At 63.5% G+C, this 47,345-nt stretch carries 44 protein-coding genes and 1 pseudogene; 22 read left to right on the top strand and 23 right to left on the bottom strand.

Features of this window, described 5'->3' with window-relative positions; genetic code table 11:
• Nucleotides 1-148: 148 nt before the first annotated feature.
• From IC232_RS23940 to rpoZ, 4 genes are all read right to left on the bottom strand, one after another.
• A complete protein-coding gene (locus IC232_RS23940; RefSeq protein WP_190847470.1) occupies nucleotides 149-844 on the bottom strand; it encodes an HAD family hydrolase in 696 nt (231 codons plus the stop codon).
• Nucleotides 845-865: 21 nt separating this feature from the next.
• Entirely contained in the window at nucleotides 866-1,567 is a 702-nt protein-coding gene (locus tag IC232_RS23945; protein WP_190847471.1) for a gamma-glutamyl-gamma-aminobutyrate hydrolase family protein, read from the bottom strand.
• Nucleotides 1,568-1,573: 6 nt separating this feature from the next.
• The gene (locus tag IC232_RS23950; protein ID WP_190847472.1) at nucleotides 1,574-3,730 is read right to left on the bottom strand and encodes a RelA/SpoT family protein; all 2,157 of its coding nucleotides are present in this window, start codon (nucleotides 3,728-3,730) and stop codon (nucleotides 1,574-1,576) included.
• A gap of 188 nt (nucleotides 3,731-3,918) precedes the next feature.
• A complete protein-coding gene (gene rpoZ, locus IC232_RS23955) occupies nucleotides 3,919-4,326 on the bottom strand; it encodes a DNA-directed RNA polymerase subunit omega (protein ID WP_190847473.1) in 408 nt (135 codons plus the stop codon).
• Nucleotides 4,327-4,752: 426 nt separating this feature from the next.
• Between rpoZ and fabD the strand changes: the two genes are divergently transcribed.
• The 7 genes from fabD (at nucleotide 4,753) to gmk (ending at nucleotide 11,345) form a co-directional block, all read left to right on the top strand.
• Complete coding sequence (gene fabD / locus IC232_RS23960; RefSeq protein ID WP_190847474.1) at nucleotides 4,753-5,700, top strand: ACP S-malonyltransferase; 948 nt, start codon at nucleotides 4,753-4,755, stop codon at nucleotides 5,698-5,700.
• A 14-nt stretch (nucleotides 5,701-5,714) separates the two neighbouring features.
• Nucleotides 5,715-6,452: a 3-oxoacyl-[acyl-carrier-protein] reductase gene (gene fabG / locus IC232_RS23965; protein ID WP_190847475.1), complete on the top strand. Its 738-nt coding sequence runs from the start codon at nucleotides 5,715-5,717 to the stop codon at nucleotides 6,450-6,452.
• Between the two features lie 234 nt (nucleotides 6,453-6,686).
• Nucleotides 6,687-6,923, top strand: a complete 237-nt coding sequence (locus IC232_RS23970) for an acyl carrier protein (RefSeq protein ID WP_036347903.1) — start codon at nucleotides 6,687-6,689, stop codon at nucleotides 6,921-6,923.
• Nucleotides 6,924-6,989: 66 nt separating this feature from the next.
• A complete protein-coding gene (gene fabF / locus IC232_RS23975; protein WP_190847476.1) occupies nucleotides 6,990-8,252 on the top strand; it encodes a beta-ketoacyl-ACP synthase II in 1,263 nt (420 codons plus the stop codon).
• A gap of 95 nt (nucleotides 8,253-8,347) precedes the next feature.
• Complete coding sequence (mltG, locus tag IC232_RS23980) at nucleotides 8,348-9,706, top strand: endolytic transglycosylase MltG (RefSeq protein WP_190847477.1); 1,359 nt, start codon at nucleotides 8,348-8,350, stop codon at nucleotides 9,704-9,706.
• Between the two features lie 96 nt (nucleotides 9,707-9,802).
• Nucleotides 9,803-10,690, top strand: a complete 888-nt coding sequence (locus IC232_RS23985) for a YicC/YloC family endoribonuclease (protein WP_190847478.1) — start codon at nucleotides 9,803-9,805, stop codon at nucleotides 10,688-10,690.
• A 4-nt stretch (nucleotides 10,691-10,694) separates the two neighbouring features.
• On the top strand, nucleotides 10,695-11,345 hold the full coding sequence (gene gmk, locus IC232_RS23990; protein WP_190847479.1) for a guanylate kinase: 651 nt from the start codon (nucleotides 10,695-10,697) through the stop codon (nucleotides 11,343-11,345).
• Between the two features lie 8 nt (nucleotides 11,346-11,353).
• On the opposite strand, the gene IC232_RS23995 is transcribed toward gmk, so the two are convergent.
• The 6 genes from IC232_RS23995 to lptF form a co-directional block, all read right to left on the bottom strand.
• Nucleotides 11,354-12,466 (bottom strand): D-alanine--D-alanine ligase family protein, encoded by a 1,113-nt coding sequence (locus IC232_RS23995; RefSeq protein WP_190847480.1) that lies wholly within the window; start codon nucleotides 12,464-12,466, stop codon nucleotides 11,354-11,356.
• Between the two features lie 150 nt (nucleotides 12,467-12,616).
• On the bottom strand, nucleotides 12,617-13,477 hold the full coding sequence (gene rsmA / locus IC232_RS24000) for a 16S rRNA (adenine(1518)-N(6)/adenine(1519)-N(6))-dimethyltransferase RsmA (RefSeq protein ID WP_190847481.1): 861 nt from the start codon (nucleotides 13,475-13,477) through the stop codon (nucleotides 12,617-12,619).
• Entirely contained in the window at nucleotides 13,474-14,475 is a 1,002-nt protein-coding gene (pdxA, locus tag IC232_RS24005) for a 4-hydroxythreonine-4-phosphate dehydrogenase PdxA (protein WP_190847482.1), read from the bottom strand. The genes rsmA and pdxA overlap by 4 nt, the downstream gene beginning before the upstream one ends.
• A gap of 24 nt (nucleotides 14,476-14,499) precedes the next feature.
• Nucleotides 14,500-17,037: an LPS-assembly protein LptD gene (locus tag IC232_RS24010; RefSeq protein WP_190847483.1), complete on the bottom strand. Its 2,538-nt coding sequence runs from the start codon at nucleotides 17,035-17,037 to the stop codon at nucleotides 14,500-14,502.
• Nucleotides 17,038-17,072: 35 nt separating this feature from the next.
• Nucleotides 17,073-18,158 (bottom strand): LPS export ABC transporter permease LptG, encoded by a 1,086-nt coding sequence (gene lptG, locus IC232_RS24015; protein WP_190847484.1) that lies wholly within the window; start codon nucleotides 18,156-18,158, stop codon nucleotides 17,073-17,075.
• A gap of 2 nt (nucleotides 18,159-18,160) precedes the next feature.
• Nucleotides 18,161-19,321 carry an LPS export ABC transporter permease LptF gene (gene lptF / locus IC232_RS24020; RefSeq protein WP_190847485.1) on the bottom strand — a complete coding sequence of 387 codons (1,161 nt, stop codon included), beginning with the start codon at nucleotides 19,319-19,321 and terminating at the stop codon, nucleotides 18,161-18,163.
• A 214-nt stretch (nucleotides 19,322-19,535) separates the two neighbouring features.
• Here lptF and IC232_RS24025 point away from each other — a divergent pair, with 214 nt between their 5' ends.
• Nucleotides 19,536-21,032: a leucyl aminopeptidase gene (locus IC232_RS24025; protein ID WP_190847505.1), complete on the top strand. Its 1,497-nt coding sequence runs from the start codon at nucleotides 19,536-19,538 to the stop codon at nucleotides 21,030-21,032.
• A 117-nt stretch (nucleotides 21,033-21,149) separates the two neighbouring features.
• Nucleotides 21,150-21,602 carry a DNA polymerase III subunit chi gene (locus IC232_RS24030; protein ID WP_190847486.1) on the top strand — a complete coding sequence of 151 codons (453 nt, stop codon included), beginning with the start codon at nucleotides 21,150-21,152 and terminating at the stop codon, nucleotides 21,600-21,602.
• An 11-nt stretch (nucleotides 21,603-21,613) separates the two neighbouring features.
• Here IC232_RS24030 and IC232_RS24035 read toward each other — a convergent pair whose 3' ends face one another.
• Nucleotides 21,614-22,177, bottom strand: coding sequence for a hypothetical protein (locus tag IC232_RS24035; protein ID WP_190847487.1), 564 nt, complete (start codon nucleotides 22,175-22,177; stop codon nucleotides 21,614-21,616).
• A gap of 113 nt (nucleotides 22,178-22,290) precedes the next feature.
• On the opposite strand from IC232_RS24035, the gene IC232_RS24040 reads away from it, so the two are divergent.
• Both IC232_RS24040 and IC232_RS24045 read left to right on the top strand, forming a co-directional pair.
• Entirely contained in the window at nucleotides 22,291-23,838 is a 1,548-nt protein-coding gene (locus tag IC232_RS24040; protein WP_190847488.1) for a S10 family peptidase, read from the top strand.
• Nucleotides 23,838-24,218 (top strand): hypothetical protein, encoded by a 381-nt coding sequence (locus IC232_RS24045; protein WP_409564962.1) that lies wholly within the window; start codon nucleotides 23,838-23,840, stop codon nucleotides 24,216-24,218. The genes IC232_RS24040 and IC232_RS24045 overlap by 1 nt, the downstream gene beginning before the upstream one ends.
• A 104-nt stretch (nucleotides 24,219-24,322) precedes the next feature.
• Here the strand turns inward: IC232_RS24045 and IC232_RS32965 are convergent, their stop codons facing one another.
• From IC232_RS32965 to IC232_RS24065, 5 genes and pseudogenes are all read right to left on the bottom strand, one after another.
• Nucleotides 24,323-24,457 (bottom strand): hypothetical protein, encoded by a 135-nt coding sequence (locus tag IC232_RS32965; RefSeq protein WP_281413424.1) that lies wholly within the window; start codon nucleotides 24,455-24,457, stop codon nucleotides 24,323-24,325.
• Nucleotides 24,458-24,648: 191 nt separating this feature from the next.
• Nucleotides 24,649-24,981, bottom strand: a pseudogene (locus IC232_RS33375) (calcium-binding protein); the annotation flags it as partial.
• 394 nt (nucleotides 24,982-25,375) lie between these two features.
• The gene (locus tag IC232_RS24055; protein ID WP_190847489.1) at nucleotides 25,376-25,786 is read right to left on the bottom strand and encodes a hypothetical protein; all 411 of its coding nucleotides are present in this window, start codon (nucleotides 25,784-25,786) and stop codon (nucleotides 25,376-25,378) included.
• 87 nt (nucleotides 25,787-25,873) lie between these two features.
• The gene (locus IC232_RS24060; RefSeq protein WP_190847490.1) at nucleotides 25,874-26,011 is read right to left on the bottom strand and encodes a hypothetical protein; all 138 of its coding nucleotides are present in this window, start codon (nucleotides 26,009-26,011) and stop codon (nucleotides 25,874-25,876) included.
• Between the two features lie 338 nt (nucleotides 26,012-26,349).
• Nucleotides 26,350-28,248 (bottom strand): ABC-F family ATP-binding cassette domain-containing protein, encoded by a 1,899-nt coding sequence (locus IC232_RS24065; protein ID WP_190847491.1) that lies wholly within the window; start codon nucleotides 28,246-28,248, stop codon nucleotides 26,350-26,352.
• 203 nt (nucleotides 28,249-28,451) lie between these two features.
• Here IC232_RS24065 and IC232_RS24070 point away from each other — a divergent pair, with 203 nt between their 5' ends.
• Nucleotides 28,452-29,138, top strand: coding sequence for a Crp/Fnr family transcriptional regulator (locus IC232_RS24070; RefSeq protein WP_190847492.1), 687 nt, complete (start codon nucleotides 28,452-28,454; stop codon nucleotides 29,136-29,138).
• Here the strand turns inward: IC232_RS24070 and IC232_RS24075 are convergent.
• A complete protein-coding gene (locus IC232_RS24075) occupies nucleotides 29,135-30,049 on the bottom strand; it encodes a DMT family transporter (protein WP_246812372.1) in 915 nt (304 codons plus the stop codon). The two genes, IC232_RS24070 and IC232_RS24075, sit on opposite strands and share 4 nt — an antisense overlap.
• A gap of 68 nt (nucleotides 30,050-30,117) precedes the next feature.
• Nucleotides 30,118-30,786 carry a TetR/AcrR family transcriptional regulator gene (locus IC232_RS24080; RefSeq protein ID WP_210335483.1) on the bottom strand — a complete coding sequence of 223 codons (669 nt, stop codon included), beginning with the start codon at nucleotides 30,784-30,786 and terminating at the stop codon, nucleotides 30,118-30,120.
• Nucleotides 30,787-30,921: 135 nt separating this feature from the next.
• On the opposite strand from IC232_RS24080, the gene IC232_RS24085 reads away from it, so the two are divergent.
• From IC232_RS24085 to IC232_RS24105, 5 genes are all read left to right on the top strand, one after another.
• The gene (locus IC232_RS24085; protein ID WP_190847493.1) at nucleotides 30,922-32,109 is read left to right on the top strand and encodes an HlyD family secretion protein; all 1,188 of its coding nucleotides are present in this window, start codon (nucleotides 30,922-30,924) and stop codon (nucleotides 32,107-32,109) included.
• Between the two features lie 6 nt (nucleotides 32,110-32,115).
• Nucleotides 32,116-33,708, top strand: coding sequence for a DHA2 family efflux MFS transporter permease subunit (locus tag IC232_RS24090; RefSeq protein ID WP_190847494.1), 1,593 nt, complete (start codon nucleotides 32,116-32,118; stop codon nucleotides 33,706-33,708).
• A gap of 209 nt (nucleotides 33,709-33,917) precedes the next feature.
• Complete coding sequence (locus IC232_RS24095; protein ID WP_210335484.1) at nucleotides 33,918-35,087, top strand: ABC transporter ATP-binding protein; 1,170 nt, start codon at nucleotides 33,918-33,920, stop codon at nucleotides 35,085-35,087.
• A gap of 2 nt (nucleotides 35,088-35,089) precedes the next feature.
• On the top strand, nucleotides 35,090-35,995 hold the full coding sequence (locus IC232_RS24100) for an ABC transporter permease (RefSeq protein WP_409564963.1): 906 nt from the start codon (nucleotides 35,090-35,092) through the stop codon (nucleotides 35,993-35,995).
• Nucleotides 35,992-36,795, top strand: a complete 804-nt coding sequence (locus IC232_RS24105; protein ID WP_190847495.1) for an ABC transporter permease — start codon at nucleotides 35,992-35,994, stop codon at nucleotides 36,793-36,795. Before IC232_RS24100 ends, IC232_RS24105 begins: the two co-directional genes overlap by 4 nt.
• Here IC232_RS24105 and IC232_RS24110 read toward each other — a convergent pair.
• A complete protein-coding gene (locus IC232_RS24110) occupies nucleotides 36,789-38,600 on the bottom strand; it encodes an AsmA-like C-terminal region-containing protein (RefSeq protein WP_190847496.1) in 1,812 nt (603 codons plus the stop codon). The two genes, IC232_RS24105 and IC232_RS24110, sit on opposite strands and share 7 nt — an antisense overlap.
• Nucleotides 38,601-38,799: 199 nt before the next feature.
• On the opposite strand from IC232_RS24110, the gene IC232_RS24115 reads away from it, so the two are divergent.
• Both IC232_RS24115 and IC232_RS24120 read left to right on the top strand, forming a co-directional pair.
• Nucleotides 38,800-39,537 carry a CoA transferase subunit A gene (locus IC232_RS24115; RefSeq protein WP_190847497.1) on the top strand — a complete coding sequence of 246 codons (738 nt, stop codon included), beginning with the start codon at nucleotides 38,800-38,802 and terminating at the stop codon, nucleotides 39,535-39,537.
• The gene (locus IC232_RS24120) at nucleotides 39,537-40,211 is read left to right on the top strand and encodes a 3-oxoacid CoA-transferase subunit B (RefSeq protein WP_190847498.1); all 675 of its coding nucleotides are present in this window, start codon (nucleotides 39,537-39,539) and stop codon (nucleotides 40,209-40,211) included. The genes IC232_RS24115 and IC232_RS24120 overlap by 1 nt, the downstream gene beginning before the upstream one ends.
• Before the next feature lie 169 nt (nucleotides 40,212-40,380).
• Here IC232_RS24120 and IC232_RS24125 read toward each other — a convergent pair whose 3' ends face one another.
• From IC232_RS24125 to IC232_RS24140, 4 genes are all read right to left on the bottom strand, one after another.
• A complete protein-coding gene (locus IC232_RS24125; protein WP_312895228.1) occupies nucleotides 40,381-42,084 on the bottom strand; it encodes an iron ABC transporter permease in 1,704 nt (567 codons plus the stop codon).
• A gap of 192 nt (nucleotides 42,085-42,276) precedes the next feature.
• On the bottom strand, nucleotides 42,277-43,314 hold the full coding sequence (locus IC232_RS24130; RefSeq protein ID WP_190847499.1) for a Fe(3+) ABC transporter substrate-binding protein: 1,038 nt from the start codon (nucleotides 43,312-43,314) through the stop codon (nucleotides 42,277-42,279).
• Between the two features lie 149 nt (nucleotides 43,315-43,463).
• A complete protein-coding gene (locus tag IC232_RS24135) occupies nucleotides 43,464-44,138 on the bottom strand; it encodes a Crp/Fnr family transcriptional regulator (RefSeq protein ID WP_190847500.1) in 675 nt (224 codons plus the stop codon).
• Nucleotides 44,139-44,251: 113 nt separating this feature from the next.
• Nucleotides 44,252-44,479, bottom strand: coding sequence for a hypothetical protein (locus IC232_RS24140; protein ID WP_190847501.1), 228 nt, complete (start codon nucleotides 44,477-44,479; stop codon nucleotides 44,252-44,254).
• Nucleotides 44,480-44,696: 217 nt separating this feature from the next.
• Here IC232_RS24140 and IC232_RS24145 point away from each other — a divergent pair, with 217 nt between their 5' ends.
• The 3 genes from IC232_RS24145 to IC232_RS24155 all read left to right on the top strand — a co-directional run bounded on the left by IC232_RS24145 (nucleotide 44,697) and on the right by IC232_RS24155 (nucleotide 47,094).
• A complete protein-coding gene (locus IC232_RS24145) occupies nucleotides 44,697-45,416 on the top strand; it encodes a pentapeptide repeat-containing protein (protein ID WP_190847502.1) in 720 nt (239 codons plus the stop codon).
• Between the two features lie 123 nt (nucleotides 45,417-45,539).
• Nucleotides 45,540-45,989 (top strand): sigma factor-like helix-turn-helix DNA-binding protein, encoded by a 450-nt coding sequence (locus tag IC232_RS24150; RefSeq protein WP_190847503.1) that lies wholly within the window; start codon nucleotides 45,540-45,542, stop codon nucleotides 45,987-45,989.
• A 325-nt stretch (nucleotides 45,990-46,314) separates the two neighbouring features.
• Entirely contained in the window at nucleotides 46,315-47,094 is a 780-nt protein-coding gene (locus tag IC232_RS24155) for an outer membrane protein (protein ID WP_190847504.1), read from the top strand.
• Nucleotides 47,095-47,345: the final 251 nt, after the last annotated feature.

Raw genomic sequence — 47,345 nt, forward strand, 5'->3', positions numbered from 1 at the left:
ACGGGAGCGAAGGTGCAGATCCAGATCGCCACCCTCACCAACAAGGCTACCCTCAAGTACTCAGACCTCTTCGTCATTTGACGAAGTGACATAGGATGCCAAAATCGTGCCGCCCGGTGATGAGCCGGGCGGCACGTTTCGTTTGAGATCAGGAAACCTCGGCCAGCCAGCGGGGTAGATCTGCCAGCGACGGCAGTTCCGCAAAGCGCGGATGCTTGGTTGGCAACGGTGCGTCTTCGTGCGCCCAGACGAGGTGGAACGGGATGAGCGCCGCGTAGCTGCCCGCTTCGAGCGCCGGCAGCACGTCGGAGCGCACGGAGTTGCCGGCCATGGCGGCGTGCTCGGGGCCGGCGCCATGGCGCGAGAAGATGCGGGTGTAGGTGTCCGCCTTCTTTTCGCTGACGATCTCGATCCCTGAGAAGAAGCCGCCGAGGCCGGAAGCGGCGAGCTTCGATTCCTGGTGGAAGAGATCGCCCTTGGTGATCAGCACGAGCTTGTACTCCGCCGAGAGAGCTTCGAGAGCTTCGTGAACGCCGGGAAGGGGCTCCACGGGGTGGTTCATCAGCTCGCGTCCGATCGTGAGGATCTCGCTGAGAGCTCGGCTCGATATCGTCCCGTCGCTCACCTGGATGGCGGTCTCCATCATCGAGAGCGTGAAACCTTTCGCTCCATAGCCATAGAGGCTGAGATTGCGCTTCTCCGTTGCCTCGATCTCCTCTTCGAGGCGTTTGGCATCGACGAAATCGGCGAGCAGTTCGTTGAAGCGCTGGCGCGTTGATTGATAGAACGTCTCATTGTGCCAGAGCGTATCGTCGGCATCGAGACCGAGAACGGAAATCGGCATCGGGAATTCCTGTAGTGACGATCAGTGGCGCTGTTGCGCCGCCTGCACGAAGGCGCTGAACAGCCTGTTGCCAGGATTGTCCTGAGTCGCGAAGGCCTCCGGGTGCCACTGAACGCCGATGGCGAAACGCCCGGACGGGATCTCAACAGCCTCGATCACGCCATCGGGTGCCCTGGCTGCGACGACGACCGGAGCGGACGCTTCGACGACCGCCTCCTGATGGCGACTGTTCACCTCAAGGCGCGCGGTGCCCAGGATGCGCGACAGCATGGTGCCCGGCACGATCTCGACGGAGTGCATGGCCGTCCGATCGTCATGGGTGAGAATGTGCGGGCCGCTTTTTCGCACTTCATGCACCATGCGCGCTCCGTGGAGGCAGGCGAGCATCTGCATGCCGTTGCAGATGCCGAGCACCGGCTTGTCGCGTTCGAGAAATCCCCGCATGAGCGCCTGCTCGACCTCAAGCCGCTCCGATGACGGATAACGCGACACGTCGCCGGCGACGTACCAGTCGCGAGGAAATCGGATGCGTCCGCCGACGCTCACGAAGCCGTCGAACTCCTCCACGACGGGCTCGATCATCTCCGGAATGTAGGGAATGCCGAAAGGCAGGCCGCCGGCGCGCTGGACGGCGACGAAATACGCTTTCGTGGTTTCGTAGAGCGTGCCGCCGCTGCTGGTGTTTTCGTTCATGATCACGGCGATGCGAGGTTTGGCTGACATAGGCTTCTATCCGGTAACGCGGTCGACGCGGCTCACCACGCGCTTGGCGCGCAGCTCCGCGATGATGGCATTGAGATGCTTCAGGTCCCACACCGTCAGGTCGATGGTCATGTCGGTGAAGTCCTGGGTGCGCCGTTTCATGGAGACGTTATCAATGTTGCCGTCATGGTCGGCGATCACCTGCGTGATCTGGGCCAGCGATCCGGGCTCGTTGATCGATTGCAGTTTGATGCGCGCCGGGAAGCGCTGGGTCGATCCTGAATCCAGGTCCCAGCGCACGTCGATCCAGCGGTCCGGCTCGTTGTCGTAGGCCGCGAGCGACGGTGACTGGATCGGGTAGATCGTCACGCCCTCGCCGGGGGTCATGATGCCGACGATGCGGTCTCCCGGCACGGCGCCGCCTTCCGGCGCAAAGCTGATCGGCATGTCGGTGCTCAGCCCACGGATCGGGATGCCGCTTGCATGCTCGCCAGCGCCTTTCTTGCCAGTGCCATCGGGCTGTCCGCTGCCGGCGCGGCGCTCCTCGAAATAGTCCGGATAGACGGCCCGCACCACGTCGCCGGAGAACATCTCGCCGCGCCCCACCGCCGCCAGCACGTCCTCGACCGAAACACGGGCCAGCCGGGGCAGGGCACCTTTCAGCTTCTCGTTGGAGAAGGGGCGACCGGCACGCTCGAAGGCGCGTTCCAGGATCTGATGGCCGAGGCCGGTGTATTGCCGACGCACGGCGGCGCGGGTCGCGCGGCGGATCGAGGCGCGCGCCTTGCCGGTGACCACCAAGGATTCCCACGCGGCCGGGGGCGTCTGCCCTTCGGCGCGGACGATCTCCACCTCGTCGCCGTTCTGCAACTCGGTCAACAGCGGCGACATGCGGCCGTTGATCTTGCAGCCCACCGCGGTGTTGCCGACATCGGTATGCACCGCATAGGCGAAGTCGATGGGCGTCGCGCCGCGGGGCAGGGCGATCAGGCGGCCCTTGGGCGTGAAGCAGAAGACCTGGTCGTGAAAGAGTTCGAGCTTCGTGTGCTCGAGGAACTCCTCCGGGTTGTCGCCTTCGGCCAGGAGGTCGATGGTGCGCCTGAGCCACTGATAAGCCCGGCTTTCGGTCGCCAGGCGGGAATCGTCGTTCACGCCTTCCTTGTAGAGGGCATGGGCCGCGATGCCGTATTCCGCCACCTCGTCCATGTCCTCGGTGCGGATCTGCAGTTCGACGCGCTGGCTGCCGGGGCCGATCACCGTGGTGTGGATCGAGCGGTAGTCGTTCTGCTTCGGGGTCGAGATGTAGTCCTTGTATCGCCCCGGAACCATGGGCCAGCTGGTATGCACGATGCCGAGCGCCCGGTAGCACTCGTCGATGCTCCCCACGATGATCCGGAAGGCGAAGATGTCGGAGAGCTGCTCGAACGAAACGGACTTGCGCTCCATCTTGCGCCAGATGGAATAGGGGCGCTTCTGACGCCCAGACACCACCGCCTCGATCCCCTGGGCACGCAGTTTCGTGGTCAGGGTCCGCTCGATCTCCTCGACCAGCTTCTCGCTCTTGGCCGAAAGCTCGCCCAGATGGCGCCGGATGGCCTCATAGGCCTCCGGGTCGAGATTCTGGAAGGACAGCTCCTCCAGCTCCTCGCGCATCTCCTGGATGCCCATACGCCCGGCAAGGGGCGCATAGATGTCGAGGGTTTCCTCGGCGATGCGCTTGCGCTTCTCTGCCGGCATGAACTGCAGGGTGCGCATGTTGTGCAGGCGGTCGGCGAGCTTGACCAAAAGCACCCGCACGTCGTCGGCGACGGCGAGCAGAAGCTTGCGGAAGTTTTCCCCCTGAGCCGCGCGCTTCGAGACTAGGTCGAGCCGCTTGATCTTCGTGAGGCCGTCGACGAGGGCGCCGATCTGGGGCCCGAAGGTCTTGTTGATCTCCTCGAGGGTCGCCTGGGTGTCCTCCACCGTGTCGTGAAGGACCGCCGCCGCGATGGTGGCGTCGTCGAGCTTGAGGTCTGTCAGGATGGCGGCCACTTCGAGGGGGTGGCCGAAGAACAGGTCGCCGGATGCGCGCTTTTGGGTGCCGTGGGCCATCATGGCGTACACGTAAGCACGGTTGAGAAGCGCCTCGTCGGCCGAGGGGTTGTAGCGCTTGACCCGCTCGACGAGTTCATACTGGCGCATCATACGGCCGACATCTCCTTTGGGCCCGGTCTCTCTGGCATAAAATCGGGAAGGTATTGAAGATATTGTACAACGTCTTGCGACCGCAAGCTGAATAGCTTGCCGCAAGGCGGGCATGCCGGGCCGTGGTTAAGGCGTGCAACAAAAAAGCCCGGCAGGGGCCGGGCTTTTCGAGAAAGGCTGGAGATCGCTTACTCGCGGTCGTCGTCGTCCGCGCTGCTGCTCGGGGGCACGAGGCCCTCCAGGCCGCGGAGCAGGTCGTCCTCGCTCATGCGGTCGAACTGCACGTCGGCGTCGTTGTCGCTGCCCGTGGAGGGGGCTGCGGCGGTGTTGCTGAGCATCGGAACGGCTTCGGCCTCCGGCTCGTCCACCTCGACATATTTCTGCATGGAGTGGATGAGCTGCTCCTTCAGGTCGTCCGGAGCGATGGTCTCGTCCGCGATCTCACGCAGGGCCACGACCGGGTTCTTGTCGCGGTCGCGATCGATCGTCAGCGGCGAGCCCGACGAGATGAGGCGGGCCCGGTGGCTGGCCAGCAGCACGAGCTCAAACCGGTTGTCGACCTTGTCGATGCAGTCTTCGACGGTCACGCGAGCCATGCGGGGCTCCTTCTTCAGGTTCAATAAATATCGGAAGAGGGACCGGATACACCGGTTGCCTTAAGAAAACAAGAGGATGCGTTCTGCGGCAGGGGGTTATGCCCAAGCCGGAGAACACGCCTGGGACAGGTGCGAGGGCGCACGGCGGGGGTACCCAGGCCTGGGTAGAGTTTCCCAAGGTAAAGCTTGAGGAGATTGCTCTTGGGAGCCTTAAGATCCGTTCTGCGAAGTCTCGGTCATGCCTTCGACGCTGCCTTAAGGCATCTGAGCCTGCAAAGACCCCCGGTGAACCGGCAGATGCTGCGGGGGTGGCGGCGTCTCATCTGATCACAGGTCAAGTGCGGCGCAGCGCGCGCTTCGCCTTGACTCCTTGCCCTCCGGGTGCGAGTCCCGCGCGGATTCGTTGAACTGAGGGTTCCATTCCTGATGACGCGCGCATTCATTTTTCCCGGACAGGGAAGCCAGACGGTCGGAATGGGCAAGGCCCTGGCCGAGGCCTTCCCGCAAGCCAAGGCTGTCTTCGACGAGGTGGATGAGGCCCTGTCCCAGAAGCTCTCCACCCTCATGTGGGAAGGGCCTGCGGAGGAGCTGACCCTTACGGCAAATACCCAGCCGGCCCTCATGGCCGTGAGCCTCGCGACGATCCGCGTCCTGGAAGCCGAGGCGGGTCTCGATCTCAAGCGGCATGCCGCCTTCGTGGCCGGTCATTCGCTCGGCGAGTATTCGGCGCTTGCGGCTGCCCGCAGCCTGTCCATTTCCGATACGGCCCGGCTTCTCAGGATTCGCGGCAACGCCATGCAGAACGCCGTTCCCGTGGGGCAGGGCGCCATGGCGGCGCTTCTGGGCCTCGAATACGATGCTGCCCTCGAGGTCGCCCGCGAAGCGGCTCAAGGAGAGGTCTGCGATGCGGCCAATGACAATGGCGGCGCCCAGGTTGTGGTGTCGGGCCACAAGAGCGCCGTCGAGCGGGCTGTGGCCATCGCCCAGACCAAGGGCGCCAAGCGCGCCGTGATGCTGGCCGTGTCCGCCCCCTTCCATTGCGCCCTCATGCAGCCGGCGGCCGACGCCATGCGCGAAGCCCTGGACGGCGTGACCGTGAATGCTCCGGTTGTTCCGGTCGTGGCCAATGTGGAGGCCGCCCCCATCACCGACCCGTCGGCGATCCGCGATGCCCTGGTCCGTCAGGTCACCGGGACCGTGCGCTGGCGCGAGAGCGTGGCCTTCATAGCCTCCCACGGCGTCGATTCCTTCTATGAAGTTGGCTCCGGCAAGGTGCTGACAGGCCTCGTGAAGCGCATCGCGGCCGGCGCGTCGTCCGCCGCCATTGGAACCCCTGAGGATGTCGCCGCCTTCAAGGCGTCCCTGAACGGATAAGAGGAAACCCCGCCATGTTCGATCTCACCGGCCGCAAGGCTCTCGTCACCGGCGCCACGGGCGGCATCGGCGGCGCCATCGCCCGCGCGCTCCACGCCCGGGGCGCGACCGTCACCCTCTCCGGCACCCGCCGCGCCGCCCTGGACGAGTTGGCCTCCTCCCTGGGCGAGCGGGTCCATGTGGTCGAGGCCAACCTGTCCGACAAGGACTCGGTCGAGGCTCTCGTCCCGGCTGCCGAGGCCGCCATGGAGGGGCTCGACATCCTGGTCAACAACGCGGGCGTCACCAAGGACAACCTGTTCATGCGCATGAAGGACGAGGAATGGGACACGGTGATCGCCGTGAACCTCACCGCCTCCTTCCGCCTCTCCCGGGCGGCCGTGAAGAACATGATGCGCCGCCGCTACGGCCGCATCGTCAATATCGGCTCCGTGGTGGGCTCCACGGGCAATCCGGGGCAGGGCAACTATGCCGCTTCCAAGGCCGGCCTGATCGGCATGACCAAGGCGCTCGCCGCCGAGGTTGCCAGCCGCAACATCACCGTGAACTGCGTCGCTCCGGGCTTCATCGAGTCGCCCATGACCGACGTGCTCAACGACAAGCAGCGCGAGGGAATCCTGGGTACGATCCCCATGGGGCGCCTGGGCCAGGGCGATGAAATCGCTTCCTCCGTGGTTTATCTCGCGTCAAACGAAGCCGCTTACGTGACGGGCCAGACCCTGCACGTGAATGGCGGAATGGCCATGTTCTAAAGGAACTTATAGCCGTTTCCGGAATCTGTTTGCAGGTGCCCACAACCTCTCGCCAGACAGGATAAGCTTGTGTTAAGCATGATCCCGATCAGGTCAAAGGGGTTGACCGGCGCTTAAAAATGCGGCTTTGCACGGCGCAGGGTAGCCGTTTCAGCGTTGTCAGCTGAGCAGCTGATCTATTTTGATTTCTTGAATCCGCCCAATCCTGAGGCGGCAGCCACTGAGGAAAAAACGATGAGTGACGTCGCTGATCGCGTGAAGAAGATTGTTGTCGAGCACCTCGGCGTCGAAGCCGACAAGGTGGTCGAGAACGCGAACTTCATCGACGACCTGGGCGCCGACAGCCTGGATACGGTCGAGCTGGTGATGGCGTTCGAGGAAGAGTTCAACGTCGAGATCCCGGACGACGCGGCTGAGACCATCGTGACGGTCGGCGACGCTGTCCGCTTCCTTGAGAAGAACGCAGCCTAAGAGCTGAAGGGGCGTCGGGTGACTCATCCGACGCCCGAATTTTATTAATCGATAGGGCAGGAATTCATGCGCCGGGTAGTTGTTACAGGTCTTGGCATGGTCACTCCGCTGGGCAGCGGGGTCGATGCCACTTGGTCGCGCCTCGTCGAGGGGCAGAGCGGCGCCGGCAAGATCACGGATTTCCAGGTCGACGACCTGTCCTGCCAGATCGCCTGCCAGATCCCGCGCGGCGACGGCACCAATGGTACCTTCAACGCCGATGAGTGGATGGAGCCCAAGGAGCAGCGCAAGGTCGATCCCTTCATCGTCTATGCGATGGCCGCTTCCACCCAGGCTCTTCGTGATTCCGGCTGGCAGCCGAAGACCTATGAGGAGCAGTGCGCCACGGGTGTGCTGATCGGCTCCGGCATCGGCGGCATCGGCGGCATCTACGAGGCGTCCGCCACCCTGATCGAGCGCGGCCCGCGCCGGATCTCGCCCTTCTTTATTCCCGGACGCCTGATCAACCTGGCTGGCGGCTACGTGTCCATCGAGCACGGCCTGAAGGGGCCGAACCACGCGGTCGTGACCGCCTGCTCCACCGGCTCGCATGCCATCGGCGACGCAGCCCGCCTAATCGCGCTCGGCGATGCGGATGTAATGGTCGCCGGCGGCACGGAATCCCCGGTCAACCGCCTCTCCATTGCAGGCTTTGCCGCCTGCCGGGCTCTCTCCACGGGCTACAACGACACGCCCGGGAAGGCTTCGCGTCCCTACGACAAGGACCGTGACGGCTTCGTCATGGGCGAGGGCGCCGGTGTCGTGGTGCTGGAGGAATACGAGCACGCCAAGGCGCGGGGCGCCAAGATCTATGCCGAGGTGATCGGTTACGGCCTGTCGGGCGATGCCTACCACATCACCTCGCCGTCCGAGGACGGTGACGGCGCCTATCGCTGCATGGCCGCTGCCCTCAAGCGCGCCGCCATCGACGTATCCGAGATCGACTACGTCAACGCCCACGGCACCTCGACGCCGCTCGGCGACGAGCTGGAGCTGAAGGCGGTCGAGCGGATCATGGGCAATGCCGCCGGCAAGCTTTCCATGTCGTCCACCAAGTCGGCCATCGGTCACCTTCTCGGCGCCGCTGGCGCCGTCGAGGCGATCTTCTCGATCCTGGCCATCCGCGACGGCATCATCCCGCCCACCATTAACCTCGACAATCCGTCGGTTGAGACGGCCATCGATCTCGTGCCGAAGCAGGCCAGGCGGAAAGAGGTCAACGTGGCCCTGTCGAACTCCTTCGGGTTCGGCGGAACTAACGCTTCGCTCATTCTTCGTCGCGTATCCTAAGGAAGGCGCCGAGCCCTTACGGCTTTTCGCCATAATCCCTGCTAGGGTGTCGGCGGACCGGCAGGACCGCCGGCCGATACCAGAAAAGCGGCGTGATGTTCGGACGAAAGAAAAAGATCCTTCTCCCTATGGACGATTCCGACAACGGATCGTCCCAGCCGCGCCTGGCGCCCCGGTCCCCGAGCGAGGCCATCAAACCCTCGATGGCTCCCCCGCCGCCGCCAAAGCTTCGCCGTCGCCGCAGGGGCATGCTGTCCCTGCTCAGCGGATTGCTGACCCTGTTGGTCGCCGTGGCGATTGCCGGCATCTTCGGCTTTTCCATGCTGCAGCAGGCGGTGACCGCCGACGGGCCGCTGCAGAGCGACAAGGTCGTGGTGATCCCCCGCAATACCGGCACGGGCGAGATCGCCCAGATCCTCAAGCAGGAGGGCGTGATCGAGCAGCCCCTGCTGTTCCAAGCCTATGCCTACATGAACCGTCAGCGCGGGCAGCTCAAGGCCGGCGAGTTCCAGTTCAAGGCCGGCACCAGCGTCGAGGAGGCTATCGACACCCTGATCCAGGGCCGGGCCATCCTGCACACCGTCTCGGTTCCGGAAGGGCTTACCAGCGAGCAGGTTCTGGCGCGTCTCTACGAGCACGAGATCCTCACAGGCGATGTCACCGAGACCCCGCGCGAAGGCTCGCTCCTGCCCGATACCTACAAGTTCGAGCGCGGCACCACGCGACAGCAGATCATCAACACCATGCAGACGGCTCAGCGGCAGGCGATCGAGCAGATCTGGCAGCGCCGCTCGCCCGAATTGCCGATCAAGTCGCCGCAGGAACTCGTGATCCTGGCCTCCATCGTGGAGAAGGAGACGGGCCGTGCCGACGAGCGCACGCGGGTGGCCGGTGTCTTCATCAATCGCCTCATGAAGCGCATGAGGCTCCAGTCCGACCCCACGATCGTCTATGGGCTCGTGGGCGGAAAGGGCACGCTCGGCCGCGGCATCCTGCGCAGCGAGATCGAGGCGGCGACGCCCTACAACACCTATGTGGTCGAAGGGCTGCCGCCCGGTCCCATCGCCAATCCCGGCCGCGCGGCCCTCGAAGCGGTGGCCAACCCGTCAAGGACCAAGGATCTGTACTTCGTGGCCGACGGTTCCGGCGGCCATGCCTTCGCCGAGACTTACGAGCAGCATCAGCGCAACGTGGCCCGGTGGCGGCAGCTCGAGAAGAGCCGTCCGGCGATCGGCCCTGCGGATGTGGATCGGGTCCTGCCCGAAGGAGAGCAGACCAGCGTGCCGCCCGGTGCTGCACCCGCGTTGCGCGGCACCGCAAATGCCCTGCCGGCTGTCGGCGGCCGCCCCGGACGCGGGTTCGATGCCAGCGAGGGGACCGAGAAGGACCCGCTCAAGAACAAGAGCTTCGACCTGACTAAACCGAAGAACGTCCCAGCTCTTCAACAGCCATGAGTTGTCGGGGTAGATCCCTGATCCTTGCAATCGACTCTTCCATCGGCGCGCATTATGGTCGCGCCGATTTTTTCATTCCCTCTCGAGGTTTCACGCATGTCCATTGCGAGCATGACCGGCTTTGCCCGCGAGGCCGGCGTCACCGGCGCCTACCAATGGGCCTGGGAACTCAAGACCGTGAACGGCCGTGGGCTTGAGGTACGTGTTCGAACGCCTTCAGGCCTCGACGCCATGGGCGAGGAGGCGCGAGGGCAGATCCTCAAGGCGCTGACCCGGGGGCAGGGGCAGCTCAATCTCTCTTTGAGCAAGGCATCGTCAGCCCCGAAGCTGCGCGTCAACCAGGATGTGCTGCAGTCGCTCCTCTCCGCCCTTGATGGCCTGTCTCTGCCGGAAAACGTGAAGCCCGCATCCCTCGATGGTCTTCTCGCCGTGCGCGGCGTGGTGGAACTCGACGACGATGCCGACGATCCGGGGCAGAATGAAGGGCTTGCGGCTGCATTGCGGGCCGGTGTCGGAGCGCTGATCGATGCCATCAAGTCAGCCCGCCTGAAAGAGGGGCAGGCGCTCTCCGCCGTCCTCAGGCAGCAGCTCGACCTGATCTCGCGTCTCGTCAACGAGGCCGAAGCCGCGCCCGCCCGCCAGCCGGAGGCGATCCGCTTGCGGCTGGAGGCTCAGGTTGCGGAATTGCTCGAAGGCAAGCATGCCTTCGACGCGGCGCGCCTCCATCAGGAGGCGGTGCTGATCGCGGCCCGGGCCGATATCCGCGAGGAGCTTGATCGCCTGCGCGCTCATGTGGACGCCGCACGCGGCCTGTTGCAGGAGGGTGGCCCGGTGGGCCGGCGTCTCGATTTCCTGGCGCAGGAATTCGGACGCGAGGCCAATACCCTGTGCGCGAAAGCCAATGATGTTTCCCTGTCGCGGATCGGCCTTGAATTGAAGGCCGTAATCGAGCAATTCCGCGAGCAGGTTCAGAACGTGGAGTGATGCGGTGAGCCAAGATCCGAAGTCGCCGGTCGGCCGTCGCGGCCTGATCCTCATCCTGTCGTCGCCATCCGGCGCCGGCAAAACCACGCTCACCCGCAGCCTCGTGGAAGAGCGGGCCGGTGTCCTGTCGGTTTCCGTGACCACCCGTCCCAAGCGTCCGTCCGAGATCGAGGGCAGGCACTATCACTTCATCGACGTGGAGGAGTTCAAGGCGATGCGCGATCGCGATGAGCTCCTGGAATGGGCCGAGGTACACGGCAATTTCTACGGAACGCCGCGCAAGCCCGTGGAGAAGACGCTGGCATCCGGCCAGGACATGGTCTTCGACATCGACTATCAGGGCACCCGCCAGGTGCGGCAGAAGCTGCCGGACGACGTGGTGACCGTGTTCGTCCTGCCTCCGAGCTTCAAGGAGCTGAAGGCGCGCCTGGAGCGCCGGGCGGAGGATGCCCCCGACGTCATCGCCAAGCGTCTCGCCAATGCCCGTGTCGAGATGGAGCGCTGGGTCGAGTACGATTACGTGATCGTCAATGAAGACCTCGACCGCTCCTTCCAGAGCCTCAAGGCCATCCAGTCCGCCGAGCGCCTCAAGCGCGATCGCCTCGTTGGCCTGTCGGATTTCGTCGAAGGATTGCTCGCGGAGAAGCTCGACTAGGTCGCTGCCTAGACGAGCGCCAGCTGGTTCCGGCGCTCGTGACGGGCGATGGCATGCCCGATCAGCACCTCCATCAGCTCGCTCTGCGGCAGGCCACCTGCCTCCCAGAGTTTCGGATACATGCTGATCGCGGTGAAGCCCGGGAGCGTATTCACTTCGTTGACGAACAGGCTGCTCTCGCTCTTCGGGTCCACAAAGAAGTCCACGCGCGCCAAGCCTTCGCAGCCGAGGCTCTTGAACGTTTCGACGGCAAGATTCTGGATGCGCTCGGCCTGGTCTGAGGTGAGTTCCGCCGGGATGCGCAGGAGGGCGCCGTCCGCGTCGATGTATTTGGCATCATAGCTGTAGAAGCCATGGCTGCCGGCCGGCACGATCTCGCCAAGCGGCGAGGCTTTGATCTCCCCCGCAGCATTCTCCAGCACGGAGCATTCGATCTCCCGTGCGTCCGTGACGCTCCGCTCCACCAGCACCTTGCCGTCATACCGGAAGGCCTTTTCGCAGGCTTTGGCGAACTCCTCCGGCGATGAGGCGCGGGACACGCCCACCGACGAGCCCATGTTGGCGGGCTTCACGAAAAGATCGCTCGTGCCGAGCGCATCCACGGCAGCCCGGTAGTCGACGCGGGTGTGGGGCGTCAGCGTCAGGAAGGGAACGACCGGCAGGCCGCTGTCGCGCAGCAGCCGCTTGGCCACATCCTTGTCCATTCCGGCGGCGGAGCCCATCACGCCGGAGCCCACATAGGGAACGTTCGCGAGTTCGAGGAATCCTTGAACTGTCCCGTCCTCGCCATTCGGCCCGTGGAGCACGGGAACGACCGCGTCGAGGCGGAGCGTGGTGGAGCCGGCATCGCCGTTCAGGACCATCATCTCACCTGCACCGCCCGGCAACAGGGCGACCTGGGGCGCCCCCTCGGGGATCTCCAGAGATTTCGCCCCTCGTCCACCGCCATTGCCGCTGTCGCAGAGGAGCCAGCGCCCGTCGCGGCCGATGCCGATGGGGACGATGTCGTAGCGGTCCGGATCGAGGGCGCGCAGCACATTGGCGGCTGAGAGCTTGGAGACCTCGTGCTCCGCAGAGCGTCCTCCGAACAGAAGCCCGATCCTCTTGCGCGGCTGCGACATGCCCGCTTCCTCCTTTGCGGCGGCTCTAGGCCGCTCATCCGATCCGATCATGGGAGAGGCGCGGTTAAGGCCCCATGAAAGACCTCCGCGCCTCCCGTCGAGCGGCTTCATATAGAGGGTATCGAAGGCGGGGCGAGCGTTGGAGCCGCTTTAAGCCCGCGAGGCACGCATGGCGTCGAGGGCATTGGCCAGCGCCACATAGCCCTCCACCGGGATGTTCTCGGCCCGGATCGTTTCTTCCAGCCCAGCCGCCCGAATGATCTCGGACGGATCCGGAGCGATGGATTTCAGGCTCTGGCGCAGCATCTTGCGACGGTGCCCAAAGGCGGCCCGGGTCACTGCTTCCAACGCTCCCAGGCGGCAGGGCAGAGGGTTGGCCCGTGGCGTCAGGTGGACGACGCTCGAGGTGATCTTCGGCGGCGGCACGAAGGCGGAGGGCGGTACGTCGAAGAGGATGCGCGATTCCGCGCGCCAGCCGCAGAGGACACCCAAGCGGCCGTAGTTCTTCGGATCGCTCTCGTCGGCCACGATGCGCTCGGCGACCTCGCGCTGAAACATGAGGGTGAGGGAGGCCCACCAAGGCGGCCAGGCCTCGCCGGTGAGCCATCCGGTGAGCAGAGCCGTGCCGACATTGTAGGGCAGGTTGGCGATGATCCGGACGAGCCCGTCGCCCACGAGCGGGCGCGGGTCGAACTCCAGGGCATCGGCTTCGACCACCTCCAGCCGGCTCGGATAGCGCTCGGCGATTTCGGCGAGCGCCGGGAGGCAGCGGGTGTCGCGCTCGATGGCGACCACCTTTTTTGCGCCGGCCGCAAGGATTGCTCGGGTCAGGCCGCCGGGACCGGGACCGACCTCGATGATGGTCGCTTCCTCCAACGGTCCCGCGGAGCGGGCAATTCGGCTCGTCAGGTTGAGGTCGAACAGGAAGTTCTGGCCCAGCGACTTCTTGGCCATGAGCCCATGGGTGCGAACCACCTCGCGCAGAGGGGGAAGGTCGTCGATTTGGCTCATGGCTTGCTCAGCCGAGCGGCGAGCTTGATGGCGGCGATGAGGCTGTCGGGCCGGGCGATGCCTCTGCCCGCGATGTCGAAGGCTGTGCCGTGATCCGGAGAGGTGCGCACGAAGGGAAGCCCGAGGGTCACGTTGACCGCCTCGTCGAACGCGATGGTCTTAATCGGGATGAGAGCCTGGTCGTGGTACATGGCGAGCGCCGCATCGTAGCGGGCGCGAGCGCGAGCATGGAACATGGTGTCAGCGGGCAGGGGGCCTACTGCCTCGATGCCCTCAGCGCGCAAGGCATCGATGGCCGGGACGATGATGCCGGCGTCCTCCGTTCCCATCGCTCCGTTCTCGCCGGCGTGAGGGTTGAGGCCTGCAAGCGCCAGCCTCGGGTGAGCGATGCCGAACCGCTCCCGCAGTTCCCGGGCCACGATCCGTCCGGTCAGCACGATCAGATCCGTGGTGAGGGCAGAGGGCACGTCCGCAAGAGGAATGTGCACGGTCACAGGCACCACCGCCAGCCCCTCGCTCCAGAGCATCATCACGGAATGATAGACTTCTCCGCTGCCTTTGGAGGCGAGTGCGGCGAGAAACTCCGTATGGCCCGGATGCCGGAACCCGGCCTCGTAAAGGACGTGCTTGGCGATGGGGTTGGTGACGAGCGCCGAGGCTGACCCCTTCTGGACCAGTCGTACGGCTGTCTCAATAGACTCGACCACCGACGCTGCTGCGCCTGCAGCAGGCCGGCCGGGTTGTGCCGAGACCGAAACGCTCAAGGGGAGAACCGGCAGAGCCTTTGGAAACGTGTCGGGGATCTGCTCTGTCTGAACGGCCATGATCGGCACGTCCCAGCCCTGGCTCTGCGCAACACGTTCGAGGAATGCGGGGTCACTCAAAACAGCGAAGGGGGGCAGGGTCCGTTCTTCCCGCAGCATCCAGGCCCTCAGGGCCAATTCCGGCCCGATCCCGGCAGGGTCACCCTGCGTCAGCAGGAGTGAGGGCTGGTTCAAGGCCGGCACCCGTGTCCTTCACCATCACTCATCGTCGGAACCGCTGAGTCTCTGCGTGTAGCCCACCTCGCCAAGCGAGCGGAGTTCAAGGCTGAAGGCGACCGTGTGGTTCTGCTCCTTTTCGCCCGAGGTCAGGGCGATGTCGCGTGGGGTGATGCTGTAGCTCACCGAGAAAGTCGTGCACTCGTCCATGTAGCCCAGTCCCAGGGACATGCCAGCCACATAACCTATGTTCTCACGTTGGGAGATCGCTCCCGGAGTCGCCGTAGGAATGACGAACGTTTCGCGCGCCACGAGATAGCGGTCCAGGTCGAGGAGGACCGAGCCCGTGACGAACCAGTTCGGCGTCATGTCCCAACGGGCGGAGGCCAGCAGGCCCTCGCGGCGGGTTGGGAAGCCGATGGCAGGCTGAGCCTCATACCGGGCATAGATCAGAGAAGTCGAGACCGGCAGATAGGGATTGAAGTTCGCCCGGATGCCGGCCTCGAACCGGTTCAGGCTGAAATCTTCCTGATCGAAGCGTCCGCGCGAGATGAAAGCGAAATTGGCATTCGGCGAAATCTGGAAGCGGCCGACATAATCGGATGCCCGGGATTCGAGGCCCGAGTCCAAGCCTACATTGGCCAGGTCGCCCTGGCGGAACGAATTGCGTCCAGCAACCTGATACGACTGACCGAACAGCACATTGGCATAGAAGTCGTCTGCGCCGGTGACCGTGTACTGCAGGCCGACATTGGCGCGTACGCCGCCCTCGACTCGGTCGTAGCCGGAGAACTTGTCCCAATCGAAGAGCGACGTGTCGTCGAAGACGAGGCTCTGGGCATCCTCGTTGGGCAGGCTGCCAATCCGGGTCTCGTTCGGTCGGGCAATGATCTGTGCGATCGGCTCCAGGATCTGCTGACCTGAGGTGCCGAGGCTCGCGACGAAGGGATAGCGGTATTCGAGACCGATCGCCGGAGTGGCGCGGAAGAGATAGTCGTCATCCCCGTCGATGAAGTTCTCGAGCTGCGGGTTCTGGTAGCCGTTGAAATCGGGAGCGATCCAGAAATTGTCGGCCCGCAGATAGGCGAAGGGGGTCCAGACCTGGCCGATGGGATCGACGAACTCGCGCCGCCAGGATGCCGTGACCGAAGCTCTGGACGTCGAGCCGCTTATGCCGCGAACGAGGCACTCAGCAGGATTGAATAATCCATCATCATTTTGGCGGCAGGTCCGAGCAATGCCGAAGTAGGCCGCACTATCGTTGGACAGCGGGTCGAACTGGGCGGCCTCACGAGACAGGCTGGTGACATTCACATCAATTGCGAACTCGCCCCCGATGGTCGGAGGCGTGAAGCGCTTGTTGTAGTCGATCACCGGAGCGACGATCGGCTGCTGCTTCTGCCAGTCGTAGGTGGACAGCGTCTTGAAGTAGTAGCCCCGCGCATCGAAGAACGAGCGATCTCCCTGGCCCTGGAGATAGACGGTCGAGACCGATTCCTTGACGTAATAGCTGCTCAGGCTCTCGCTGCGGATGCGGTAGTTCGTGAGGAACCACTTGTCGGACACAAGGGCGATGTCCCAGCCCCAGCGCCAGTTCTGGTTGATGAAGAACTCGCCCGACGTCTCCAGAGAGCCGCGGAAATCGCGGTCGCCTGCTCCGTACGGAGGGGGAAGAAACGCCTCCGGGTCCAGCTGGTTGATGCCGGTCGCGCGGATGTTGTAGGTGCCGTTTTCCAGGCGGTGGCGCCACTCGACCTGCCCAAGAAGGCCCTGACGGCTCAGGATGGTTGGGCTGATCGTCAGGTCATAGTTGGGCGCGATGGCCCAGAAGAACGGGACCGAGCCGCCATAGCCCAGGGTGTTCGAATAGACGTAACGCGGCGCCAGGAAGCCCGTCTTGCGCTTGACGGTCGGATCCGGCGTCCAGAAATAGGGCAGGTAGGCGACCGGGATGCCGAGGAGCTCAAGAGTGGCATCCTCGTAATAGATCGTCCGCTCGCTGTTGTTGTGGATGATCTTCGCCGCCTTCACCTGCCAAAGCGGGGGGCGTTCCGGGTTGTCCTTGCACGGTTCGCAGGCGGTGTAGGTGCCGCGCTCGAAGGTCGTGGTCTCGCCCTCAGAACGCTCTGCCCGCGGAGCCGAGAATCGGGTCGTTAGGGGACGCCCCTGCTCCACGGTGGTCTGCACCACTCGCAGCGAATCGATAAAGCCGTTTTTGAAGTCGTCGGTGAGCTCGAAACGATCGCCCGTTGCGACGGTGCCGTTGGCATCCGTCAGGCGGGCATTGCCCTCGGCAAAGACGCGGCCGGTGTTCCGGTCATAGGTGACCCGGTCGGCCTGGAGCGTCCGGCCCTGGTAGTTCATCTGCACGTCGCCGGTGGCGGCAATCGTGTTCCGGTCGTTGTCGTAGACGATTTCCTTGGCGTCCACGAGGAGTCGGTCGTTCCCGGATCCCGACTGGGCGCGGGCGCCGATGGTCTCGTTGAGCGTGGCTTGGGCAAGCGCAGGCATTGACCCAGCGGCAAGTATCAGTGCCGCTGCGACCGCCGACGTTGCGATCGTTGTCTTGAGCCGCCGCATCCCCACTCCTTCGCAATACTCTTTCTTGAGAACGGTCAGCCGTCCTCTTGGTACAATAAGGCCAAGGTCCCTAAAAGACTGCCTACTACAGCAGGGAACCAGGCCGCAACCAACGAACTGATGATTCCGGAGGCTCCAAGCTCCGCCATAAGCTCAGTGGCGACATAAAGCATGAACCCGGCTGCGACGCCACCCAGAACCATCATGGCTACACCGCCAAATCGAAAGAATCTTAACGAGACGGATGCGGCAACGAACACCATGGCGATGAAGAGCAGGGGACGGGCCAGGAGCAGGTCGTAATGGAGCCGGTAGGTGGTGGCGTTGATATCCGCCTGCTCCATCCGGCTGATGGTTTCCTTCAGCTCCCAGAACGGGACCGCATCGGGGTCGATGAAGCTTTGTCGAACCTCCGAGGGCTTCAGGGTCGAGGCGATCAGATAGCGGTCGTGGGACCGGGGCTCCTCGGTTGCCGACAGAACCCGGGCGTCCTTCAGCTCCCAGAAACCCTCGTGCAGGTTCGCTTCACGGGACTCGACCCGGTGGCTGAACGTGCCGTCATGGTCGAAGGCATAGACCGTGACGTCATAGAGGGTCGCGGCATTCGTCGCCGAGCCGTTCGCACGGAAAATGGCCTGCCCGTCCAGGCTCCTCTGGCGAAGCCAGATGGGCTTTTCCCGGGTCTGGACGTTCCTGGAGAAAATGCTCGTCTCCAGGGCGGAGGCGCGCTGCTTGAGGACGGCGGAAAGGGGATTGTAGACGGTAACGGAGAGCACGCCGATCAGCACCGCGATCAGGAGACCGGGCTGAAGGAATTGCCAGGCAGAGATGCCCGCCGCTCGCGCCACCACCAGTTCGAGCTTGCGGCTGAGCTGGAGGAGAGCCGCCATGCTGCCGAACAGCACGGCAAAGGGCATCACCTGCTCGGCGATGGCCGGGGTGCGGAACAGGGCCAGTTGCGCAATGACCGCTGTCGTCGCGCTCGGCGCATCGCCGGCTCGGCGCATGAGCTCTACGAAGTCCAGGGTGTAGACGAGGGTGAAGACCGTCGCGAAGACCAGGAAAATAGTCTTGAGGAACTGCCGCGAGAAATACGAGCCAAGGGTCCGGCCGATCAGCATGGTCAGGCTTTCTGGATCGCGGGAGAGCGTGCCGGCAGGAGATTACTGAACAGCCTCAGAAACTTGGCCTGGGCCACTCGCATGGCAGGACCTTGCAGTATCAGCAGCAGGCTGATCAGGATGCTGGCCAGCGGCACGGCGTAGATCGCGATGACCGCCGCCGGGGCCCGGGCGACGCCGCTCGAGGCAGCGAAGCCGAGGATTCGCATCAGCACGATCGCCACCACCGCGCTGGCAATCGCCATGCCACGGCCTTGGCGGGTCGTGCGGGGTTCGCCCAGAGCCGCGAAGGCGATCATCATCATGGCGAGGGGGTAGAGCCAGGAGGACAGGCGCTCATGAAGCTCGGCCCGGAAGCGTCCAGACTGTTGCTGATAGATGGGCTCGCTCTTGTCAGGGAAGAGGAGCTGGAGGGTGCTGCGCTCGCGGGGCTTGTAGATGACTTCTCCGCCCTCCTTGTTGAAGGCCGAGAGGTCCACCGCATAGCGTTCGAAGGCGACGATGGAGGAGTCGCGGCTGTTCGGTTCCTTGCGCTGAACGCTTCCCTTCTGGAGCACGAGATAGGACGTTCCGTTCTGCTCGGCGGTCTGGCCCCGCTCGGCCAGATAGACGATGGCTTTGTTCTTCTCCCGGAGGTCCTCCATGAAGATCCCGAGCAGGGAATCGCCCTGGCGTTCCCGGTAATGGAAGGTGATGCCGTTATCCAGGCTGATGAACTGGCCTTCCTTGGCCATGGTGCCCACGAAGTCGGCCCGGATTTTCGTGAACAGCTGGCGCATTTCCTGGAAGCTTGCGGGCATGATGTGGACCGAGATGATGCCCACAGCCAGGCAGACAAAAGCCGCCAGCGCCAGGAAGGGCCGCAGCAGCCGCCCCGGAGGCATGCCCCCGGCGCTCATGACGATCAGTTCGGAATCCCCGTTCAGCTTGTTCAGGGTGTAGATGGTGGCCAGAAACAGGGCGACCGGCGCGATGACGCTGATCAGGGCGGGCAGGGACAAGCCCGTCACCGTCAGGAAGATCATGAGCGTCTGGCCCTTGCCGGTCAGCAGGTCGAGTTCCCGCAGGGCCTGGGTGATCCAGATCACGCCCGTGAGGGCTACCAGGCACGCGGCGAAGGCATTGAAAGTGTTTTTGAGGATGTAGCGTTCGAGAAGTGTCATAAGGCCCTTCGCCCCCGGGCGGTTGCGCCCTGGGTATCGTGTCGGACAGTCTCAGGCAAGACGGCCGTTTTCAACAGCCTGAGATTGCGCCGATTTCACGGCAGCTTCCCCCTGATCCCAGCTGCAATATGATATATGTCCCAACCGTCACCACAGCGCATCAGCGTCGCAGCCGGCCCCAAGACCGGACATGCACCAGAACAAAGAGGATTTCATGGCCGACAGCTTCAAGATCGACTTCCAGGCCCACGGGAAAGTCGAATCCGGCGATCTCATCGTCTTCGTCGGAGAGAAACTCAAGCCCTCCGCCGCCGTGGCCAAGCAGCTCGGACCGAAGGCCGTCGATCTGATCGCCAAGGCTGCCGCTGCGGAAAGCTTCAAGGGCAAAGCCAAGTCCGCCATGTCGATCGTGGTCCCCTCAGGCCTCTCCGTCGAGCGGCTGATCGTGATCGGCACTGGCGGCGAGAAGGACCGGGCCGACCTGGACTTCGTGCAACTGGGTGGCCTGATTGCCGGCAAGGTGAACGGCAAGCTCGCGACGGTGGTCCTCGACATACCGGAAATCGAGGTCACGCCGGAGGCAGTGGCCGACATCGCGGTTGGCGTCGGCCTTCGCCGCTACAGCTTCGACCGCTACAAGACCAAGAAGAAGGACGAGGACAACGGGAAGGGCGGCGGACGGCTGGTCTTCAGCGTGGCGGATCCCGCTGCGGTCAAGAAGGCCTACAAGACCCGCGAGGGTATCCAGCAGGGCGTCATCATCGCCCGCGACCTCGTCAACGAGCCGCCGAACATCCTGGGGCCGCAGGAATTCGCCGCTCGTGCCCAGGCTCTGACCAAGCTCGGCGTCGAGGTTGAGATTCTCGACGACAAAGCCATGAAGAAGCTCGGCATGGGGGCACTGCTCGGCGTGGCCCAGGGTTCCGTGCGCGGCGGCCGGGTCGCCATCATGCGCTGGAACGGCGGCAAGGCGAACGATAAGCCCATCGCCTTCGTCGGCAAGGGTGTTGTCTTCGACACCGGCGGCATCTCGATCAAGCCGGGCGCCGGCATGGAGGACATGAAGGGCGACATGGCGGGCGCCGCCTGCGTGGTCGGGCTCATGCATGCGCTTGCAAGCCGCAAAGCCAAGGCCAATGTGGTCGGCGCCATCGGCCTCGTGGAGAACATGCCCGATGGCAATGCCCAGCGGCCCGGCGACATCGTCACCACCATGTCGGGCCAGACCATCGAGATCATCAACACGGATGCCGAGGGCCGCCTCGTGCTGGCCGACGTGCTCTGGTACGTGCAGGATCGCTTCAAGCCCAAGTTCATGATCGACCTCGCGACCCTCACAGGCGCGATCATGGTGGCTCTGGCCCAGGAATATGCAGGCCTGTTCTCGAACAACGACGAACTGGCCGAGCGCCTGACCGTTGCCGGCAAGGCCACGGGCGAGCGGGTCTGGCGCATGCCGCTGGGCCCCGAGTTCGACAAGATGATCGAATCCAAGTTCGCCGACATGAAGAACTCGGCCGGCCGTTTCGGCGGCTCGAGCACCGCTGCGGCGCTGCTCCAGCGCTTCGTCAACGATGTGCCCTGGGCCCATCTCGATATCGCCGGCACAGCCATGGGCTCGCCCACGACCGAGATCAACCGGGGCTGGAGCTCCGGGTGGGGCGTGCGCCTCCTCGACCGTCTCGTGCGCGATCATTACGAAGCCCGGTAATCCTACATAACGTCATCCCGGGGCTGCGCTGCAGAACCCGGGATCGCTTGACGAGAATGGTGCTTGATCTTGACGAAGATCCCGGATCTTCGCTCCGTCCGGGATGACAGGGGTATTATGACCGAGGTCCTTTTCTACCATCTCCAGCATCAGCCGCTCGAGGCCGTGCTGCCCACGCTCCTGCAGAAGACGCTGGAGCGCGGGTGGCGCGCGGTGATTCAGGTCGTGACCGAGGAGCGCATGTCCGCCCTCGACGATCACCTGTGGACCTTTACCGACGAGAGCTTCCTGCCGCACGGGACGGACCGGGAGGCTCACGCGGCGGACCAGCCGATTCTCATCACGCTGTCAGGCAGCAATCCCAACGGCGCCTCCATCCGCTTTCTCGTGGAAGGCGCCAGCCTGCCGGAGGACACGGCCGCCTACCAGCGCCTAGCGATCCTGTTCGACGGCAACGACATCCAGGCGCTCGCCTTCGCCCGCGATCAGTGGCGGGCGGTCAAAGAGGGCGGCCATGATGCCACCTACTGGCAGCAGGACGAGAGCGGCCGCTGGCAGCGGAAGGCGTGAGCTACGCAGATTTACGGAACCCTGTCGTCGGTTTCCGGCTCGCGTTGGAGGCTTTGCGCCCGCAAAATTGCTTCTGTCAGGATATCAATTTGAGCTTCGCGTTCCGCTGAGTAGGTCGCTGCAACTGCAGTCTGGTGGGCGATGCGTACCTTGTGCCACAGCCAGGCGAAGCTCAATGCATAGAGCGGGCACAAGACCGCCCCAAGCCAATGGTCGAGCCCGCCGATCGTGAATGCCCGTTGCGCCTCGGCGACTGCGATGGCGCCATACAAGGTAGAAACAAGAATGATGAAGTTCTGAGCGCGCGCTCTCATCTTATGCAAAAAGGCATAGAGCAGGACGTAGAGCACTGGGACGGCAAAACCAATGAGGAGAGCTTTCCCGTTTTCCTTGAGCGCGGCAGGAAGAAGAGGCAGGCTCCATTCCACCACCGCTACAGGAGCGAACATCAGCGCGATGTATGGGAAATGCGGCCAGTCCAGATCATCCAAATCGGATAAAGTCTCAGGGTAATCTGACTTGGTGAATGCATGTTCTACTGCCGGATCTGGATTAAATTCCAAGTTGTGAAACATAGTTCCGGTACTCTGTGAAGGACCTGAAGCAGATGTGATTGTGAATTAGATCATTTTGCCTTGGAACGGGGTATCACCTCTCCAGTTTCTTGGAGGCCATAAGGATCATAGCTATGCTTCGCGTCTTCCGTCTGCTCGCTGCCGCGCTCAGCCTCTTCCTTATCGTGCCTTTCGCCGGAGCCCAGGAACACCAGCCGCAGGGGCAGGGGCAGGAGCAGCGCCGGCCTCGGGCCGAGGCCAGGGATGCGCAGGCCCTGCCGCCGGAGTCGGTGACGCGACACACCCTTCAACTTCCTGGCCGGACCTTGTCATTCACTGCAACGGCCGGGCATTTGACCCTGGCCGATCCGCAGGGCGCGCCACAGGCGGAGATCGGGTTCGTCGCATATACACGGGACGATTCGGACCCGGCGACGCGGCCGGTGACCTTTGCGGTGAATGGCGGCCCTGGCGCGTCCTCGGCCTATCTGCATCTCCTTGCCGTTGGGCCGTGGCTCCTGCCGCTCGATGGCGCGACGATCAGCCCCTCGGCCCCTCCGGCGCTCGTGCCCAATGACGAGACTTGGCTCGACTTCACCGATCTCGTCTTCATCGATCCACCTGGGACCGGCTACAGCCGTGTGGTCGGCGGCGATCCGGTGCGGGAGCGCTTCTATTCCGTTCAGGGCGACATCGATGGGCTCGCCGCCTTCGTGATGCGCTGGCTCAAGGAAAAGAACCGGCTCATGTCGCCGAAATTCTTCACCGGCGAGAGCTATGGTGGTTTCCGAGGCCCGCTGTTGGCCCAGAAGCTCCAGAGCGATCAGGGCATCGGGTTCAGTGGTCTCGTTCTCGTTTCGCCGGTCTTCGACTTCGATTGGCTCGACCAGGGCGCCGGCGCACTGTGGATCAACGCAGCGGTTCTGCCATCGCTTGCGGCCACGAACCTGTCGCGGAACGGTCCTGTAACGCGCAATGCGCTGAAGGACGCGGAAGCCTATGCGTCAGGCGACTATCTCGTCGATCTCATGCGCGGCCTCCAGGACAAGGAGGCAGTGGAGCGCGTCAGCCGGCGCGTTGCTGAACTGACAGGGCTTAGCCCCGAGGTCTCGCGGCGCCTGGCCGGACGCATCGACATGCGGGCTGCCCAAAGGGAATTGCGTCGCGGCTCGTCCGAGATCGTCAGCGCCTATGACACCAACGTGGCGATCGCCGACCCGAATCCGAACGCCCAGGTCTCCCGCTTCGAGGATCCGGTGCTCGACGGCATGACGGCGCCTCTGACGAGCGCCATCATCCATCACCTGACCCACACCCTGAACTACAAGGCGGAGGGGCGCTACAGCCTGCTCAACGGATCGGTCAACGGCGCTTGGCGCTGGGGCGGCGGACGCAACGGCCCTGAAAACTTGGAAGAACTGCGGCAGGCATTGTCGCTCGACGGCAAGATGCGTGTCCTCGTGACTCACGGCTTCACCGATCTGGTAACCCCGTATTTCGCGTCCCAGCTGCTGCTGAACCAGCTTCCCGACCTCGGCCCGCAAAAGCGCGTGGGGCTGACGGTTTACGAAGGCGGCCACATGTTCTATTCGCGGCAGGCGTCACGGCAGGCCTTCAAAGCTGATGTGCAGCGGCTCTTCGATGAAGCTCTGCAGGCGAGGGCGGCGGATAACAAGGATTGATGGGAATGCGTATGAGAGATCTGTCGGGCGTAGCCCTCGCGGCAGTTGTCCTGTCTGCCTGCACCAGCACCCGATCTGCGCCGCCGGTCGCAGCGCCTGCGGCCCCTGCGCCGATGGCCTCCCTCGGCCCGCAGATCGACGGTCCCGTCCTCGGCCCCGATGGCCGCTGCACCGGTACGCCTTCGGGGACGGCAACCGCCATCGAGCCCGGCATCGCCGAATGCGACCTCGTGCGCTTGAAGGGCAAGCCTGCCACCGACGTGCTCGTGGGTGAGAGCGGCAAGGGCCAGCGCGAGGTGCAGGTGCTCTACTCCGAGCCCGGCGGTCGCGAGCTGTATTTCTTCGTCAACAACAAGCTCGACCGGGTGGTGAAGCCTTGAAGATTATCTGTATGTTTTGAGCCTTTCCGGGTCAGCATCTTCGAGCCTGCAAATGAAAATGGCCGCAACAGGTGCGGCCATTTTTGTTGATGAGAAGTGCGTTCTCAGATGATGTAGTCGTACCTCATGTCTGACGCGAAGCCGGCCTTCTTGAGCACGATGCCTGTTTCGAACCGGCCGTCGGCGTTGAGATCCGACACCAGAAAGCCGGTGTCGGTGTCGGGATTGAACAGAAACACGTGCCTGACGCTCTCTCACCGTGCAGGTAGTCGGCATCGGAGGCAGCCGTTGAAATGGAGCGCGCGTCCGTCTCGACCTCACGATAGTTGCGCGAGGTTCCCTTGATCGTCATTTCGATGGAATCATAGAATCTGTTCCAGTCGGTGATCGTGTCCGCCGTGCTCGTTGTGAGACCGGAATCGCCTCTCTTGAAGAAGAACTCGTCTTTTCCACTTCCACCGATCAGCGTGTCGCGCCCTTTTCCGCCGGACAGAAGATCGCCGTCCGAGCCGCCGGAGAGGAGATCTAGACCGGACCCGCCGGAGAGGAAGTCGAAACCGGAGCCGCCATAGAGGTCGTCGAAGTCTGCGCCGCCATAAAGGTCATCGTCGCCGCCGCCGCCGATCAGGTAGTCATCCCCGAAGCCGCCATCGATCGTGTCGTGGCCCCAGTCGCCGTAGATGTCGCCGTCGCCATAAAAGCCAAAGATCAGATCGTTGCCGTCATAGCCGTAGATAATATCCGAGGTGTCGAAACCGTCGATATCGTCGTCGAATTCATCCCCTTAGATGGTCGCCATCGTTGTCTCCGCAGTCTTCTGTTGCCGGGCTTCTCTCATTGCGAGACCCGTCGAAGGTTCAGGCCCAAGTAGTGCCACAGGGCGGTTAACCCCTCGTGACTGCATCATCGGACAGGATGGCTGAATGGTGGCAAGGTGGCCCGTTCATCGGGCGTATATCTGCCGGCCCGGTCGCGAAGTGAGATCATGATGAACGATTGGTAAAGAGGCGATCTCGGAGCGAGACACGTGCCGTGGCGCATCTCATCATTCGGTGATGAGTGGACAACCTCTCCTCGACAAACGAAAAGGCGAGCGTACAAATCTTACGCTCGCCTCCTTGACGTCTCAGCCAGTGACCGACTGTGCATTCAGCGGATCAGTAAACCTCGTAGGAGCGGAAAGGACGATCATACCCGTCATCATAATAGTCCCACGGGCCGCGATCATACTCGCGGAAGGATCTGCGATACCCATCGTCGTATCCTCTGGATCGCTCCTCGTATCGTCTGGGGCCTCTATCGGCCCCACGGGCGACGTAGGCGCAGCGCTTCGCAACGCCCGGAGCGGGATCGCCGAACACCCTGTTGGAGCAGGGGACGCCGCCGTCCCTAACGTAAACTTCGACGCTGCGGCCGGGAATGCCGTAGATCACACGGGTTGAGTAGGGAACACGGCAGAACCCGTTCTCCCGAGCGCAGGGCACCAGCCCTTGCGCCTGTGCCCCCGACGGCATCCCGACGATGGCGCCGCCGATGAGCATAGCCGTGGCCAAAACTGCACGATACATGGTCGTTCTCCCTTCCAGGTGTATCACCATACGCCTTTCATGATGAACGCAGCAGTAATGGCGAGTGTTCACAACCGAGGTGGCTGCTTACCGCCAAACGTCCGGGAACGCTGCCAGGGGATGATCGTCATTGGCGCTCACGAGCGGCTGCGGCTTGATCATCACCAGCGGCAGGACGGCGTGAGAGAACAGCTTCGTGGTGCAGTAAGTCAGGACTTGAGCCATCAAAGCCTCCATCGAGGAAAGCCGGACGCTAACCTTGAACGGAACAGCCTGCTGTGCTCCCCCGCACCTGGCTTAACAGGCAGCCTGCCGGGTCGGATCGGCCGAGTGTGTCCGATGCAGACGGAGCCTCCATCTGGATTGCACCTGAGCCGCGTTGTCATTCACGGCCAATGCCGATCCGACCGTCAGATGGGCCATTGGCACGAGCCCCCCGGCAAAGGCCCTGTCGGTGCAAGCGGAAATCAGGATTTTCATCGTCAGCCTCCCCCATAAGGCTAGGATCAGCTTACGACCACGCTTCGATTTTGAGTGCACTCCGAGGAGGTATCTCGCCTGCTCTAGGGAGGTAGGCTTGGCGCCCAGACGCCGGCCTCCTCGATCTCGCTGCTCAGGGCGAGCCACTCCTCCTCGACCGTTTCCAGGGTCGCGGCGGCCTCCGCGCGCATCTTGGACAGCTCGGACGCCTTTGCCGGATCCTTCTGGAAGGCGGTGCCGTCGGCGAGAGCCGCATCGACCTTGCCGATCACATCCGTGAGTTTCGCCATCCGGCTCTCGAGTGCATCGAGCTTCTTGCGCAAGGGGGCAAGCGCCGCCCGGCGTTCGGCAGCGGCCCGGCGCTCGTCGGTCTTTGAGGCGGCGGGGGCCTGCGGCCGGTCGGAGCGCTTCTGCGGGTCGAGTTCTCCCGAGAGGACGAGTTGGCGGTAGTCGTCCATGTCGCCGTCAAACGGCTTCACGCTGCCGTTGCCGACGATCCAGAGCCGGTCGGCGCAGGCCTCAATCAGGAAGCGGTCATGGCTCACCAGGATCACCGCGCCCGTATAGTCGTTGATCGCCTCCATCAGGGCCGTGCGGCTGTCGATGTCGAGGTGGTTGGTGGGCTCGTCAAGGATGAGCAGGTGAGGGCCGTTGAAAGCCGCAAGCCCCATGAGCAGGCGCGCCTTTTCTCCGCCGGATAGGGCGGAGACCGGTGTGTCGGCCTTCGCACCAGGAAAGCCGATCTGCGCCGTGCGGGCACGGATCCTGGCAATGGGCGTGTCCGGCATGCGCTCGGCCACATGGTCGTAGGCGGTGGCCTTGGGGTTCAGCTCGTCGAGCTGGTGCTGGGCGAAATAGGCGACATCCATTCGCGTGGGCGTGCGCATTTCGCCCTTCATGGGCGCAAGCCTTCCGCCGATGAGCTTGCAGAAGGTGGACTTGCCGTTGCCGTTGGAGCCCAGCAGCGCGATCCGGTCGTCCGGAGAGATCGTGAGGTTGAGGCGGTCGAGGACGATGCGCTCGCCATAGCCGACGGCACCGCTCTCGACGGTGATGAGCGGCGGGGCGGCGGGGCGCTCAGGCCCAGGCAGGTTGAAGGGCAGCACGTCGTCTTCCACGATGGTGGTGATCGCCTCCATCTTCTCCAACCGCTTGACGCGCGATTGCGCCTGCCGGGCCTTGGAGGCCTTGGCCTTGAAGCGGTCCACGAAGGCCTGCAGGTGCTTGCGCTCGGCCTCCTGCTTGGCGGCCGCTTTCGCTGTGAGTTCGCGCTTCTCTGCGTATTGCTTGGCAAAGGATGTGTACCCACCACGATAGATCGCGAGCTTGCCCCGATCGAGATGGAGGATGTGGTTGACGCAGGTGTCGAGCAACTCGCGGTCGTGGCTGATCACCAGCACGGTGTGCGGATAGCGCCCGAGATAATCATAGAGCCAAAGGGTGCCTTCCAGGTCGAGATAGTTGGTCGGCTCGTCGAGCAGCAGCAGGTCGGGCTCGGTGAAGAGCACGGCGGCCAGGGCCACGCGCATGCGCCAGCCGCCGGAAAAGTCGGAGCAGGGCCGGTTCTGCGCCTCGGCGTCGAAGCCGAGGCCGTGGAGAATGGCAGCCGCGCGGGCCGGGGCCGAATGGGCGCCGATATCGGTGAGCCGCATCTCGATCTCGGCCCGCCGCAGGCCGTCTGCGGTTTCGGCCTCGGTGAGAAGGGCGGCACGCTCCTTGTCGGCGGCCAGCACCACCTCGATCAGGGTCTCGGGACCGCCCGGCGCTTCCTGTGCCACCGCGCCGATCTTCATGCCGCGGGGCAGGGTGACGCTGCCGCTCTCGGTGGCAAGCTCCCCCTGGATGATCTTGAACAGGGTGGTCTTGCCCGCACCGTTGCGCCCGACGAGGCCCACCTTCGCGCCGTCAGGCAGGTTGAAGGAGGCGTGGTCGAGGATCAGCCGATCGCCGATGCGGTAGGTCAGGTCGTTGACGTGAAGCATGCCGCCTTTTGGCGCGGGAAGGCCGCGCTGGCAAGGGATTTGGGCGGCTTCACCGCTCTGCCGCCGACCCGCATAAGGTCCGGCGATAGCCTGAATCGCCAGTGACAGGATCCTGGAGGCCTGACAAAGGGATACGGCATTTCTCCCGTACCGTCAGTGCGGAATATATGCTATAGCCAAGATATCGAGCAGGGAGGACACCGATGGGGCGGCTCACTGGGATCAAGTTATTCAAGGGTCTGGAGATTGACCTCGCCCCGTTCGAGACGCGGGCCAACTGGCGCCGTTTCGACCCCGAGGAGGTTGTCGTCGACTTCGACGAGCCCTCGACGGACGTGTATTTCCTTCTCTCCGGAGAGGTGCGGGTCCTCATGCGCACGGCTTCCGGCAAGGAGGTCATCCTCCACGAGATGAAGCCCGGCGACGTGTTCGGCGAACTGGCCGCTCTTGATGGCGTTCCCCGTTCCGCCAACGTCACGGCGCTCACCCGGGGCGAAGCCTGCGTGATGCCGGCGTCCGTCTTCAAGGAGATGCTCTTCTCCCATCAGCCCGTATCCGAGCGCCTGTTCTGCCTCATGGCGTCCCGCATCCGCGAGCTGAATGCCCGCTTCATGGAGCAGACGGTGCTGGATCTGCGGCACCGGCTCTATTCGGAACTCCTGCGGCTGTCGACGCCCCGGCAGGACAAGTCGGGAGAGCGGGTGATCACGCCGCCGCCCTTCCACCACATCGTCGCCGCCCGCATCGGCTGCCGCCGCGAGCAGATCACCCGTGAGTTCACGATGCTGTCCCAGGAGGGCCTGATCGAGCGGACCAGGGGTGCCCTGATCCTGCGCCAGCCTGACGTGCTCAAGGCCCGTGTGGCCGAGGCCTTCCGGACCGATCACTAGGCGACCGTCGCTGCACGCTTGCCCTCCGTAAGGGCGAGCGCCGTAGCGGACAGCATCACGGCCATGCCGATGGCTTCCGGCCAGCCGAAGGCCTCGTTCACGAAGGCGACGCCCACAGTGACCGCCACGACGGGGCTGACGAACGAGTAGAGCCCGGCCCTAAAGGCACCCCAGTCGCGCACCAGCCAGAGATAGATCGAGAATCCTCCGAGCGAGCCGCCGAGGACCAGGATGGTGAGGCCCATGATCGCCCGTCCATCCATGAGCCCTGCGAAGTAGGCAGGATCGTAGCCCTCCACCAGAAGCGACACGGGTACGAGGCCGAGCGCACCGATGCTCGTCTCCCAGAACGCGAGGCTGATCGGGTGCATCGTCTGCATCAGCGGGCGGCTGACCACCCCGCCCCAGGCATAGCTCAAGGTTGCCAGGGCCACGGCGGCGAGGCCGAGCAGGGCGCCGTCCTGCGCCGAGCCTGTCCGCCCGGAGAAGAGCATCACGAGACCGAGAACGCCGAGCGCGATGGCTCCCAGCCTGCGGGGCGTGATGCGCTCCTGTCCATAGAGCGCGCCGATCACGATCAGGAAGATTGGCATGAGGGAGAGATTGACGATGGACGATAGACCGGTCGGTGCCCTGGCGACACCCCAGAACAGCAGGCTGTAGCAGCCGGTCGTGATGAGCAGCGACGCGACGATGACCCGCCCCGGCTGCACCATCCTCAAGGGCAGCCCTTTGGCGAGAATGAAGGCGAGGTAGCAGAGGCCCGCGAGCAGGAAGCGCATCATCGCCAGGAAAATCGGCGGAACGGCCTCGGAGGCGATCTTCATCGGAAGCCAGGTCAGCCCCCAGATGAGCGCCATCGCGGCGAAGGCCGCAATATGGCCGGCTCCGCTGCCCTCATGCTTTCCCATTGCCCACTCCCAGCTCGATGCGGCTCAGACTATTGAAGGGCAGGGATGCGGGAAAGCTCCAACCGTCATTATTCCTGAGGAGCACCAGGACCGTAGGCTGCAAAGAAGACGCGAAGGGCATTCTCCACGTTCCTCTGGATCTGGGCTTCCGTCGGCGGCTCGCCAACGGAAAAAAGCAGGCGGCGCAGCATGCCGGAGACGCAGAGGTCGAGGAAATGCTGGGCGGCGACGCCGGTGTCTTCGATGGACAACCGTCCGGCCTCGACCTGCCGGTCGAAATAGGCCTTGAGCCGGGCGATGCCCTGGCAGGGGCCGGCCTCATAAAAGGCCTGACCCAGGCGCGGGAACTTCTCCGCCGCCCCCATGACCATCCGGATCGACGAGATATGCTCGGGCTTGCCCATGCGGCGCAGGTAGCTCAGTCCCAGGGTTCTCAAAACACCGCGGACGTCGGGATCCTCGGGGTCGAGCTTGAACAGAACCTCTGCCAGACCCCGTTTCTCTTCTGTTGTCAGGGCCTCGAACAGGCTCTCCTTGCTGTCGAAGTAGACATAGAGCGTGCCTTTCGAGACGCCTGCAACCTTGGCGATCTCGCCCATGCTGGCACCGTCGAACCCCTGAGCTAGGAACACCTTGCGGGCGCCTTCCAAGATCTGGCGGCGCTTGGCGCTCTCTGCGCTTTCTTCTCCGGCTTCGGCGAGGTCTTGAACCCGGATACCGTCATGCACAACGGTCATGGCTTCCAGAACTTCCTTGATTGTCCATTGACCGAACGGTTCGGTCAACTCATATATGGCAGGCAGACACCACAGATCAAGGCCTGTCCGATAGTTCGACGCATACGGATTCTACAAGCCTTGCAGAGGTTTAACATGGCTTATCGGCAAGAGTTCGAGCAGGGCGCGAAGAGCGGCCCCGACGGTGTCGTAGAGGCGCCGGTGTGCCAGCCGGGGCAGGGTGCTCTGGAGGCGGTTGCGCCTGAGACCAAGAAGAAGGGCCTCGGCAAGAAGCCGCTGATCCTGGCCGTTCTTGCCGGGGCTCTGGTCTTCGGCGGCTACGAGGGCCACGAATGGTGGACCAATGGCCGCTTCATGGTTTCGACCGAGGACGCTTATGTGCAGGCCGACATCACGATCCTGTCGGCGAAGGTATCCGGCCATGTGCAATCCGTAGCCGTCAACAACAATCAGAGCGTCAAGGCAGGCGACCTGATCGCCAAGATCGATGACGGCGATTACCGCTTCGCCCTCCAATCGGCCAAGGACAAGCTCGCGACTCAGCAGAGCGCCGTCACGCGCATCGGCCGCCAGATCGAGGCGGGCCGCGCCTCCGTGGCGCAGGCTCAGGCGCAGATCGCCGCCGCGAAGGCGGAGGCCGAGCGTGCCGAGAGCGACTATGCCCGCCAGCAGCAGCTCGCCCGGTCCGACTTCACCAGCCGGGCCGCGCTTGAGAATGCCAAGGCCGCCCGCGACCGGGGTCAGGCCAATGTGCAGAGCGCAGAAGCGGCGCTTGCTGCTGCAAAGTCGAATGTCGACGTGCTCGCCGCGCAGCAGAACGAAGCCCAGCGCGTCGCAACCGAGCAGCAGACTTCCGTCGAGAAGGCGGAGCGTGACCTCACCTTCACGGAGATCCGTGCCCCGGCCGACGGCGTGATCGGCAACAAGGCCATGGAAGTCGGCACCTATGTGCAGCCCGGCGCTCGGCTCGCGGCCCTCGTGCCCATGACGAGCGTGCATGTGGACGCCAACTTCAAGGAGACGCAGCTTGCGTCCCTGAAGGTCGGCCAGAAGGTGCGCATCGAGGTCGATGCCTTCCCGGATGCCGATGTGGTCGGCACGGTGGAAAGCGTCTCGCCGGCCTCCGGCGCCGTGTTCAGCCTGCTGCCGCCGGAGAACGCCACCGGCAACTTCACCAAGATCGTTCAGCGCGTGCCTGTGCGCGTCTCCGTCAATCCGGAGATCGTCCAGCAGGGCATCCTGCGTCCCGGTCTGTCGGTGGTCGTCGATGTGGATACGCGCACCTCGGCCGACACCGAGAAGACCGCCAGCCTTAAAGAGTAAAGAACCATGGCCGCATCGGCTGCCATTTCGAACGCACCGAGCCCTATGCCGGCTGCGAAGCCGGCGCCCGTGAGCGGGCGCCGCACCTTTGCGTTCTTCTGCATGGTCTTCGGCATGTTCATGGCGATTCTGGACATCCAGATCGTCTCCGCGTCGCTTGCCGAAATCCAGGCGGGTCTCTCCGCGTCGTCGGAGGAGATCTCCTGGGTGCAGACGAGCTACCTGATCGCGGAAGTGATCATGATCCCGCTGTCGGGAACGCTCTCCCGCGTGCTCTCCACGCGCTGGATGTTCGTGATCGCGTCGGGTGGCTTCACGTTCATGAGCTTCATGTGCGCGACGGCCACGAACATCGATCAGATGATCGTCTATCGCGCGCTGCAGGGCTTCATCGGCGGCGGCATGATCCCGACCGTTTTCGCCTCGGCCTTCACGATCTTCCCGCCGGAAAAGCGGCCCGTGATCTCGCCGATCATCGGCCTGGTGGCGACGCTCGCACCGACCATCGGGCCGACGCTGGGCGGCTATCTCACCGACCTCTTCTCCTGGCACTGGCTGTTCCTGGTCAATATCGTGCCCGGCATCCTCGTCACGATCTCCACCTATCTGCTGGTCGATTTCGATGAGCCTGATTTAAGCCTCTTCAAGAGCTTCGACTGGGCGGGCCTCGGCTTCATGGCGGCCTTTCTCGGCAGCCTGGAATACGTGCTGGAAGAGGGGCCTCTGAACGACTGGTTCCAGGACGAGTTGGTGCTGATCCTCACAATCGTCTGCGTGGTCGGCGGCCTGGGCTTCTTCTACCGGGCTTTCACCGCGAAGCAGCCGATCGTGGATCTGCGCGCGTTCGCCGACCGCAACTTCCTGGCCGGCTCGTCCTTCAGCTTCGTCATGGGCATCGGGCTTTACGGCCTGACCTATCTTTATCCCGTCTATCTCGGTAGCGTGCGCGGCTATTCCTCGTTGCAGATCGGCGAAACCATGTTCGTGTCCGGCGCGACCATGTTCCTGATGGCGCCGGTGGCAGGTGTTCTGTCACGTAAAATGGACCCGCGCGTGATGATGGGCATGGGCTTTGCCGCCTTCGCCTTCGGCACATGGATGATGAGCGGCATGACCAAGAATTGGGATTTCTGGGAGCTGTTCGTACCGCAGATCTTCCGCGGCGTCGGGCTCATGATCTGCATGGTGCCGATCAACAACATCGCGCTCGGCACGTTGCCGCCGGACAGGATCAAGAACGCTTCGGGCCTCTACAACCTCACTCGCAACTTAGGGGGTGCAGTGGGTCTGGCACTCATCAACACGACCCTGAACGACCGCCTGGACCTTCATCTGCAGCGCCTGCGCGAAAGCGTGAACTGGGGCCGGTCGACGGCGGTCGAAACGCTGAACGCCATGACCCTGAAGTTCCAGTCGCTGGGCACCGATGCCGGCACGGCTGCGATCAAGACCCTGTCCAACATGGTTCACCGCGAGGCGATGGTCATGGCGTTCGCGGATGTGTTCCTGCTGCTGACGATCCTGTTCCTGGGCCTGATCTTCGCCTTGCCGTTCATCAAGAAACCGCGGGCGGCTCCTGCCGGTAGCGGCGGGCATTGAGTTAACCTCCAAACTTCAGCCCGGCGAAATGCCGGGCTTTTTCTTGCGCGGCGGGCTCAGCCCTCAGCGGTCGAACGGAATAGCCTCTACCCTGTCCCTGACATCCGGCGCAAAGTGTGGGGACGCGGGGCTTTTAAGCTGTTGTTCTTGCAGCCCAAACATCCTAGTTTGCGCCCTGGTTTTTCTCAGACAGGTGAAGTTCAAGCATCTTGCCTCCTCCAGCCCGTCAATCCGCCTCCGTTGGCGCCGTGCGCCGCTCCTTCGCCCCTTGGGCGAATCCCGATGCCAAGCCGCTCATCCGCTTCGAGAACGTCACGAAACGTTTCGGCGATTCCACAGCGGTCGATCATCTCTCCCTGAACATCTTCGAAGGCGAGTTCTTCTGCCTGCTCGGCCCCTCCGGCTGCGGCAAGACCACCTTGATGCGCATGCTCGCCGGCTTCGAGACGCCGACCGAGGGCACGATCACCTTAGGCGACCAGAACCTGGCGGGCGTGCCGCCCTATCGTCGGCCGGTGAACATGATGTTCCAGTCCTATGCGCTCTTTCCGCATATGAGCGTGGAGAAGAACATCGCCTTCGGGCTCAAGCAGGATGGGATGCCCAAAGACCAGATCGCGGACCGGGTCGGCGAGATGCTGCGCCTCGTGCAGCTCGAGAAGCTCGCCCGCCGCTATCCGAGCCAGCTCTCTGGCGGCCAGCGCCAGCGCGTGGCGCTCGCCCGTGCGCTTGCCAAGAAGCCCAAGGTGCTGCTCCTCGACGAGCCGCTCGGCGCCCTCGACAAGAAGCTGCGCGAGGAGACCCAGTTCGAGCTGATGGACATCCAGCATGATCTCCACATGACCTTCGTGGTCGTCACTCACGACCAGGAAGAGGCCATGACCATGGCCGACCGGATCGCCGTCATGGATCACGGCCGGATCGTGCAGGTCGCCACGCCCGGTGAGATTTACGAGCAGCCCAAGACCCGATTCATCGCCGAGTTCGTCGGCGATGTGAACATCATCGAAGGCCATGTGCAGGGCCAGGAAAACGGCCTCTGGCGGGTGAAGACATCGTCCGCCGAAGTACCGCTCACCATCGACGATCCGGACGAGGTGCTGCATTCCGGTCAGGCTGTGGCGATTGCCGTGCGCCCGGAAAAGATGGTGATCCAGCGCGACCCGCCGGGGCAGGGCGCCATCAACGTGCTCACCGGCGAAGTGTGGGACATCGGCTATCTCGGCGACTGGACCGTTTACCGTGTCAAGCTCGCCACCGGCGAGATCCTGCGCGTCACCCGCGCCAATGCCTCCCGCTTCGTCCAAAGCCCCATCGAGTGGGACGAGCAGGTCTATGTCACCTTCGCGCCGGATGCGGCGGTGATCCTGGCGGAATAGCCATGATGGAACGCACCCTCATGCGGCGCCTCACCGCAGGTCTCGTGCCTGCCGTGCCTTATCTCTGGCTCGGCGTGCTCTTCCTCGTGCCGTTCCTCATCGTCCTCAAGATCAGCCTGTCGGACCCGGCAGTGGCCCAGCCGCCCTACAAGCCCGTCTTCGAGTGGAGCGACATCGCCGGTTTCTTCGGCGCACTGGACTTCGAGAATTTCATCCTGCTGGTCGAGGACGATCTCTATTTCCGCGCGACGCTCTCGTCGGTGCGCATCGCCGCCGTGTCCACATTGCTGCTGCTGCTCGTGGGCTTTCCCATCGCCTATGGCATGGCGCGCGCGCCGGAGCGCTACCGGGCACTGCTGGTCGCGGCGATCATCCTGCCGTTCTGGACGAGTTTCCTGATCCGCATCTATGCCTGGGTGGCGATCCTCAAGCCCGAAGGGCTGCTCACGCAGGTGCTCATGGCAGTTGGCCTGATTTCGGAGCCTCTCGACATCCTCAACACCGAGACGGCGGTCTATATCGGCATCGTCTATGCCTACCTCCCGTTCATGGTGCTGCCGCTCTACGCGACGCTGGAGAAGATGGACGACACGCTGCTCGAGGCGGCGCTCGATCTCGGCTCAACGCCCTGGCGCTCGTTCTGGACCATCACAGTGCCGCTCGCCATGCCGGGCATCATTGCAGGCTCACTCCTGTGCTTCATCCCGGCGGTGGGCGAGTTCGTGATCCCGGATCTGCTCGGCGGCTCCGAGACCCTGATGATCGGACGCCAGCTTTGGAGCGAGTTCTTCTCGAACCGCGACTGGCCGCTCGCCTCCGCGGTCGCTATCCTGCTGCTCATCATTCTCGTCGTGCCCATCGTAATCTACCGCGATGTCGAGGCCCGGCGCGTGGAGGCGCGGCCATGAACCGGCGTCTGAGCGCCTTCAACGTCACCTCGCTGGTGATCGGCTTCGCGTTCCTGTACCTGCCGATCCTGCTGCTGGTGCTCTATTCCTTCAACGCCTCGCGGCTCGTCACCGTGTGGGGCGGTTTCTCCACCCAATGGTACGGCGCGCTGTTCCGCAATGAGGCGCTCATGGAAGCAGCCTGGGTGACGCTGCGTGTTGCGTTCCTGTCCGCAACGCTGGCAACCGTTCTCGGCACGCTTGCAGCGCTCGCGCTCACGCGCTACGGGCGCTTTCCCGGACGGACGCTGTTCACCGGCATGGTCTATGCACCCATGGTCATGCCGGAGGTCATCACCGGTCTGTCCCTGCTGCTGTTCTTCGTGGCTGTCGATTTCGACCGGGGTTTCTGGACCATTACGCTGGCTCACACCACGCTCACCATGTGCTTCGTGACCGTGGTGGTGCAGTCGCGCCTCATGACCTTTGATCGTTCACTGGAAGAAGCCGCGATGGATCTCGGTGCGCCGCCCCTGCGCACGTTCTTTTCGGTGACGCTGCCGCTGATTGCGCCCTCCATCGTGGCGGGCTTCCTGCTCGCCTTCACCCTGTCGATGGACGATCTGGTGATCGCGAGCTTCAACGCGGGTCCTGGCGCCACCACACTGCCGATCAAGATTTACAGCGCGGTGCGGCTCGGGCTCTCGCCGGAGGTCAATGCGGCCTCAGCCATCCTGATCGGGATCGTGACTCTCGGGGTGATCTCGGCAACCTTATTGAGCAAGCGCTCGATCTTAAGCTCGCGCCGCAACGCTCATTGAGCCGTGGCCTGCGGGCCTTGCTCGCCGGCCGGCACGCGCTGCGACGGGAAGAGCGGCTTTGCCGCCCCCGACCGCTCGATGAGCGAGCGCACCTGGGGGCTGACGGTGACATTGTCCCAATCGCCTGTGACGTCGAAGGCAAGGGCAGGGGATTGCCCCGCCGGTGCAGTGACCGACGCGATGCCTGCCGTGACCTGAAGCGTGCGATCCACCATCAGCACCTGCCCGCGAAGCTGGGCCTGCACGGACGGGCCTTTCAGCTTGCCCTCGACGATCTCGCCGATGCCGTCCTGCATCACGACCTGCGCTTCGGCCTTGGCGAAAGGCGTACGGCCGCCCTTCCAGTTCAGGGATGCGAGAAGAGGACGCTTTTCCACGCGGCGAAGGGCGTCTTCGAGATTGATCCCCAACAGTTCACCGTCCGTCAGCTCGATCGAGGAGCGGCCCGCCGCCTGACGGATCACGTCGGCCGGGTTGCGGCCCTGTCCATCGAAGCTGAACTGCCCCTGGGCACGGCCCGTGATCCAGCGTGGCTCGCCGGCAGCCGCCAGGAAGGGGGCGATCTGCACCCCTGAAAAGGTCCCCTGGCTCTTGAAGTCGACGAGGCCGTTCTGGGCTGCCAGCGACAACCGCCCCTTCAAGGTGCCGTCATAGAAGGCAGCCCGCCCGATGGAGGCCTCGATGCGGCCGGGCTGGATGAGCACGCTGGCGGCCATATCGTCGAGGCTCAGGCGCCCAAGGCTGGCAGTCGAAGCCGAAAGGCGAAGGTCAAGGTCGGAGCCCGTCGCTCCGGCCAGGTTGATCGCTTCCTCGCTCCACGCGCCTGAGGAGGTGCGTGTCTGGTTGAACGGGGCGAAAAGGTCGGACAGGTTGAGCGTAACTGCCGCCAGGGTGCCGGCGATGACCGGCCGTTCCGTATCGAACCGGACGCCCAAGGTGCCCTCCAGCTTGTCGGAGCCCAGGGTGATGGCGACTGCAGGCCAGGACAGGCGGCGGCGGTCCAAGGAGAAGTCGCCGCTGATCGAGAGAGCCCGCAGCAGGGATCCGAAGGGAAGATCCATTCCGCTCCAGCGGGTGAAGTCACGCACCGAAGCGGTCTTGATGGTGCTTTCCCCCGTGATGCGTGGCCCATCCCCGAGATGCGCTTCCCCCTCGGCGGTGAGGCGGGCGCTGGGTGCGGACAGGGTCAGGGAGAACGGGCTAATCTTGTTGGCCGCAAGCAGGTCCGGGAAGACCGAGGCTTGCTCCAGGGAAACCACTTCGTCGCGCCATTGAGCGGACCCTGACAGCGTCATGGGTTCGGACGGGTCCACCCACCGGACGATGGCATTGAGCCCGTCAAGATTGCTGTCCTTCAGGTCGGTCCAGCGCACCGAGGATTTCGTCAACACCAGCCGGCGGGCATGGGTTTCGGTCGCGCGGTCCTTGAAGATCTCCGTCCATTTGACGGCCTGGAGCTTCTGGGCCGAGGCGGTGATGCGGGTTTCCGTCAGGTCGAAGTCGGACAGGTCGATCCGGCCGAAGAGCAGCGGCAGGATGCGCAACTCGCCCCTCAGGGTGCCGCCTTCCGCCTTGAGAGCCCCGTCCGGAAACTCAAGCACCACATTCTCGAACTTGACCCGTGGGATGGGCAGCACCGCGAAGGTGCTCCGGCCCCTGACCGTCAGGTCGAGGCCATAGCGGCTTCTCACATGCTCCTTCAACTCCGCCGACAGGCCGCCTCCCGGCAATGTCCAGGGGGAGGCCGCCGTCCCGAGAACGGCAAGCGAAATCAAGGCGATGAGAAAGACAACGCGGCGGGACATGGAATGAGTGTTGTAAACCTTGAGCGCTGCCTCGCAAGCGGTGAAGAGGAGATGTCCTCAAGGCAGGGCCGAATTCATGAATCCTATCCATATATCCATACGAAGGGATTGTCTAAATTGAGGCCAGGTTGCAGGGTGGCCGCCATTCGAACCGCGACACTTCGAACGGGCAGGCTCCTGCCCACAAGGAGAGGATTTGATGGATAAGGTTTACAGCGATGCAAGCTCGGCGCTGGCTGGCCTGGTCAAGGATGGCATGACCATCATGGCCGGGGGGTTCGGCCTCTGCGGCATTCCGGAGGCGCTGATCGAGGCGATTCGTGATTCGGGAGCGAAGGGCCTGACCTTCATCTCCAACAATGCGGGCGTGGACGGGGTCGGCCTCGGCCGCCTTCTGGAAACCCGCCAGATCCGCAAGATGATCAGTTCTTACGTGGGCGAGAACAAGCTCTTCGCCCAGCAGTACCTCTCCGGCGAGCTGGAGCTTGAGTTCAACCCGCAGGGCACGCTGGCCGAGCGCATCCGTGCCGGCGGCGCCGGCATCCCGGCCTTCTACACCAAGACCGGTGTGGGCACGCTGATTGCTGAGGGCAAGGAAGTGCGCGAGTTCAACGGCGAGAAATACGTCATGGAGACCGGGCTGTTCGCCGACATCTCCATCGTCCATGCCTGGAAGGGCGATACGGAAGGCAACCTCGTCTACCGGAAGACCGCCCGCAACTTCAACCCGATGATGGCCACCGCCTCGCGCATGACCATTGCCGAAGTCGAGCATCTGGTGCCGGCCGGCGAGATCGACCCGGATTGCATGCACACCCCGGGCATCTTCGTGAAGCGCATGGTGCATGTGCCGAACCCGGTCAAACACATCGAGCAACGCACGATCCGCAAGCGCACGGACGCCGCCGTGCTGGCGGGAGCAGGGGAGGAAGTCTGATGCCTTGGACCCGTGAACAGATGGCCGCCCGCGCGGCCAAGGAGCTGCGCGACGGCTTCTACGTGAATCTCGGCATCGGCATCCCGACCCTCGTGTCCAACTTCATTCCGAAGGGCATGCGCGTTCAGCTCCAGTCGGAGAACGGCATGCTGGGCATGGGCCCGTTCCCCTTCGAGGGCGAGGAGGACGCAGACCTCATCAATGCCGGCAAGCAGACGATCACCGAGCTGCCGACCACGAGCTATTTCTCGTCCGCCGATTCCTTCGGCATGATCCGCGGCGGCCATATCGACCTGTCGATCCTCGGCGCCATGCAGGTGGCCCAGAATGGCGATCTCGCCAACTGGATGATCCCCGGCAAGATGGTGAAGGGCATGGGCGGCGCCATGGACCTCGTGGCAGGCGTGAAACGCGTCGTCGTGGTCATGGAGCATGTGGCGAAGGCCAAGGACGGCTCTGAAGATCCCAAGCTCCTGAAGGAGTGCAACCTGCCCCTGACCGGCACCGCCGTGGTCGATCTGGTGATCACCGATCTCGGCGTCTTCAGCATCGACAAGAAGGGCGGCTCCGGCATGACCCTGATCGAACTCGCCGACAGTGTGACGGTCGAGGAGATCAAGGCCAAGACGGCAGCGGACTTCAAAGTCGATTTGAACGGCAAGCAGGCTGCTTGACGCGCACCACGGAGCCTCATCCTGAGGAGCGAGCTTGCTCGCATCTCGAAGGGCGAGGCGTCTCCAGCGCACACTGGATCCTCCTTCAAGACGCCGCTCTCAGCGCCTCCTCAGGATGAGGACAGAGACAGAATAGAATTCAAAAGCGGCTCTTACGGCTGCTTTTTCTTTATGAAACCGGTGTTTCCGCTGCTTTCGGCTGCGCCTCGGCGCTGCGCACCAGTTGGATGACCGGAACGAGCCCGACCAGCACGATGACCAACGCGGCCAGCGATCCATCCTCGAAGCGCCCGCGCGAGGCATAGTTGTAGACGAGCGTCGAGAGCGTTTCCGTGTTGAGGGGCCGCAGCAGCAGGGTTGCGGGCAGTTCCTTGATGCAGTCGACGAAGATCAGCAGGGCGGCGCTTGCGAGCGCCGGCCGCATGAGCGGAATCTGGATCTTCCAGACCATCTCCCGCCGCGACGCTCCGAGCGTGCGCGCTGCATCCTCGAGACTCGGCGACACCCGGTCGAGGCCTGCCGAGAGGGAGCCCGTTGCAATCGACAGGAAGCGGATCACGTAGGCGATGATGATGCCGCCCGCGGCGCCCATGAGCAGGAGGCCGAGACGCTCGCCGGTCAGGTGGCGCCAGATCGTGCCGATCAGGTTGTCGAACCCCACCAGCGGCGTCATGAGGCCCAGCGCCAGGACAGTGCCCGGCAGGGCATAGCCAAGTCCCGCCGCAAGGAGCGCTCCCTTGGTCAGGGAGTTCTTGGACAGGCGTGCGGCCGAGACCAGAAGGACGGCAAGGGCCAGCACCAGAAGGGTTGCGACCACGGAAAGGCCGATTGTCGTCATGAAGTGAGCGAGGAAGTCCGTGTCGAACTGCTCGACGAGGCCCCCGCGCAGCGTTTCTCGTAAGAGAAACCCCGTCGGCAGGATGAAGCCCAGAAGGACCGGCATTGCGCAGAGCAGGGACGCCGTCCAAGCGCGTCCACCTTTGAGCGTGACGGGGTGCACCGTGCGATGGCGTTTCGGCGAGAGGGCATAGCGCCTGTCCCGCCGCCCGTAGCGTTCGATCAGGATCAGGCCGACGACGAAAGCCAGCATGACGCAGGCGATCTGCGCCGCGCCCGCGAGGCTGCCCCGGTTGAGCCAGGTGTTGTACACGGACACCGTGAGGGTGCGCACGCCGAGATATTCGCTTGCGCCGATATCGTTGAGCGCTTCCAGCAGCGCCAGCGAAAGGCCGACGGCCAGCGCTGGGCGTGCAAGGGGAAGAGCGATGATGCGGAAGAGCTTGATGCGGCTCGCGCCCAAGGTGCGCGCCACCTCCAGCATGCTCGCGCTCTGCGTCAGGAACATCGCCCGCGCGGCGATGTAGATGTAGGGGTAGAGCACCGCGGACATGACGAGGATGCAGCCGGGCAGCGAGCGGATTTCCGGAAACCAGTACTCGGACCGCGACCGCCAGCCCATGAAGTCGCGCAGGGCCATCTGCACGAGTCCTGCGGAATCGAAGATTTCCACATAGATGTAGGCCGTGATGTAGGTGGGCACGGCGAGCGGCAGCGGCAGGAGCCACACCAGGATATTGCGTCCGGGGAAGCGATGAGCCGTGACGAGCCAGGCCGTCGTGACGCCCATGGACCCTGCGACGAGGGCGACGCCGGCGAGCAGGGCGATCGTGTCGATCGTGCTCGCCGGCAGCACATTGGCGATGAGATGCGGCCAGATTTCCGCGTCGCCCTCGGCCGCGATGCCGAGGAGGGCGCCGACCGGCAGAAGCACGAGCAGACCGACAGCCGCCAGGGCGGCAGAGAGCCACCAGGGAATACGTTTTGCCTTCGTCTGGGACGAGAAGCCGATGGCTGTTTGGGTTCTTGCGATCACGGTCAAACGGAAACGGCGCCACCGTTGCCGGTAGCGCCTCTCTGAAAAGCAAGTGGGCGGCTTAGAGCATCGGCCCCAAAAGTGGAAGGCACTTTTGGGACCAAGCCGATGCTCACTCCCTCAGAAGCGCATCGTACGGCGCGAAAAACCGGATCCACTTTTTCGCACGATGCGCTGGAGCCGCCCACTGTCTTATTGGTCGAAGCCAACCTTGTCGACCAGCTCGCTGGCCTTCTTGCGGAGCTCGGCGATCTTAGCGATCTGCACGTTATCGGCCTTGAGCTCACCGAAGGACGCGATGGTCGGGTGGATCTTGATGCCGGCCTTGATCGGGTATTCCGAGTTGAGCTCGGCATGGATCTGCTGGGATGCGTCGGAGACCATGTACTCCATGAACTTCATGGCATTGGCCTTGTTCGGAGCGTTCTTGGCCAGCGCGAGGCCGGACACGTTCACGTGCGTGCCGCCGCCCTCGAAAGTCGGCAGGATCACGTTGATCGCCTGGCCCCACTTCTTCTGCTCCTCGTCCTTGCCGTTGAGCATGAGCGAGACGTAGTAGGTGTTGCCGACAGCGATGTCGCAGACGCCGGCCAGGATGTCCTTGGCCTGCTCGCGGTCGCCGCCCGAAGGCTTCTTGGCGAGGTTCGCCTTCACGCCCTTCAGCCATTCCTCGGCCTTCGCCTCGCCCTTGTGAGCGATCATCGCGGCGATCAGGCTGATGTTGTAAAGGTGCTGGCCCGAGCGGATGCAGACCTTGCCCTTCCACTTGGGATCGGCGAGCTCCTCATAGGAGATCTTGTCCTGCTTCACACGCTCCTTCGAGGCGTACACGACGCGGCCACGCAGGGCGATGCCGAACCAGTGGCCTTCCGGATCGCGATAGGCTGCCGGGATGACCTTCTCGAGCGCTTCGGACTTCACGGCTTGCGTCACGCCGTAATCCTTGGCGGCTGCCAGGCGGCCGATATCAACCGTGATGATCACGTCGGCCGGGCTGTTCGCGCCCTCGGTGCGAATGCGCTCCTCGAGGCCGTTGTTGATGAAGATCGTGTTGACCTTGATCCCGGTCTCCTTGGTGAACTCGTCAAGGACGGGCTTGATCAGGCCGGGCTCGCGGGTGGTGTAGATGTTCAGCACTTCCTCGGCCGAGGCGGAGAGGCTTGAGCCGGCCAGAGCACCAAGAGCAGCCGCCCCGCAGAGCAGGCCGCGCGCAAACGAGAGGTTCGCCATCACAGGTTCCTTCAGAATTGATCATGGGCGGCGTAGTGCCGTGTCCCATTGATGCTGCAAGAACCACGATCGCACTTTGGGGTCAATTAAAAAGCAAATCAAATCAATAACTTATAAGAATTCTAAACTGCCAATTTCTTATAATTCTTCTAAGCTGAGGCGGCTTTCCTGACCGTCTCGACTTCCGGCAGGGCGGCGCGGAGACGGGCTATCTCCTCTTCCATCTTCTGCATGTTGTTAAACAGCCGCTCGCTGGCGAGACGGAGGAAATAGAAGCCGAACTGAGGGTTCTGGAAATAGAGCTGGCGCACCTCGTCGTAGGAGATGCTCAGCACTTCGCCCGCTTCGACGCATTCCAGGGTCTGGGTGCGGGTGTTGTCCGGGGAGAGGAAGCCCATCTCGCCGACCACCTGCCCCTGCACCAGCTCGATGCCCATCTCCTTCAGGCGGTAGCGCCCGGAAATCGTATAGAACATGCAGGTGGCGACATCGCCCTTGGCGAACAGCACCTCTCCGGCCTTTGTCCTGCTGCGGGTCATGAAGGGCTTGAGCCACTCCATGGATAGATCGCTTTTGGAGGCCTGCTTTACGCGCTTGATCAGGCCCAGCATCTGGTAGAGCCGCACGCTGTTGATCGGCAGCAGGATCAGGTTGGCGACGACGCCTGGAATATTGCCGAGATAGGCGGAGACGATCAGCGAACAGATGTTTGCGCCGATCCCGATGCAGCGCAGCGGGATGATCGTCTTCATCGCGCAGCCCGCAATCGCCAGCGCTGCCCCCAGCCAGCCGATGGCCTCAACCCAGGTGATGGACCAAGTCATGGAATTTCGCCCGCATTCTTATGTCACGTTAGGGCATATACCATCGGAATAGGAATCTGCGCCAGCTACGCATTGGCGCAGGATCGATGCCGCGAGTTGCCGCCCCGACAGGATCAGGAACGGGGAGAGGCAGCCTGGCCAGGGACGCTCAGCGTCCGGCGCTGGACCGCCGTGCGAGCGCTCTGGCTGGCGGCCGGCACCCGTGGCGGCTGGCCGGAGACGGAAGGCGGGGGCGGAACAGGATCGCGGGGCAGGACGCCGACAGGACCCGTGGAGGCAACACAGCCGCCCAGGGTGAAGCCGGCGAAAAGAAGTGCTGAAACGGTGACGATGGTACGCATACGTGCCTCCACAAGAATCGATGCAGAAGCTAGACCATACGCAAGGGAAGTCGAGTCTTGCACAATTCGGGAAAGTTGCAGCTCGGGTCTCCTCGGCACAGGCGCGAAGCCTAGTTATCAATCAAAGCCTTGAGAGGGCCCCATGGAGGACCGTGAGTTCGTGCAGATTCGGGCATTATCGCCAGCGGTGGGAGCGTCGCGCCGTACCGTTGGAGGCTTGATCCTTCTCGTCCTCTGCGCGGGATCTGCCGCGGCCAAGTGTCAGGATGCGCCAAGTCCTGGCGTCGACTGGTCCGGATGCTCCAAGGCGCGCCTCGTCCTCACCGGTGAGGATCTGACCGGAACGATCTTCCAGCGTTCTCTCCTGACCCTGAGCGACTTCGCATCGTCGAAGATGGCAGGAGCCAACCTGAGCGAAACCGAGGTGAGCCGCACCCGCTTCGAGGGAGCGGACCTGTCGCGTGCCGACTTCACCAAGGCCCTCGGCTGGCGGGCCAATTTCGGGCAGGCCACTCTCATTGGGACGGTGTTCGTCTCGTCCGATATGAGCCGCTCCAACTTCGCCCAGGCCAAGGCTGCAGGGGCAAACTTCAACAAGGCCGAACTGAACCGGTCCGACTTCAGCGGCGCGGATCTGACGGGAGCGAACCTGGCCAAGGCGGAACTCGCCCGTGTGCTGTTTCAGAGCGCCAGGGTGACGGGCGTGGATTTCAGCTACTCCAATCTATCCCGTGCTCGCCTCATCGGGCTCGATCTTCAAGGGGCGAATTTCACCGGGACCTACATGTTCCTGGCCCAGATCGGCGGCTCGGACCTGAGCCGCGCGGTTGGACTGACCCAGGCCCAAGTCGATATTGCCTGCGGCACGGCGCAGACCAAGCTTCCAGGGGGCCTGGCGCAACCGAAATCCTGGCCCTGCAAGGAAGAGGAGGACTGATCGCCCGGTCGCTTCTGAAACCAAGCCCGAGCGTGGCCGTTGTCTCTGATGAGAACGTTCGGGTTGGAAGCCGGGTGCCTGTTCTCTTCAGGTCTTCCTTGTCTCTGAAGGAGTGCGTTCGATTTGACCACGCTCAAAGAATTCGAGGATGCCCTGCGCGAGCAGGGAATGCACATGGCGCTCGCCATCCTGCAGAAGCTGCGGGATCGGGACCGCACCAAGCGTTCGGTGGCCCCTGCGCGACGGATCGCTGGGAAGAAGATGACACCGGAACTCGCCCGGCACATCCTGGAGCTTCACGCGACGACGGAGATGACCCAGCAGGAGATCGCCTTCCAGCTTGGGGTCAACCAGGGCCGCGTCAACGAGGTCATCAAACGCGGCAAGTGGCTGGACGAAAATCCGGCGGCCCCTGAGGCTATCGCACGGGACAAGGCCAAGGCGCGGATGACCGGTCCGGACCCTCGAAAAAGGTCTGAGAAGCGGGACATTCGAGCATCCTCGCCTTCAGACAAGAAACGCCCAAGCCCGAAGGCAGGCGCTCAGGCTCAATTGCTGCTTGGAGACTTATGAGGCTTGCTGGGTCGCTTGTAGCGAAATTTCCAGAAAAAACCCCGCCCGGTGGGGCAGGGTTGAGTGATCTCCTCGCCTTCGGTTGTCAAGCCGAAAACGTAGATATTAGGGCATTCGCGAATAGCAATGTCAATCAGTTTTAACAATCTGTTAAGAGACTTATTTTCAGGATCTATAGATAATATTCTTAATTACAAAGGTAGTACTACTTTTTTGCCACTTGAATACTTGAGGTTTGCTCAAGTGTTGCTGCTTTGCCATAGCATTCCCTTGTCCAAGGAGCGTAAGTATTGCCCGTGGATCCTCACAACAAGGGGTTACGGTCATGAGAAAGTGCGTACTTAGCCTCCTGACAGGGGCTGCCGGCCTTACGCTTGCGGCAGCCGCTGCCTCTGCTGCGGACCTCCCGGCCCGCGCAGCTCCGCCTCCGGTGCCCTTCGTTGCGGCGGCCCCGATTTTCACCTGGAGCGGCTTCTACGGCGGCGTGAACGCCGGTTGGGGCTGGCGCAGTGACGACGAAGAAACCGTCGTCCTCGGCGGTGCAGCACCTGGGACGCTGATATTCCCGGACAATGGCGACGGCGGTTTCACGGGCGGCGCCCAGATCGGCTACAACTACCAGATCGGCTCCTTCGTGATCGGCGTCGAGACCGACATTCAGTGGGCGGATACCGATGAGAGCGAAGACGTCAGGTTCATCCCGGCCGGCACGGTCGGAACCTTCGTGCCTGGCGAGTTTGACAGCAACCTGTCGGATTGGTTCGGCACGGTTCGTGCCCGTGCAGGCGTCGCGTTCGACCGCGTGCTGATCTATGCCACAGGTGGCCTTGCCTACTCGGAGGATACCACCGGCTGGGTCGCAGGCGGCGGCGTGGAGTGGGCTTTGCCCGTAAACTGGTTCGGCTCCTCGGCCGTTACCTTCGGCATTGAGGGCTTGTGGCTCAGCTTCGATGAAGACGATGACGACTTCGACGGCGTAGTCGGAACCTTCACGCCTGCCGGCGGTGGAGCTGCCATTCCGGTGGTGGCGCCCAGCGGAGGGGACGACGAGAACGACTTCTTCGTCGCCCGGGCCAAGCTGAACTTCAAGTTCGGCACGTACTAGGGGTGCTTGGCCTCTGAACGACAAGGTCCGGGGAAACCCGGACCTAACCTCGTTGCCTGAATCGGGCGAACAGGCAGCACTGGATGCTGAAGAGGGGAAATTGGCCGCGACCCGTCCTTGAAGGATCTGTGGTCGCGGCCCCGGCCCGTAGTTGCCCCCACGGGAAGCTCAGCTCTAGAGCATCGGACCGGAACTAGGACTCTACGGCTTCTGCGCGGGCTGGAGTTGTGATTCACTGCCTGGAACGGGAG

The sequence above is a fragment of the Microvirga sp. genome (assembly GCF_014699075.1).
Taxonomy (GTDB): domain Bacteria; phylum Pseudomonadota; class Alphaproteobacteria; order Rhizobiales; family Beijerinckiaceae; genus Microvirga.

Excerpts from the sequence above, each read along its gene's own strand:
- IC232_RS24090 (WP_190847494.1), top strand. The coding sequence starts at position 32,116 with ATGGCCGCATCGGCTGCCATTTCGAACGCACCGAGCCCTATGCCGGCT.
- IC232_RS23995 (WP_190847480.1), bottom strand. The coding sequence starts at position 12,466 with ATGTCGCAGCCGCGCAAGAGGATCGGGCTTCTGTTCGGAGGACGCTCT.
- rpoZ (WP_190847473.1), bottom strand. The coding sequence starts at position 4,326 with ATGGCTCGCGTGACCGTCGAAGACTGCATCGACAAGGTCGACAACCGG.
- IC232_RS24120 (WP_190847498.1), top strand. The coding sequence starts at position 39,537 with ATGCCTTGGACCCGTGAACAGATGGCCGCCCGCGCGGCCAAGGAGCTG.
- mltG (WP_190847477.1), top strand. The coding sequence starts at position 8,348 with ATGTTCGGACGAAAGAAAAAGATCCTTCTCCCTATGGACGATTCCGAC.
- IC232_RS24065 (WP_190847491.1), bottom strand. The coding sequence starts at position 28,248 with ATGCTTCACGTCAACGACCTGACCTACCGCATCGGCGATCGGCTGATC.
- IC232_RS24060 (WP_190847490.1), bottom strand. The coding sequence starts at position 26,011 with ATGGCTCAAGTCCTGACTTACTGCACCACGAAGCTGTTCTCTCACGCC.
- IC232_RS23985 (WP_190847478.1), top strand. The coding sequence starts at position 9,803 with ATGTCCATTGCGAGCATGACCGGCTTTGCCCGCGAGGCCGGCGTCACC.
- IC232_RS24085 (WP_190847493.1), top strand. The coding sequence starts at position 30,922 with ATGGCTTATCGGCAAGAGTTCGAGCAGGGCGCGAAGAGCGGCCCCGAC.
- IC232_RS24035 (WP_190847487.1), bottom strand. The coding sequence starts at position 22,177 with ATGTTTCACAACTTGGAATTTAATCCAGATCCGGCAGTAGAACATGCA.
- lptF (WP_190847485.1), bottom strand. The coding sequence starts at position 19,321 with ATGACACTTCTCGAACGCTACATCCTCAAAAACACTTTCAATGCCTTC.
- IC232_RS24055 (WP_190847489.1), bottom strand. The coding sequence starts at position 25,786 with ATGTATCGTGCAGTTTTGGCCACGGCTATGCTCATCGGCGGCGCCATC.
- rsmA (WP_190847481.1), bottom strand. The coding sequence starts at position 13,477 with ATGAGCCAAATCGACGACCTTCCCCCTCTGCGCGAGGTGGTTCGCACC.
- IC232_RS24105 (WP_190847495.1), top strand. The coding sequence starts at position 35,992 with ATGAACCGGCGTCTGAGCGCCTTCAACGTCACCTCGCTGGTGATCGGC.
- IC232_RS23945 (WP_190847471.1), bottom strand. The coding sequence starts at position 1,567 with ATGTCAGCCAAACCTCGCATCGCCGTGATCATGAACGAAAACACCAGC.
- IC232_RS23940 (WP_190847470.1), bottom strand. The coding sequence starts at position 844 with ATGCCGATTTCCGTTCTCGGTCTCGATGCCGACGATACGCTCTGGCAC.
- lptG (WP_190847484.1), bottom strand. The coding sequence starts at position 18,158 with ATGCTGATCGGCCGGACCCTTGGCTCGTATTTCTCGCGGCAGTTCCTC.
- IC232_RS24040 (WP_190847488.1), top strand. The coding sequence starts at position 22,291 with ATGCTTCGCGTCTTCCGTCTGCTCGCTGCCGCGCTCAGCCTCTTCCTT.
- IC232_RS24030 (WP_190847486.1), top strand. The coding sequence starts at position 21,150 with ATGACCGAGGTCCTTTTCTACCATCTCCAGCATCAGCCGCTCGAGGCC.
- IC232_RS24100 (WP_409564963.1), top strand. The coding sequence starts at position 35,090 with ATGATGGAACGCACCCTCATGCGGCGCCTCACCGCAGGTCTCGTGCCT.
- IC232_RS23950 (WP_190847472.1), bottom strand. The coding sequence starts at position 3,730 with ATGATGCGCCAGTATGAACTCGTCGAGCGGGTCAAGCGCTACAACCCC.
- fabG (WP_190847475.1), top strand. The coding sequence starts at position 5,715 with ATGTTCGATCTCACCGGCCGCAAGGCTCTCGTCACCGGCGCCACGGGC.
- fabD (WP_190847474.1), top strand. The coding sequence starts at position 4,753 with ATGACGCGCGCATTCATTTTTCCCGGACAGGGAAGCCAGACGGTCGGA.
- IC232_RS24110 (WP_190847496.1), bottom strand. The coding sequence starts at position 38,600 with ATGTCCCGCCGCGTTGTCTTTCTCATCGCCTTGATTTCGCTTGCCGTT.
- IC232_RS24155 (WP_190847504.1), top strand. The coding sequence starts at position 46,315 with ATGAGAAAGTGCGTACTTAGCCTCCTGACAGGGGCTGCCGGCCTTACG.
- IC232_RS24045 (WP_409564962.1), top strand. The coding sequence starts at position 23,838 with ATGGGAATGCGTATGAGAGATCTGTCGGGCGTAGCCCTCGCGGCAGTT.
- IC232_RS24025 (WP_190847505.1), top strand. The coding sequence starts at position 19,536 with ATGGCCGACAGCTTCAAGATCGACTTCCAGGCCCACGGGAAAGTCGAA.
- IC232_RS24135 (WP_190847500.1), bottom strand. The coding sequence starts at position 44,138 with ATGACTTGGTCCATCACCTGGGTTGAGGCCATCGGCTGGCTGGGGGCA.
- IC232_RS24115 (WP_190847497.1), top strand. The coding sequence starts at position 38,800 with ATGGATAAGGTTTACAGCGATGCAAGCTCGGCGCTGGCTGGCCTGGTC.
- IC232_RS24080 (WP_210335483.1), bottom strand. The coding sequence starts at position 30,786 with ATGACCGTTGTGCATGACGGTATCCGGGTTCAAGACCTCGCCGAAGCC.
- IC232_RS24075 (WP_246812372.1), bottom strand. The coding sequence starts at position 30,049 with ATGGGAAAGCATGAGGGCAGCGGAGCCGGCCATATTGCGGCCTTCGCC.
- fabF (WP_190847476.1), top strand. The coding sequence starts at position 6,990 with ATGCGCCGGGTAGTTGTTACAGGTCTTGGCATGGTCACTCCGCTGGGC.
- IC232_RS24010 (WP_190847483.1), bottom strand. The coding sequence starts at position 17,037 with ATGCGGCGGCTCAAGACAACGATCGCAACGTCGGCGGTCGCAGCGGCA.
- IC232_RS24130 (WP_190847499.1), bottom strand. The coding sequence starts at position 43,314 with ATGGCGAACCTCTCGTTTGCGCGCGGCCTGCTCTGCGGGGCGGCTGCT.
- IC232_RS24140 (WP_190847501.1), bottom strand. The coding sequence starts at position 44,479 with ATGCGTACCATCGTCACCGTTTCAGCACTTCTTTTCGCCGGCTTCACC.
- IC232_RS24070 (WP_190847492.1), top strand. The coding sequence starts at position 28,452 with ATGGGGCGGCTCACTGGGATCAAGTTATTCAAGGGTCTGGAGATTGAC.
- IC232_RS23970 (WP_036347903.1), top strand. The coding sequence starts at position 6,687 with ATGAGTGACGTCGCTGATCGCGTGAAGAAGATTGTTGTCGAGCACCTC.